Consider the following 56,544-nt stretch of genomic DNA (forward strand, 5'->3'; position numbering starts at 1 on the left):
AAAATACAGGAAAGCATCCATGTGTTGCTGTGCCTAATTCATAAATCAATGTGTCCAGGATTCTGGGTACATATCAGATTCGGACAGCCGTTTTTTGATATAATACAGTGAAAATAAATTTTTTCCGGATGCATGCGACCAAACCCTGTTCCCATGCATCTAATCTATGTAAAGCAAAAAAAGCGCGCAACCAGACAACCAAAGCCGGCGGGAAGGAACCTATGAAAAAAGAAGAACTGGGAGAATTAATTGTGGCATCGGAGGATGCCATGTACCATGTGGCCAAGACGCTCCTGTACAACGACGCGGACTGCGCCGACGCCATCCAGGAGGCCATCGTAAAGGCATTTTCCAAATTAGATACATTGAAAAAGGACGTTTATGCGAAAACCTGGCTTATGCGGATTCTGATCAATGAATGCTACGGCGTCATGCGGCGGGAAAAGCGCGTCGTATCCCTGGAGGAGTACCGTCAGGAGGAAAAGACGGAGGAGCAAAAGGATTACTCAGAGCTCTATGAGGCTATTTACCGGCTGCCGGAGGAGATGCGATTAAGCGTAACTCTCTACTATCTGGAGGGCTACAACGTGCGGGAGATCGCGGCTATGATGGAGACTACCGAAAGCGCCGTGAAGAACCGCCTGGCCCGGGCCAGACAGCGGCTTAGAAACGAACTGGCCGAGCGGACAGCGCAGTAAAAAGGGATGGGATACGGAGCAAAGGTTCTGCACAGACAGAAAAACGCATGGAATTCATAGAACATTTGTCAATAAATTTTAGTAAAAAGAAAAGGACGGAGCAGGGTATGAAATTAGAAAATATGAACCGTGATTTCCCGAACATGCCGGAGAGCATGCGGCAGATGATCGAACAGGAGATAGAAAAGCAGCTGGCAAAACCGGATGTGCTTCCCGGAAATCGAAAAGCCGGACGCCACATTCTGAAGAAACGGCTGGCCGTAGCGGTAGCCGCCGCTACACTGGCCCTCGGAACCACCGTGTTTGCAGGCGTGCTCTACGGACTGAAAAATAACCAGGTGGGAAAGTACGCTTACGAGACAAAGCAGGAGCGTCAGGACGGCGCGCAGGACAGCGCAGTGTCCGCCGCAGACGAACAGCACTATGTGAAGATACAGGCATCCTACCTGCCTGACGGCATGGTACAGACCGAGGAGGGCAAATACAACTACCGGGATGGCCGGGGCGGCGTGACCATGGGCTGCTATTACATGGATACCGGAGATACTTCCTTTGAAAAACTCAGCTACAACGTGACGGAAAAAGAAGAACGGAAGGTCAATGGGCGCGACAGTGTCTATCTGAAAACCGCGCTGAATGCCTACAACCAGAGTCTGTACGTGACCTATCCGGAGGAGCATCTGGTACTGGAAATGCTGATAAGCTCTGATGTATCAAAAGAAGAAGCCCTGAAAATCGCTCAGGGCGTAACCGTAATGCCGACAGAGGAGACCACCGGGGACGATGTGCTGCTCTGCTACAACTGGAGCAGCTATCTGGAAGCAGAGAAAGCGAATGCCCTGGCAGAGGAAAGTACGGATTCGGTAGGAATGACCTTTTCCAAAAAGCTGCTGGAAAAAGCAGAGAGTATCGGCGCGACCATGGATATGGAAAACAACAGCCTGGAGAAGCTGCCGGGTCTGACCGCGAAGGTGACGGATGTACAGGTGGCTGATAACAAAAACATCCTGCCGGAGGGCATGCTGGACACGGACGCAGCCACCGCCTTTGACGCAAATGGAAACCTGAAGAGCAGCACCATTTCCTACATCAGGGAAGGAGACGGTGTCGATACCCTGGCTCAGGTAGTAAAGACGGAAAAATCCGAAAATAAGCTGGTCTACGTGACCATCGAATATACCAATACCGGAAGTGACACACTGACCGATATCATGTACAACGGTTCAATCCAGCTTCTGGAGTCCAAAGGCGACCAAGCAAGCGTATGGCATCGGGAACTGGAAACACCCGCTGCAGGTGATGAGTGGGACTATGTCGTCGAGGAAGGCCTGATGCTGACTGCTGAAGTCGGCGCCTACGACGTCCACGGCGGTGAGCGGGGTAATAACTACATCGACACATTGAAGTCCGGCGAGACCGTTACGGTCCATGCGGCCTTCGCGGTTCCTGCAGACAAGCTTGGCGAAATGTATCTGAACCTGGACAATACAGGGGATACCGAGAGTGCGCTGGAGAATGGCTGGATGGTGGATATCCGGAAGTAAAACAGTTATAAGTAAAGATTGGGATATGAGAGAAAAAAGATCGGAATCCGTTTTTCCGGTCTTTTTCTCTTGCATTTATCGCTCTCTGTGTTATAATAGTTCAAAAATGAACTATCCAAAAAAGAAATAAAAGGAGAATGAAATGGTTACGGAAATTGAATTTCCAAGGAAGCTCCTTCTGGCCTACAATGCCATGTGCAAGCCTTTATGCAAAAAGCTCGGTCTTCCGCAGACAGCCTTCGACATCCTGATGTTCCTGGGTAATAACCCGGAATATCGGACTGCCCGTGATATCGTGGAGGTGCGGGATATCAAGGCAAATCTGGTATCAGTCAACGTGGAGCGGCTGGTGCAGGAGGGGTATCTCAAGCGCCGAAGCGTAGCAGGGGATCGGCGAAAAACAGAGCTTCTCTGCACGGAAAAGGCGAAACCGCTCATCAAAGAGGGGCGGGCAGTACAGCTGGCTTTTGGCGAAAAGCTGTTTGCGCAGGTGGATGAAGAAACCCGTAGGGTGTTTGTGGAGACCCTGGACAGCATTGGAAAGAACGCAGAAGAAATCTTGAAGGGAGAACATTAAAATGAAAATCTTACTTACTTTTTTTGTGACATTTTTTGCCGGCATGGGAGCAGGTCTTGGAACCGGGTTTGCCGGTATGAGCGCAGCGGCGGTCATCAGCCCCATGCTGATTACATTCCTGGGAATGGAGCCCTATATGGCGGTAGGCATCGCCCTTTCCTCGGACGTGCTGGCCAGCGCCGTATCCGCTTATACCTATAAGAAAAATGGAAATCTGGATGTGAAAAACGGTCTGATTATGATGGTCAGTGTGCTGGTATTTACGGTGGTGGGAAGCTGGGTATCCAGTCTGGTGCCGTCCACGACCATGGGAACCTTTTCTGTCTTTATGACATTCCTGCTGGGCATCAAATTCATCGTGCGGCCGGTTATGACCACGAAGGAGGCCATGCAGGGCGTATCTGCGAAGAAGCGGGCGATTCAGTCCGTGGTCTGTGGTATCCTTATCGGCTTTATCTGCGGCTTCGTGGGCGCAGGCGGCGGTATGATGATGCTTCTTATCCTGACCTCGGTGCTGGGCTACGAGCTGAAGACAGCGGTGGGAACCAGTGTGTTTATCATGGCCTTCACAGCATTTACCGGAGCGGTATCTCATTTCGCCATCGGTGGCACGCCGGACTGGACGGACTGGATTCTCTGCGTGATCTTTACCCTGCTCTGGGCGCGAATCGCGGCGGTGTTTGCCAATAAAGCGACCCCGAAGACCCTGAACCGGGTGACGGGTGTGATTCTGGTGATTCTCGGAATCGTGGTTATGGCATTTTCCATGTTTGCGTAAAAAAGAGAGTGAATTCGGTACAAAAAAGTCCTCGGAGCAGCTTCGGGGACTTTTTTTGTGCTCTTTAGTGTATTTGTAAAATGAATTTACTTTTATCTTGACAAATAGTAAGAGCAATGTATTATATAAATAGAGATAAAGTAAAACTGTTTTATGAATACAGATAGAGAAAAGATATTTACTTGGGAGGCAGCTTTTATGCCGAAAACAGGAGTCAACAACACAAGACTGAAGCAGCAAAACCGGGGGCTGATTCTCCAGCTTATCGCCACGGGGGAATGCAGTTCGCGCATCGAGCTGGCGCAGCAAACCGGGTTGTCAAAAATGACAGTGACCTATATCGTCAATGAGTTTCTGGAGCAGGGAGTTCTGGAAGAACGGGAAAAAATGCAGGTGGATGGAAAGGGACGTAATCCGATTCAGCTTTGTATTTCCCACAGGGCGCCGAAGCTGATTGGTGTGCATATTCATCGGGAACGATGCAGTGTTTTTCTCTGTGATATGCATTTGCAGGTTCTGAAAAAACTGGAATACCAGATGAACGAAAACGTGGCGGAAGAGTTTTTCCCTCATATATTTCGGTCGATTGATGAGATATTGGATACATTTCCGGAGGAAAAGATTTTCGGGATTGGAATTGGCTCCATGGGACCGGTGGATACGCTTTATGGAGAAATTCTGACGCCCATCGATTTTTATGGACTTCATGATTTGGAAGTGAAACGAAAAATTCAGACGCGATATCATCTGCCGACATATTTTGACGGAGAATGTAATTGTGCCGCGATTGCGGAAAAGTATTACGGCAGTGGCAGCGACTGCGATGATTTCCTTTATGTGGGTCTGGGAAATGGCGTGGGCGTGGGAGTAATCGTAAATGGAGAGTTGTACAAAAACGGGACCGGTATGATTTGTGAACTGGGCCATACCAGCATTGACTGGAATGGGATTCCCTGCGACTGCGGAAACAGAGGCTGTCTGGAAAAATATATATCGAGTGATATCATAGAGAGAAGGCTTATGGAAGCTACGGGCGATGGGAAACCCTTTGCAGCCTTCTGCAGTGAGATGGAGGACGCGCTTGTAAAAAAAGAAAAGGGAATGGAATGGACAGAGCGGGAAAAAAAGATGGATGTCATCTTTTCGGATATGACAGAAAAGCTTGCATGTGGTCTTATCAGTTTTTGCAACAGTTTCAATCCGCAGAGGGTCATCATAGGACATGAGGGGTGGTGGATTCCGGATTATTATCTGCTGCAGGCAGAAGAGATTCTGAACTGTCGTCAGATATTTCGAAAATATCGTAAGATTCCGATTGTAAAGGCATTTTTCGGAACGGAATCTACAAGGATTGGCTGTACCGGCGCGTTGCTGACGGCAATTTTTAACGGAGAGTTAATTTGAATTTTTTATATAAGAGGAGGATTTTAACATGAGAAAAATCAAATGGGGCGTTATGAGACGAGATTTGTCAAGGGTATTTTTTCATAAAAGAACGCCCTATGCAAAATCTGAACCGAACAGTAAAAGCGGACAATAGGCAAAACGCCCCTATGTAGGAAAACAAACTACATAGGGGGTGTTAGAAGAAAAATGCAAGGTTCATCTTTGCCTTAATGCGATTGATTCACCCGATTTTGCTCCAGCTCGGCTCTGAGAATGATACCGAGGGTAAGGCAAAAGTCAGGGTCTTTCAAGTTGCAGCCGAGCATTTGTGTGATATGAGCGAGGCGGTCTAAGAGCGTCGAACGGTGCAGATAGAGCGCTGCCGCCGTTTTGGTAACGGAAAGATTGTTGTCAAGGTAGACGCGCAGCGTCTCCAGATACGAGACCTGCGAGCCCTCGTCGTGCGCCTTAAGCTTTTTCAGGCCGTCCGGGTAATAGACCCACGAGGGCCGGCCAGCCAACGCACCGGACAGGAGCTGGAGCAGCAGATAGTCCTGAAAATAGAATACAACGCTGCTCTCGTCCCGCGAAAGCCCGTTTTGCAGTGCGCTGGACGCCTGAAACCACGCCTGATTCGTCTCATACAAATTGGAAAACACGCTGGAAACACCACAGACCAGTCCCAGCCTGTCCAGCAGCGGCAAGAGCTGCGCCGTTGTTTCCCTTTCTGCCTGTTCAGCGGGCAAAAATGCAACGACAGCACGTTCATATTCAAACGCCATTGCGCCGGGATGCCGTTCCTCCAGAGCGGCGGAAAGATAAGCGCCGGGCAGGAAAGTTGCGCCGGCCTTCGGCTGGAGCCGGACACAGACCCAGTCCGTCTTCCCATTTTCCTGGCTGAGCGCCCGCCGCAGCTCAAAATCGACCGGCTGCCCGGCAATGACGCTGCGCAGCGCACGGCGGACGGCGGAACGGGTACTTGCCAGGACAGGATTCTGCTGGATGGCCTGCCGCAGGAGCTTGGCAAAGAAGACAGCAAGCGACCGATCAGACTCCCGCAGCGGCCGGAACGCCTCAAACACCGTAAGACAGCCGAGGTATTCCTCCTGATCGAACACATTGACCGACAACGTTCGCGTATTTTGCAGTTCCAGCAGGAGCGGCTCGTGCACATGGGTAGAAAGATCATGCAGGGACAAAAATGTCGCCATTTTCTCTGCGTCGAAGGTTTCGGTGTCTAATCGGATGCCGAGATCCTTTTGAAAATATTCCTCATCCGTAACCGCTAGGTAACGGAAGTCTGAGCCAATGAGCAGCACTGGATTTTCAAAGACGCCCCGGCTAGCCGTCAGCATTTGCGGCAGACCCGCTCCATGGCGGAGGATGTGCCATAGTTGTTCTTCCCATGCTTCATACCGATCAAAAATGTGCTGCACTAGATTAAACACGCGGAAAATATCCGTGTCGGCTTCGATGACGATCACGCTGCACCGGTTATAAAATGTCGTCAGATTCCAGTGCTGCCCGAGGCAGACGAGGCACACATTCTCGTTCAGCGACGGATGCACGGGCAGATGATCGGCGGAACAGACGTAGACGCGGTTTTTCTCAAAGGTCTGTGATTGGTCGAGATAAAATTCCGGCCGGATCAGCTTTAATTCCTGGCTGCCAGCACCGTGCATCTCGACGGCTTTCAGTTCCTCCTTCAACTTCCAATAGAGAATATCCGCGCACAGCTTCATAAGCAGTCCCTCATTTCAAATTTTTGTTCATTTTATTATATTTCGACTGCTCCTGACTGTCAATGCATAACCGTACAATTTAAATGGTTATGCATGTGAATTCGCGTTAAAATTGCTGTTTTGCACAAAAATCACACCTGCAAATTGTATGACTTTCCAGTATACAAAGTGAACGATTGCAAGCTGCAAAAAACAAACTTTTTGTAGGATTTTCGCTGTGTGTCCAGCGGCTTATAATAGATGTATCGTAAAAACAAAATAGGAGGAATACCATGCTGAAAGAAAAACTGGATTCCAGGAAATGCTTCGCGACCGCGTGGGGCAAGCTCATCACAGAGGAGGAAGCCTACCGGCAGCTGAACCGCCAGATCGCCGCCATGACCGCCAACCTTTTCCAGGTCATGCGGATTTTCGAGCCAAGCTGGGAAAAACGCACAGAAGCCATCTGCGACATCGCCAACATGATGAATATGGCCGTCGCGGGAACCCCGGAGGAACAGAAGAACTATGTCAACGCTTCGCTCTATGAAGCCTTCAACATCCCGGAGCTGTGCGAAAAGTCGAGCTGGCTCGGCGGCATCACCGGCGACTCCGGCGATGAGTGGGAGAACATGGCGGGCCGCGTCGTGCAGTTCACGCGCAACCGTGTGGAAAAGGAGCTCGACACCTGTCCGTGGGACATCGTCGGCAGTGAGCTCTGCAACATGACGACCAGTATGTTCACGGCGAACTTCGACCTCGCGTCCTCCAAGGGCACGGAGAACGAGGTCGCGCTCAACATGTGTCAGGCCCGAGGCTGCGGCAACAAGCACTGCCGCGTCGTCGCGGAGCGCCGCGACGTGTACGGCCTTCCCAAGCAGGGATGGCTCGACCACATGCAGCAGCCCGTCGACCCCATCCACGACACCCCGCGCGAGCGTATGGTCAAGGAAGGCCAGTGCCTGCGCAACGGGCAGTACACGCAGAACTTCGGCGAGGAAACGTCGCTCGAAAAAGCGTACCACTGGGTCGCGCAGATGGGCTGGGTCTGGTCCATCCAGTTCCCGATGATGGCCATCAAGGACATGGCCCCCGATGAAGACGAGTTCCTGCGCGTGTTCCGTATCGTCTTTGCGACTGCCGGCAAGAACCAGTTCATCGATCCGTTCGCCAAAGAGGGCCTGCGCAGCTACCTCGGCGTGCCACACGAGATGGACGAGAACGACGGCCGGATCCTCGGCGGATATATCCGCTATATGCTCGACGTGCAGCAGGTGCCGTATGAGATGGTGCGCTGGACGAAGGACGAGACATGGATCAAGGTCAAATCAGAGGACTTCACTGCACGCTATGAGATGGCGCCGCTCGACGAGCTGGTCGACGCCTACGAAGCGCAGTGGAACGGCGCGGCAAAGACGCTCGTCAGTCCGGAATGGTCCTGCGTCATTGAGGACCGTGACGAGGAAGATATGCTCATCAAGGTTATCCGCAAGGAAGACCTGCGGATGCTGTAAGGAGGTGCGGGAATATGCTGTTTAAGGAAGACAAAGTTGCGCGCGCCGATGCCGAAGCCATCCGCAAAGGGGTCGGCTTCTACCGCTGGACGCACGATCTGGTGGAGATCACCGGCAAGGACGCACTGGAAGTCCTGCAAAAAATTTATATCAGCGACATTTCTAAGGTCGCCGTCGGGCGCTCGAAATACACCGCCTCGCTGGACGAAAACGGCGAGATCATCGACGACGTGATCGTTATGCACATGGCGGACGGCCTGTATTGGGTCTCCGACCTCTACGGCCCGCGCCTGCTGCCGTGGATCGAGCAGCACAAGGGAGAGGCTGATATTCACGCGAAGATCATCACCTACGACTGGGATATGTACGCCGTGCAGGGCCCGGACAGCCTCAAGGCGATGAACGCCATGCTGGACGCGCCGGTCGACGACCTGAAGCGCTTCGGCATCTGTGAGCGGAAGCTCGGCGATATCCCCGTTTATATCCACCGCTCCGGCTTCACCGGCGAAAACGGATATGAGATCTACTCCGCATTCGACAAGAGCGCGGAAGTTCACGACTTGGCGCTGAAGGCAGTCGCGTCCGTCGGCGGCCGCGAGCTGCAGACGCTCGAGGTCTACGTCCGTTCCATCCCGATGGAAAAGGGCTTTGCACTGAAGCAGGACTTCAAGCATTTAAGCCCGTATGAGTGCGGTCTCGGCTGGGCGGTCGCCGCCGACAAGGACTTTATCGGCAAAGAAGCGGCGCTGGCACGGAAAGAGCACCCGAAATACCGTATGGTCGGTCTGGAATTTTCCCGCGAATCGACGGAGGATATCTCCATTTGGGAGCGTGTGTACTGGTACGGCGTCGAGGTCGGCCGCTGCGCGCAGACCATCTACGGCTATACCGTGAACAAGAACATTGGCTTCGCCACCGTCTGCGCGGACGTGCCCGACGGCGCGGAGCTGACCGTCGGCTGCAACGATTCGCCCGCTGTTGTCGTAAACAAGGTTTTCTGCTGAGGAGGACATTATGGGAAGATTAGATGGTAAAGTCTGCATCGTGACCGGCGCTTCCGCCGGGATCGGGCGCGCCACGGCGGAGCTGTTCTGCCGCGAGGGCGCGAAGGTCGTGGCGGTCGCCCGCCGCGAAGAACGCCTGAAGGAGTTGGCCGAGGAATGCAAGGATGCTCCCGGTGAAATGACGTGGTACGCGGGCGACGGCGGCGACCCGGCGGTAGCCGTGGGCATGGTGAAAAAGGCAGTCGAGACGTTTGGACGGCTGGACGTTGCCGTCAACTGCGCGGGCGTGATGGACGACAATACCGCCATTGCCGATATGTCGGATGAAATGCTGGAAAAGACGTTCCGCATCAACACGTTCGGCCTGATGTACGGCCTGCGCGAGGAATGCAAACAGTATCTGGCACAGGGCGACGGCGGTGTAATCGTCAACATCTGCTCCGTCGGCGCAACGCACCAGACCGCGGGCGCGGCCTACTGCGCGAGCAAGGGCGCGGTGCTGGCGGCGACGAAGAACACGGCGTTCATGTACATGGAGGAGGGCATCCGCTGCAACGCGCTCTCGCCCGGCGGCGTCGTGACCGATATTCCGCTGGTCATGCCGCCCGCCGACGAGTTCGGCTTCGGCAGGACCAGCAAGCTGCTGGAGTTCTCCGGCGAGCTGGCCATGCCGGAGGACTTGGCAGATGCGATTTTATTCCTTGCCAGCGACCAGTCCCGCTATGTGAACGGCGAAGAACTCAAATGCGACGGCGGCTGGACGTGCTTCTGAAAGAATACAAACGAAAACACAGCACAGGCGGCCTATACAGAGCCGCCTGTGCTGTATCCAAATCAGGGAGGTCACACATGAAGAAAACAATTACGGTCGTGACAGGCGGTCACGGCGGCATGGGAAAAGGCGATCTGTAAGGAACTCGGAAAAACGTCCGTGATCGTGCTGGCGGGGCGCAACCTCGCAAAGATGGAAGCGGCAAAAGTGGAGCTGGACGAGCTTGGCGTGGAGAGGCACCTTTGCAAAACGGACATCGCGGATCGCGCGCAGGTGCAGGCGTTGGCAGAGTTCGCCGCTTCCCTCGGTGACGTGACGCAGGTCATCCATACCTCCGGCGTCTCGCCGAGCGACACGGCGACGGAAAATATTATCCGTATCAACGCGGCCGGTACGGTCAATATGGTCGAGGCATTCTATCTGGTGCTGGCCGGGGGCGGCGTGATGATCAATTTCTCCTCCGTCGCTGCCTACACCATGCCGCAGACAGACGAGTGGTCGCAGGCGTTTGAAGCATGGAATGAGCCGGATTTCTATGACCGGCTGCTCACGCCCATGCACCAGAAGCTCATCGACAATCAGCCGGAGACGGCAGAAAACCAGCTCGAGCTGATCCCCGCCGGGCGCTGGGGGCATCCGTATGAGATGGGCGCACTGACGGCGTTCCTCTGCTCTTCCGGGGCCGGATACATCAACGGCGTGGACATTCTCGCCGACGGCGGTCAGAACGCCGGGGTTTTTGTCCCGCAGATTTGACAGGCACATAAAACGGGCGGCGCTCCAATCGGAGTGCCGCCCATTTTGAAGGGATGAACCGGGCAAAATCAGTTGGGTGCGGCGTCCAGCGCATCTGTTTCCCAGACGCTGCTCATGCCGTAGTCAAAATAAATGATCTGACCACTCATATAAGAGAAGATCTGACTGCCGATGGCGACCAGAGGATAGCCCATTTCCTCCGCGGTTGCCCAGCGACCGTTCCAGCTGTCCAGAAAAATCGCCTCAATGACGGCCTTTCCCTCGGCTGCGTCGCCGTTTGGCGAGGTGTTCCGGTTAAACTCATCGGTCAGTCCCGTGATCGTATTGCCGGGATTGATGGCATTCAGGCGAATTTTGCGGTCGATGTATTCCGGCGCGTGGACTTTCATTTTGACATACGTGCACAGGCACTGCTTGGAGAAGACATAGCCGTTCTGAATGACATCAGGGTGCGCGGCATACCAGTCGAGCGCAGCCTCATAGCTCGGGGCATTTACGACTGCTGCGCAGTCTGCAAAGGCATCCTGCCAGCCAAAGCCGCCGGTCGAGGCGATGATATTGACAGAGCCGTTCTCCGCAATTTTTGGCAGCGTCTTTTCTAGCAGATATTTGTGAATGAGGAAATTGACCTTCTGCACCTCCAGCGCATTGGAGGCATCCGCTTTCAGCGCGATACCGTGGCAGAGGAACATGGCATCGATCGTTTCCGGCAGCGCATCTGCAAGCGCATCCAGATCCGCCTTGACGCCGAAGTCGGCGTACAGCTCGCCTGCGACTGGAAAATCCAGCTTACTGTGCCGCCCGTTGCGGCGGCAGATCGTATAAACGTTTGCCCCGAGCTCCTGCAGCAGCCGTGCCGCAGCCAGTCCCATGCCGGAGTATGTTCCGGAAACGACAACCGTTTTTCCCTCATATCCAAACAGTTTTTTCAGATCCATATTGTTTTCCTTTCATGCAGCATACAAAAAGGAGCCTGTGGTCAGGCTCCTTTTTGGCTTCGGTAATTACTCGATCGCCTGAAGCTCCTTGTCCAGCTCCTCCAGATGGGGCTGCAGGAACGCCGACTGCGGGAAGCTGGCGAGTTTGCGCAGCGTCAGACCGCCGACGAGCTTCATCTGCGGGTTCTTGGAAGCATCAGGGCTGTACTTGTCCAGAACAGCTGCTGCAGCCGGATTCTTCAGAATGTCCTTTACCTTGCTGTCGAGAGAAAATGCCATAATGAGTACCTCCTTTTTCTTATTCATTGATAATATTATACAAAATATTTCAGAAAACAGCATCCCGCAAAGTGCAGGATTTACAGAGATGCCGTCCCGACAATTTGACGGGTGTCTACAACGAATCACCATCAGCGTTGATTTGACATTCATGGTCAGGTTCGCAAACATATCCCCACATAGGCTTCTGTGCGTTATCGTCGCACCATCTTGTGTAGGCTTCATAGATCGCCTTCGAGCTGGCTTCGCTGTCAGCCTTGAAACGGATGTAGCCCTCAGATTGCAGAAACTCGATCACATTGTTGCTGCTACGTTTGACCGTCTCCATGTTCTCTCTGGCCTTACCTGAAATGCTGAACCGATAGTTGTTCCCAATCAGCCGGTGCAGCCCCGCCAGACACCATATGAAAACGCGCTGGAAGAAAACCGCTGATTTCCGTGTTGGGTCGGGGATGTGGATACCGAGGTCAAGGCTGTCGGCAACACCCCAGAGATCGGCGAGAACGGGAACTGGTTTATCGACGGCGAGGATACGGGCTATCCGGCCGTGGCCAGGGACGGTGTCACGCCGACTGTCGGTGAGAACGGCAATTGGTGGCTGGGTGACCTGGACACCGGGGTTCCCGCCAAGGGCCAGGACGGCGAAAAGGGAGAAGACGGCAAGGACGGCACGGTTGCTGCCGGAATCGACGGCGCGCAGATCAATGAGGAGGGCGACCTGATCCTCACTCTGGCCGATGGTACCACCATCAATGCCGGACGTGTCCGGGACGATCAGGACAATTCCGAGCCGGAAAATACAGAAAGCACGCCGCCTGCCATCGGTGCAAGTACGGTCGTGGCCATCTGTCTGGCAGGTGCTTCTCTGCTGGGGATCGGGATCACGCTTACGATCCTCCTGATCCGGAAGCGCGGGCGTTAAGGAAATAAAACAGTAACATTCGGGGCGTTGCAGACGAACTGCAACGCCCCGCTTCTTTTATGCACTCATCCATTTTCCCTTCCAGGTATACAGAATCATCAGCACCATACCCAGCGCCCAGGAAAACGGGTACAGGATGTAGACGCCTTCGATCCCATGGAAGCCAGGCAGAATAAGCCGGATCCAGAGGATACGGAACAGACAGAGGGACAGAAGCAGAACCACCATGGGCGGCACCGTTTTGCCGGTTCCACGGACGGTACCCGCCAGCGCGTGAAGAATGGCAAGCAGCCAATAAAAGGGGCAGAAATACCGCATGGCGATTTGCCCGAAGTCGATGACCGTGGAATCCTTGGTGAAAAGGCTGAGAGCCGGGCGCGAGAAGAACAACAGCAGCGCGCCGGTAACGACCGTGTATACAATACACATGCCAAGGGTCACCCACATGCCCTTTTTTACGCGCTTCAGATTTCCGGCGCCGTAATTCTGCCCCACGAAGGTTGTGATCGCCATACTAAAGCTCAAAACCGGAAGGATATTGAAGCCGTCGATCTTTAAGTAAGCGCCGAAACCGGCCATCGCAGCCGTTCCGTATCCGTTGACGGCAGCCTGTACCAGAATATTGGACAGAGAAATGACCATATTCTGGATACCCGTGGGAAGACCCACCCGCAAAATCTGTAAAGCCATGAAGCCATTCAGGCGAAGCTCCGGAATATGTACCTGATAATCCGCCGGAACGCGAAGCAGGAACAGAAAAGCCAGAATACAGGACGCCGCCTGGCTCATATCCGTAGCGATAGCCGCGCCTGCCACGCCCATTTTCAAAACCGCAATCAGAAGTACATCCATGAAAATGTTCGTGAAAGCCGCGGCAGCCAGATAGAGGAGCGAACGCCTGGAATTGCCGGCGGCGTTCAGAATACCGGCCATCATATTGTAAAGAACATTAAAAACCATGCCGCCGGAATAAATCCGCAGATAAAGCACGGCGTCCTCCAGCACCTCCTCCGGCGTATTCATCCAGATCAGAAGCGGTCTGGTGAATCGAAGCCCGCCGATGGTCAGAAGCGCTCCTAGGATCAGGGCCACTGTGACAGCTGTATGAACGGCAGTCCGCACATGCTCCGAATCCCGCGCCCCAAGATATTGAGAAATGATAATGCCCGCGCCCACAGAGGCTCCCTGGCTGAACGCAATCAAAAGATAGATCAGCGACGCTCCCGCGCCAACCGCGGCCAGCGCATTGCTTCCCACACAGTTTCCCACGATAATCGAGTCCACCGCATTGTAAGTTTGCTGTAGCAGATTACCCAGAATCAGCGGAATGGAAAATAAGAATATATTTTTAAGAATACTGCCTTCGGTCATCAGCATCCCGTGCTGCCCGGAGGATTTTTTCTCTATGGTTTCAGACATGATAAAGCCCCTCTCTTTTGTAAAACAGATACCTATGTCAGTATAGGCTTATCCGGTTGGAAAAGCAAGGATAAGAATAGAAATCCGCCTTGGATTGTGGAAGCTGCTTAATGAAAGCGGCACAAAAATGGTGGAATGTACAGAAAACAATTATGAAAAGCGAAATATAATTGACAATTTCAGATGGGTCAAGTATCATGAAATTACAAATACAGTGGGTAAAATAAGATATGGATGACAAGGAGTTGTCTGATTATCGGGAGGAAAGTAAGATGGAATTTACAGTTTTTCTTTACAGAATATTAGTCGTTGCAGTGTGCGTATTTTTTGTATTAGGCGTTGTGTTTTATTTCAAGGGAAGAAAAACAAAAAGCTATAAAAAGAGTCTGACCTGTTTTGGCATCTATATTGTGACGAATGTGGTTCGGCTTATTTTGGAAAATCATATGTAAATGGTAAAAGTTATCCAAGGAAATATCTAATTTGACGGAGAGAAAGAGCCTATGTGGAATATACTGACTCAAAAAGAGCTGCTGCTCACCCTTGACATGAACCGTCAGGCAGAGGTTCGGGAGACGCTTTCCCTTCATGGAATTGATTATCGAATCCACACAAGAAATCTTCAGGGTTCAGGCCCTTTAGGTGGAGAAGCCCGAAAAACCGGAAGCTTTGGCGTCGACCAGAGCTGTACTTACGAATATAAAATTTATGTACAGAAAAATGAGTATGAGAGGGCGAAGCGACTGGTTTCGTTGTAATTAAAAATACTATCCGTGTCTGGAGCTCTATATCGTGCTGAATCTGATCCAGATTATCTGGAATATTTTAACCAAATGAAATAAAGGAGAAATTTGCTTATGCTGAAAGACGAAATCAGAACCGGAAATTTTATCACGATTCTTTATACTTTCATGTCTGCGCTGTGGACGCTTTTATCCATCTCCAAAGGCGTCTGGATTGACGCCGGAATCGGTACCTGCATGACGGTTTTCGGCCTTGCAGGGATCCTGTTTTGTAAAGATAAGCGGAATTGGCTGATGGATACGGTTGTAGTACTTGGAATTGTCGCTCTTATTGTGAGATATTTTGTTCTCTAAATAACAGATTTTTAAGCTTCAAAATGTTTTATGGATGGAGGGGATATTTATGAAGAAAAAAGAAAGTTGGATTATTGTAACGAATAAGAAAACTTACCTGCTTCTGGCCATCGCAGCCTGCATCATTCTATATCTTATCAAAGCCGCGATCAGTACTTTCTCTCTGAAAACCATGCTGGTGGCAGATTTTCTGGGTGAACTGATGGTGTGCGTTTTGATTGCGCTTATCTGCATTTACCTGTTCGTCCGGTTTAACACCTATTCCCACCTGTACAATCCGGATCATCCGAAGCCGGGAGATAAAGTATGACAGATAGGATACCCTGCCGAATAGCATTCAAAGCGGAACGTGCATATCCGAAGGATATGGAAAAATAAAGATGTTACTGAATGGTTTTGGAAATTAAAATACATATCAGATTTCAGTTGACAAAATGGTTTAAAAAGTATAGACTAAAATCAAAGGTTTATACTTTTTAAACCATTTCTCGTTTACAGAAAGGAGGCGTTTCATGGAAGACCTGATCTATATCATGACCGAGGCCGAGCAGGAGCTGGCGCAGCTTATCTGGGAGCATGAGCCGCTGCGGAGCGGGGAACTGGTGCGGCTGGCAGCGGAGCATTTGAACTGGAAGAAGTCGACCACCTATACGGTGCTTCGGAAGATCTGTGAAAATGGCATTTTCCAGAATGAGCAGTCAGTGGTCACATCCCGGATGAGTCAGGAGGAATACGCCAGACGGAAGGGCGAACGATACCTGGAGGAGAATTATGAGGGGTCTCTGCCGAATTTTGTAGCGGCCTTTTTGAAGCGGAAAAAGCTGAGTAAGAAAGAAATTGACGAATTGGCAGAACTGATTGAAGAGTACGGGGAGGATTGAGGATGGAAAAGGTATTTGGCGCGGTTTTACATCTGAGTCTGATTGGCAGTTATACCGTGCTGTTGGTGGTTCTTCTGCGGTTCCTGATGCTGAAGGTGCTGCATTGTTCCAGAAAACTGGTCTACGGGCTCTGGTTGCTGGTGTTCCTGAATTTTTGTGTGCCGACAGGGCTGCAAAGTCCTTTCAGTCTGATTCCTTCCAGGGTGGAAACCACCGCTCAGAATCTGGAAAATCGAAGCAATGAGCTGTCCGGTACGATCCATCAGCTGTCCGGTACAGGGCTGAAATCCGGAATGGAAGCACAGTTCCCGGAAGAACTTCAGGAAACACAGAAAAACAATCTGACAGGCACCGAGACAGGGATTTCCGGTCAAAGCAAGAGCACCTGGAATTGGAGTCTGATGTTCCGCATAGTATGGCTGTCCGGAATCGTATTACTGCTAATCCAGCAGACTGTTTCTACCATAAAATTAAAGGCACTTTTAAGCAAAAACCGATGTGTCAGAAGCGCTCCGAAACAGCGAATCCGGGAATACGAAAAGCTCCCGGCTCCTTTCGTATGGGGTGTCCTGAGGCCAGTTATCTGTCTTCCTGCGAACCTGGAGGCGACGGAAAAGCATTACATTCTGGCTCATGAGAATTACCACCGAAAGCGCTTGGATCCGATCTGGAAGCTCCTGTTTTTACTGGTCCGGATGCTTCACTGGTTCAATCCATGTGTCTGGCTGGCCTATGCGCTTTTCTGCCGGGATATGGAGATATCCTGCGACGAGGCAGTGCTCCAGAACAGTACCCGGGATATCCGGAAGGATTACGCTGCCAGTCTTTTAAAGTACGCTGCGAAGCAGAATGGATATGCGGTCAGCTCCCTGACCTTCGGGGAACCTTCCCTGAAAAGCCGGATTCAAAACGTGTTGCATTATCGGAAAAAGACCGTTGGAATCACTCTGATCGGAGTTATCATTCTGGTGGCGGCAGCCCTCGGTCTGCTTTTACGACCGACGACACCAACGACAGAATCCGATACGGAATCTGGAACCTCTGTGGAAACAGGAAAAACAGGTAGCGAAACGACAGCAGATCATACGATTCTCGGCAATGGCAGTGAGCTCATCGCGGTAGACGGCGAGCTCTATACCATGGATAGAACAAAGCTCTATTCCGACGGCGCGTATCTGTATTACGATTCCTGGGACGAGACAGGCGGCGTCTCCCGCATCTGGCGGCAGCCCTTTACCGCTGCAAATATGGAAATGGTTGCGGAGGGAGAACTTCTGGGCAGCACCGCGGACGGCAGCAGTCTTTACTACGATCCTGGCGATCACAGTGTCTGGGAATACAATACCGCTTCCGGCGATACGGCGCTTCTTTACCCGGGCAATCAGAATCCCATTACAAGCCTGTATGTGGATGAAAATGTGGTCCTCACAGCGGCTGGTCATTACGAGGGCAGCGCCGGATATTTCTACGGCAACTTTTACTCCTACAATCGGAAAACCGGGGAGACAACGGAGGCTTATCTGACCGACGCGCCCACCTTTGTAGTGTTGAATGATACCGTATATTATCAGAAATATTTTAACAGTCCGGACGGGGAAGACGTTCCCTACGGCATCTACCAGACGGATCTGGAATTTCAGAATGAGACCCGGACGGCACTGGATATGACCTTGCTGGGGGCAAATGAAGAGACAGGAGATCTGCTGGCAGCCGTCGAACCGGATTACTTAAGCTCCATCGAACCCGCCTATACCCAGACGGATCTGGACGCCATTTCCGTAGCCAACAGCCGGGGCTGGAATCAGGTGCTGGTGGACGCCGGAGCCGTATTTGGATACACAGACAGCGTGAATCAAACACAGCTGATCAACCTGGATGGCTTCCAATACACCGATTATGCGGACGCAGAGGTTACTTCAGTGCAGTATCAGAATGTCAGCGTCCTGGGCGATATGCTCTTTGTGCGGATGCAGCTTTTGGGGCATTTTGCAAAGGACGGTGCAGGCTTCCAGGAGTCCGTTCTGCGTGAAGTGTGGCTGAAGGTCCGCATGGATGGAAAAGGCGCGGAGATGGTGGACTCGACGATCTATTTTCCGAATGACGATACGGTAAATAATAGCGTGACAGCGGAACACGCAAACACCGCAAATACCGATTCGATGAATGAGATTACGAACATCGAACCAGCAAAAAACAAAAATTAGTTTATCGATCAGGAAGGCAGGCTCTGTCTTCCTGATTTTCAATTGAAAAAGAAATATCGCCGGGTTATAATAAAAAACAATACAAAACAAAGGAGAATCACCCATGCACACCCTCTACTTTGTCCGTCACGGACAGACCATTTGGAATGTGGAAAATAAAATCTGCGGGGCCACGGATATCGCGTTGACGGATCTGGGCCATCAGCAGGCCATCGAGACCGGAAAGAAGATTCTGAAGGAAGGCATTCAGGCGGATGAAATTCTGCATTCGCCGCTTGTCCGCGCAGCGGAGACAGCCAGGCACATCTCGGAGGTGACCGGAATCCCGGCCCGGATGGAACCCCGGCTGATCGAGCAGAATTTTGGAAAATGGGAGTCCACGCCCCGGGACGGCGCGGATTTCCGGAAGGCCAAGGAACAGTTTTTAAGCCGCTTCGAGGGTGGCGAATCCATGCTCCAGGTAGCCCAGCGGATTTACAACTTGCTGGACGATCTGAAGGCTGAGAAGGATAAGACTTATATCCTGGTGGCCCATAACGGCATTGCCCGGGTGGTGCAGTCTTATTTCTATGAAATGACCAATGAGGAATACGCCGCCTTTGGCGTCAAAAACTGCGCGTTCATGCGGTATGAATTCGAGGAGTAAGCCATGCAGATCTATGTACAGCAGAAAGCTTTGGGAAAGAAAAAGCCTCTGGCGAAGCTTCCGGTGGAGCTTCCCGATTTCGCAAAGCTGGAAACCGCAGCCGATTTTCTGCGGGAAATCGTGCTTCTGGAGGTTCAGAAATACAACGAAAAAAAGCCGGGCGAATCTATGCTTCCGTATCTGACCGAGGCGGAAATCAGCGCCTAGGCAGAGGCCGGAAAAGTGGGCTTCGAAACCATTTACAATGTGACCTTTATCGGAAACCATGCAAAGATTCACGGCAAGCTGGCCGATTACTCGGTGTATCTGGGTTCCGGCGTGGTACATGCGGAGGATTCTAAATTGAAGGATCCGTCTATTTTAAGCCAGCTTGGCAGATAGGAGGAAACGTATGCGTATATTGGTAGCCGAAGACGAACGGGATCTGAACCGGATTCTGGTTGAAAAACTGACGAGAAGCGGCTATACTGTGGATACCTGTTACGATGGAGCAGAGGCCATTCATGTTTTAGCGTATACGGAATATGACGCAGTAATCCTGGACATTATGATGCCAAAAGCCGATGGCTATGAGGTGCTTCGCAGTCTCCGAAATCAGGGAAAGGCAACTCCGGTGCTGTTCCTGACGGCAAAAGATTCCATTTCCGATCGGGTGAAGGGGCTGGACAGCGGAGCCAACGATTATCTGGTGAAGCCCTTTGCCTTTGAGGAACTGCTTGCCCGGATTCGTGTTATGACCAGAAGCTCCTATGGTCAGTCCGATCACAGACTGACGCTGGCCGATCTGGAGATGGATACGGCTAGCCGTCAGGTGACACGGGGTGGCGTGGAAATCCCGCTGTCCGCAAAGGAATATCAGCTGCTGGAATACCTGTTTTATAATCAGGGCATCGTACTCTCCAGAGAAAAGATCGAAGAACATATCTGGAACTATGATTATGAAGGCGGCACCAATGTGGTAGACGTCTATATCAGTTATCTTCGGAAAAAGATCGACGGCGGACAAAAAAAGAAACTGATTCATACTGTGCGGGGTATGGGATACGTGCTGAAAGAGGGGTGATTTATGAAGAAAGGATCCATAAGGCTGAAAATAACCGGCTGGTTTACGGCGGCGCTCTTGCTGGTGGTGTTGTTTACTTTTTTTATTATCTTTTCGGCCAATCACCGGATTCTTCAAAAAACGATCCGGGACAGCCTCATAGAAACGGTAGAGCATAATGTGGATGAAATCGAATATTACAGTAATATTGATGCATTTGATCTGCTTCACGAATCGGATCATTTTATCCGTTACGGGGACGGATATCTGGAAGTGGACGACGACTTTCTGGATGCAGTAAATGAAGTCTACACAGCGCTCTATCAGCCGGATGGAACCATGCTTTACGGGGAAAATCCCATCGCGGCAGAAACAGGAGCTCTTTCTTTTACAGACTCCTTGATCCGCACGGTGAAGAAAAAGGGCACTGTTTACTATCTGTTTGATCGGCGACTGGAGGCCGAGGGCGTGGAAGGCCTGTGGCTGCGGGGCGTGGTATCGGGAAAACAAGGGGATGTGCAGATGTCTGCGGTGATGCGTCTATCTCTGATTTTTCTGCCACTTCTGGTGCTGGTGGCATCGGTGGGCGGATACCTGATCGCCGGGCGTATGCTGCGGCCCATCCGGCAGATTTCCGATACAGCTCTTCAGATAGAACAAAGCGGGGATTTGACCCGGCGCATTGAGCTGGGACCGGGAAGCGATGAACTGCACCAGCTGGCAGACAGCTTTAACGCCATGTTTGAAAAATTGGAGAACACTTTTGAAGCGGAGCGTCAGTTTACCTCAGACGTGTCTCATGAGCTCAGAACCCCCATGAGTGTGATTCTGTCCCAATGCGAACTCTCACTGGAAAAACAGGGAGAGACATCAGAAGGCTATCGGCAGGATCTGCAGGTGATTCAGAGACAGGGCCGGAAGATGTCCAAGCTCATTCAACAGATGCTGGACTTTGCCCGCATGGAAAACGGTTCGGGAAAATACAGAAAAGAAAGACTGAACTTCAGTGAACTGGCAGCGGGTGTCTGCGAAGATATGGCTTTGATCCGGGAAAAAGGAATCCAGCTGAGCAGCCGGATTGAAAAAGAGATTTTTCTTTGTGGAAATGCCCTGTTATTGTCCAGGATGCTTGCGAATCTAATCGGAAATGCGTATCGCTATGGACGGGAAAACGGACAGATCCAGGTGACGCTTCGGAAAACGGAGAACGGCATCCTTCTTTCGGTGGAGGACAACGGCATTGGCGTCCGAAAGGAAGAGCAGGAGAAAATCTTCCGGCGCTTTTATCAGTCGGACGCTTCCAGAACCGGCGACGGCATGGGACTGGGACTTTCCATGGCCCGGGAAATTGCGCGGTATCACGGCGGAGAGATTACGCTCGAGAGTGAGTCTGGAAAAGGAAGCATTTTTTACGTCACATTTTAATCCTCTAATGTTCCTCTAATGTTTCTCTGATAAGATACAGCTATCAGAAAGAGAAAAGGAGAGAACGTATATGAAAAAAATGAGACATTTCCTGGATAATCCGAAAAAAGTGATGCTGGCAGCAGGCTGTACAGCAGCGATCTTATCTGTAGGAGGAATCAGCACCGTATATGCGTCGGGCGTTTTGGCACAGAGCTCCGGAATCGGAGAGGAAAACGCGAAAAAATTCGCATGCGCAGACGCGGGTGTCCTTTTGACAGACGCTCAGAATATGCAGGTGGAATTTGATTATGAGCGGGGACAATATGTATACGAAGTGGAATTCTTCGCAAACGGAACAGAGTATGAGTACTGGATTAAGGCATCGGATGGAGCCGTGGTAAAAAAGGAACTGGAACTGAAGGTTTACAGCAAATCGAAAGAGACGAAGCCTGTAACAACTGCGGAACCAGAGAAAAAAACAGAAACAAGTCAGAAAAAAGAAGATGAAAAACAGCCGACACAGCAGCCGAAGACGGAAGTAAAAACAGAAATAAAACAGGCTGGTGATATCGGCATGGCGAAAGCAAAGGAGATTGCTTTAAATCATGCAGCCGTATCCCAGGTTACTTTTACCAAGGCGAAGCTGGATAAGGAAGATGGAATTCTGGTTTACGAAGTAGAATTTGTAAAAGATAAGGTAGAATATGAATACACCATTCAGGCGGCAGATGGAGCAATCCTGGAATCGGATGTGGAACGGGAAGACGAGGAATATGACGACGATAATGACGACTGGGACGACGATGATGACTGGGATGATGACGATGACGACTGGGATGACGATTGATGAGAGAAAAGAGGAAGAAACATGCTGATAAGAAGCGCGACACAGGAGGATCTGGATGCTATCTCACAGGTAGAAGCTGAATGCTTCCCGCCTGCGGAAGCGGCTACAAAGGAGGAATTCGCAAAACGTCTGGCCTATTACGGAAGCCATTTCTGGCTCATGTTTGACGGCGACAAGCTTATCGCTTTTGTGGACGGCTTCGTGACCGATGAGGCGGATCTGACCGATGAAATGTATGAAAAGGCCGAAATGCACCACGAAAGCGGAGACTGGCAGATGATTTTCGGCGTCAATACCATTCCGGCTTACCGAAAAAAGGGCTACGCAGGCGAGCTCATCAAACGGGCCATTGCGGACGCCAGAGAGCAGGGCCGAAAAGGTCTGGTGCTGACCTGTAAGGATCGGCTGATTCCCTATTACGCCAAATTCGGTTTTGTAAATGAGGGCGTGTCCGAATCCGTACACGGCAATGTGGTCTGGAATCAGATGCGGTTGACCTTTTAGAAAGCAAACAGCCAAATTTTATCAGAGAAGCAAGGAACTCCCAGTGTAAAGAGCGGATTATTCCGCATAATAACTCCTGTAACAACCAATCACGAACCGCAGACAAATGGAATGTATAAAAAGATTCCCGTCTGCAGTAAGGAGGAGTTTCTTATGGCAAACAAATCTTCAAATACCGCAGCAGTACCGGAGGCAAAGGGCGCTCTTGACAAGTTCAAGTACGAGGTAGCCAGCGAGCTGGGCGTACCGCTGACCGACGGCTACAACGGCAACCTGACTTCCAAGCAGAACGGAAGCGTAGGCGGCTATATGGTAAAGAAGATGATCGAGGAACAGGAAAAGCAGATGGCCGGTAAATAAGCCCCCTGTTCAGAAAAGTTCGAGAAAACGTTTTTCAAAAAGAAACCTGAGTTACAGGGGACTCCGCAGCTTTGGATGAAAATCTGGGGCTGCGGTTCTTTTTTATTTTCATAAATTTAATGGATGACAAGCTCCGGACAAAATGCTATAATAAGCCAAAACGAATATAAGTTCGATTTTATATAGCAGGAGGAAACTTAAATGGTCATCTATGTGATCCGTCACGGTGAGACAGACTGGAATACAAAGCACTGGCTCCAGGGAACGACGGACATTCCCTTAAATCGAAATGGTATTGAAGTGGCGGAGATTACGTCAGAGGCGCTGAAGGGTATTCCCTTTGATGTGATTTTTTCAAGTCCGCTGAAGCGTGCCTATCAGACGGCGGAAATCATGAAACGGGAGCGGCAGATTCCCCTGATTGTGGACGAACGCCTGAAGGAAATCAGCTTTGGCTGTTTCGAGGGTCTGTGCTGCACGGGGCCGAATTACAACATCCCGGATCCGGATTTTCCGAATTTTTTCCAGAACCCGGCCCACTATAATCCGCCGGAGGGCGGTGAATCCATCGCGGAGCTCTGCGTCCGGGGAACGGATTTTTTGACCTGGCTCATTGACCAGCCGGAGTATCAGGACAAAACTGTGCTGATATCCGCCCATGGAGCGCTTGTGAAGGCACTGTTGTCCAGTCTTCTGATTACAGATTTGAAAGATTTCTGGAAGGGCGGCGTCCATAAAAACTGTGCGGTATCGATCATTGATGTGGAGCATGGAACGGCTTCTGTGCGGCAGGAAAATGTGATCTATTATGATAAGACCAGAAGTATCAACTATTTCGAATAAATGCAGCAGGAAATGGAGCAGCGGAAATTTTACGAAGGATAAGCAGGGCTTGTCCTTCTTTTATTCTCAACAAGAAATCCTGCTATGGACAGTGAGGAACTTTGACGCATATAATAATCATAAAACGGTTAGTTCAGGCTAATCCAGGAAAGGAGATTCTTATATGACATCAGAAGTAATCCGGGGAATCTTAATACCCTTTGCAGGAACTTCCCTTGGAGCGGCCATGGTCTTTTTTATGAAAACATCCTTAAATGAACAGGTCAGCCGGGCGTTGACCGGCTTTGCGGCGGGCGTCATGGTGGCAGCTTCCATCTGGAGCCTGCTGATTCCGTCCATGGAACAGTCGGCGGCCATGGGAATCTGGGCCTTCGTCCCGGCAGTTATCGGTTTCTGGGTCGGTATTTTATTTTTGCTGTTGCTCGATCACATCATCCCGCATTTACACCGGAACAGCGACGAGACAGAGGGACCCAGAAGCCGCCTGAAGCGCACGACGATGCTGGTGCTGGCCGTGACACTCCACAACATTCCAGAGGGTATGGCGGTGGGCGTTGTCTACGCGGGATGGCTCTCCGGCAATACTTATATCACCGTAACAGGTGCGCTGGCCCTGTCCATCGGTATTGCCATCCAGAACTTTCCCGAGGGCGCGATCATTTCCATGCCGCTCCGGGCCGAGGGCGCAGGCAAGGGAAAATCCTTCCTCTACGGCGTTCTGTCCGGCGTCGTGGAACCCATCGGCGCCTTTCTGACGATTCTGGCTGCCACCCTGATTCTTCCGGCCCTTCCATATCTTTTGAGTTTTGCGGCAGGCGCCATGATGTATGTGGTCATCGAGGAACTGATTCCGGAGATGTCCGTGGGAAAACACTCGGATATCGGAACAGTCTTTTTCGCTATGGGATTTACGCTGATGATGGCCCTGGATGTGGCCCTGGGCTAAGCAGTGGAAAATAGAAAATGGAATACAAACCAAAACAAATGGTTGCACGAAGCCTGTAAAAAAGGTAATATTATAAAATACGGGTCTGTCGAAAAATAGAACCCGTGCAGAATGATATGAGATTACAGGAGAACTAACATGAATTTAAATAGTGAAATCTGGGCGAAAGCCCCGGAGACCGAGCCGGAGCGCCAGTATTATTTTATAGAGGTCTGTAAAAAGCAGGTAGCAGAGGAAAGCGCGCGGCTTGGCCGCCCGCTGACTTTCTGTGTTACGACCTTCGGCTGTCAGATGAACGCAAGGGATTCCGAGAAGCTGACCGGAATACTGGAAAAAATTGGATATAATCCAACGGAAGAGGATACCGCCGATTTTGTCATTTACAATACCTGTACCGTCCGTGAAAACGCCAACCTGAAGGTCTATGGCCACCTGGGTCTTTTAAAGCACCGGAAGAAAAGCAATCCCCATATGAAGATTGCTCTCTGCGGCTGCATGATGCAAGAGCCGGAAGTAGTGGAGAAGTTAAAGCAGAGCTACCGCTTCGTGGATCTGGTCTTCGGTACCCACAATATTTTTAAATTCGCGGAGCTTTTGGCGGAAAGTATGCAGAACGGCAGCATGATTGTAGATATCTGGAAGGATACGCAGGAGATCGTGGAGGAGCTTCCCATTGAGCGGAAATACGCCTTCAAGTCTGGCGTCAACATCATGTTCGGCTGCAATAATTTCTGCAGCTACTGCATTGTGCCCTATGTGCGTGGCCGGGAGCGGAGCCGGAAGCCTGAGGACATTATCCGGGAAATCGAGAAGCTGGCTGCGGACGGTGTGACCGAGGTCATGCTGCTGGGCCAGAATGTCAATTCCTATGGAAAGAATCTGGAGAATCCCATGACCTTTGCGCAGCTTCTCCGCGAGGTGGAGAAGATTGACGGCATTCGCCGGATCCGTTTTATGACATCTCATCCGAAGGATCTGTCCGACGAGCTGATTCGGGTTATGAAGGAATCGAAGAAGATCTGCCGTCATCTGCACCTGCCCCTGCAGTCCGGAAGCAGCCGGATCTTAAAGGCCATGAACCGTAAGTACACCAAGGAGCAGTATCTGGAGCTGGCGGAGAAGATTCGTAGGGAGATCCCGGATATTTCCCTGACTACCGATATTATCGTGGGCTTCCCGGGCGAGACTGACGAGGACTTCGAGGAGACCCTGGATGTGGTGCGGAAAGTCCATTACGATAACGCGTATACCTTTATCTATTCCAAACGAACCGGAACGCCTGCTGCCGCCATGGAAAATCAGGTGCCGGATGCGGACAATAAAGTCCGTTTTGACAAGCTCCTGGCGCTGGTACAGAGCTGTGCCAGAGAGCAGACCGCCCGCTATACCGGAACTGTTCAGGAGGTCCTGATTGAGGAGGTCAACGACCACAAGCCCGGTTATGTGACAGGCCGCATGAGCAACAACCTGCTGGTTCATTTCCCGGGCGAAGCGTCCCGGATCGGACAGTATGTCAATGTCAGTCTGGACGAATGTAAGGGCTTTTATTTCATGGGAACTGTCGTTTAAAGGAGAAAGTCTATGGAGAACAGACGCTGCTGTCTAAGGCACACCTATCTTGCGGTAAAGACGCAGGCGGATAAATCCTTCGGGGGAAATCAGAACTGGGCCACCGGTTATATGATGCGGAAATACGGCTGCGGCGTGGTGGCCATGGGCGACGTGCTGATTTATCTGGGCATTCACCGGCTGCCCTGCAATACGGATCTGTTGTACGGCATGCTGCGGGAGGACGGCTGCCTTTCTTATCCCCGCTATGAGCGTTATCTGCGTAAGATGAACAAGCGCTATCTGGGCATTATCCCGGGCTTCGGCGTGCCAAATTTCCAGCTTGCCCGGGCGATGAACCGGTATTTTCGCCATTACCGGATCGATCTGCGTGCCAGATGGTGCTTAAGCTCCGGTAAAATGTTGGAGCGCATTCAGGACAGTCTGTCAAAGGACTATCCGGTGATTCTGGCCATCGGTCAGAATATTCCTTTCTGGCGGAAGAAAAAGCTGACCCTGTACCGCCAGGAAAACGGCGTCTATCTGCCTGCCACCGAGACAAAGGCTCATTATGTGGTGGTCACCGGTATGGAGAACGGCTATCTGCAGATTTCTTCCTGGGGAAAAGAATATTTTATCTCCTGGAAGGAATATCAGGAATACGGGAAAAAATACAGCAGCTTCTGGGCCAGCAATATCTGCCTGATTCAGGAAAAGAAGGGGAAGAAGCATGAATAACTATTTTGCCATGATGTCCCGGATGAAATACATCGACCGCTGGGCGCTGATGCGCAATACCCGGGCAGAGAACTTAAGTGAGCACAGCCTGGAGGTCTCTATGATTGCCCACGCGCTGGCTGTGATTGGCAACACTTATCTGGGCAAAGAGCTGAATACGGATCGGGCCGCGGTGCTTGGCATGTACCATGATGCGACAGAGATCATTACCGGGGATATGCCGACACCCATAAAATATTATAACCCGGAGATTCGGCATACCTATAAGGAAATCGAACAGAAGGCGGGCCAGACTCTTCTTTCCATGCTTCCGGAAGAAATGCGCGTATCCTATGAAGGAATATTTACGAATCAGGAGGAAGACGCTTATCTCTGGACGCTTGTAAAAGCTGCGGATAAGCTGTCAGCCTATATCAAATGTATCGAAGAGGAGGGGTGCGGCAACCGGGAATTTGTCCGTGCCAGAGAGACAACCCTGGAGCAGCTTCACCGGCTTAAGGTGCGGGAGGCAGAGCTGTTTTTGACCTATTTTATAGATGCCTACGGAAAAAATCTGGATGAACTGACAGGAGAAGAACAATGAGTGAAAACAGAGATTTTGATTTTTGCCCGCGCTGCGGAGCCCTGATGCAGGACGGTGTCTGCCGGAGCTGCGGTTACAGCGGACGGTTTGGCAGCATACAGCAGCCGACGCAGAATTACGGAATGGGAAACAGTCCGAAGAAAAAGAAGACGAAAGGCTGGGTGATCATCTTAAGCATTCTCGGCGCCATACTTCTGATTAGCGCCCTGATTGCGGTTACCATGAATGTGAGCCGCCTGATTTTCCATGCCGCGCAGGATACGGTGGGAAGCTCCGATTATTATGACGACTATGGCGACTACTACGATGATTCTGAAGATTATGAACCGAGTGAAGACGACGCGTATTATAAGGAAATCGTGGACGACATCAATGAGGATGCAGCTTATACCATTGACTGGCTGACCGAGTCCCGCTGGGCGTCCGCGGGTGACGATACTACAGGGTATTACGTGACTTATCCGGAGCTTCGGGCGAAGGATGCGGATAATGGAGCCGATTATTCAACCATTAATGCGGCGATAAAACGGGCTGCGGAGCAATATAAGGATTCCTATGCGGATTTCACAGACAGTGTGACGACCAGCGGCTATGTGACCTATATGGATGACGAGAAAATCAGCGTGGTATTTCAGCATCGGCTTCCGGAGGGCGAAAGTACGCTTCCGAAGCTGACTGCCCTGAATTTCCGGATTGAGACCGGCGAGCAGATCGCGCCATCGGAAATGATTGCCATTGACGATGAATTGGTTATGCGCTTCCGGGCACAGGATCAGACCCAGAATGGCGGGGTAGATTTCGTCACCAACAGCACAGATGAGGAATTGTTGAAGCTTCTGTCTGATCCCCGGGAGTCCGCGTACTTCTATTCCAAAGCAGGACTGGAAGTGGGCTTCAATTATGAGAGTGAAGAATACGGAAAGGGCTGGGTCAGCGTGACCTTAAAGGAACGTGCCCTGTAGAGGAGACTGTATGTTTTATATCGGAAGTCATATTTCATCGGCCAAAGGCTATGAAGCAATGGGAAAGCAGGCGCTGAAGCTGGGGGCCGGTACCTTTGCCTTTTTTACCCGCAATCCCCGGGGCGGCAGCGCCAAAGCCATCGACCCGGCAGACGTGGAACGGTTTCAGGGTATTGCGCGGGAAAACGAGTTTGGAAAAATTGTGGCCCATGCGCCCTATACATTGAACGCCTGTTCCGATAAGGCGGACACCCGCCGCTTCGCGGGCGAGACTTTTCGGGATGACCTGAAGCGCATGGAGTATACGCCCGGCAATTATTATAACTTTCATCCCGGCAGTCACGTGGGGCAGGGTGCAGAAGAGGGAATTCGCCTGATCAGCGAGATGCTGAACGCTTCTCTATCTCGGGATATGACCACCACGGTGCTTCTGGAGACCATGGCCGGAAAGGGCAGCGAGGTGGGAAGAAGCTTTGAAGAGCTTAAGGAAATTCTCGACCGGACAGAGCTTTCTGAGAAGCTGGGCGTTTGCCTGGATACCTGTCATGTATGGGACGCAGGCTATGACATCGTTGGCGATCTGGATGGTATACTTACGGAATTTGACAAAGTAATCGGTCTGAATCGTCTGAAAGCCATTCACCTGAACGACAGTCTGAATGATCGCGGCAGCCATAAGGATCGTCACGCCCGCATCGGCGAGGGGCACATCGGCTGGGAGGCCTTCACCCGTATTATCAATCATCCGGCGCTCCGGGATCTTCCCTTTATTCTGGAGACGCCAAATGACGACGCAGGCTGGACGGATGAGATTGCGAGACTTCGGGCTGCGCGCATTTAAACCTTAAATTTTTCGAAAGAGCATTGTCTTTTTATATACCAAACGGTATAATAAAGGTAGCAAAAACAGTATCTATATTTTAGGGAGATGAGACTATGAGGCTGACATTTCTGGGTGCGGATCACGAGGTGACAGGCAGCTGTCATATGCTTGAGACCTGCAAAAAGGTGATACTTGTAGACTGTGGTATGGAACAGGGGCCGGACATCTATGAAAATCAGGAAATTCCGGTGAATCCTGCTGATATTGACTATGTGCTTCTGACCCATGCGCACATTGATCATTCGGGTTTGCTGCCTTTATTGTACAAACGGGGCTTTAAGGGGACTATTTTTTCCACTTATGCCACCAGCGATCTCTGTGAGGTCATGCTCCGCGACAGTGCCCACATTCAGGAGTTTGAGGCGGAATGGCGGAATCGAAAGGCAAAGCGTGCCGGAAAGCCGGAATATGTGCCGCTGTATACCATTGCGGATGCGGACGGCGCGTCGAAACTGTTCTGTGGCTGTCCGTACGGAGAAAGGATTCATCTTGCGGACGGAATTGATATCCGGTTTACCGATGTGGGACATCTGCTTGGTTCGGCGTGTATTGAGGTCTGGCTCCAGGAAGACGGTGTCGAGAAAAAGCTGGTATTCTCCGGTGACATCGGCAATCTTCATCAGCCGATATTAAAGGATCCGGCTCATGTGGAAACCGCGGATTATGTACTGATTGAGTCTACATACGGCGACCGCAGTCATGGTCCGAAGCCGGACTATGTAAAGGAGCTAACCCGGATTATCCAGGAGACCTTTGACCGTGGCGGCAATGTGGTAATTCCGTCTTTCGCGGTAGGACGTACCCAGGAGATGCTGTATTTTCTGCGGGAGATCAAGGCAAAGAAGCTGATACACGGACATGACGGCTTCAAGGTCTACGTAGATAGTCCTCTGGCAGTACAGGCCACCACCATTTTCAATAAAAACATGTATGATTGTTTTGATGAGGAGACATTGGCGCTTGTAAAGAAAGGTATCAATCCCATCAGTTTTCCGGGTTTAAGCCTTTCTATTACCAGTGACGAGTCTAAAATGATCAATTTTGACGATGAGCCGAAGGTGATTCTCTCCGCATCCGGTATGTGCGAGGCGGGGCGTATCCGTCATCATTTGAAGCACAATCTGTGGCGACCGGAAAGCACAGTTCTGTTCGTGGGCTATCAGGCAGTCGGCACACTGGGCCGTTCTCTGGTGGAGGGCGCGAACGAAGTGAAGCTTTTTGGCGAGCCGGTGGAAGTTAAGGCGCACATTGAAGTTCTGGCCGGTATCAGTGGTCATGCGGATAAGGAAGGCCTGATTAGCTGGATTCAGGATTTTCGTACAAAGCCTCAGCGGGTCTTCGTGGTACATGGCGAGGATCAGGTCTGCGATACCTTTGCAGCCTGCCTGCATGAGGAGTACGGCTTTACCACCACAGCACCCTATACCGGAGAAATCTGGGATCTGGCCACCAACAGCCGGATTGCAGAGGGCAATCAGGAGCGCATTGTAAAGGAGCAGCGTAAGAACGCGAAGGCAGGAATGACTGTATACGATCGTCTGGTGGAGACCGGTAAACGCCTGATGCGGCTCATTGATCAGTGTAAGGGCTGGACCAATAAGGATATTGCGAAGCTGGCGGATCAGATCCAGGCTCTTTGCGATAAATGGGAAAAATAACACAGGGGGATCATAAGATGGACACAAATGACAAGAATGAAATGAGCCCGGCGGAGCGTCGGCACAGGGCGGCAGCCAGAAAGCGCCGTCAGGAAGAGATGAAGCGCAGAAAGTGCCGCCGGGCACTCTTGTTTGTAGTGATTATACTGGTTGTGGCAGTCATCGCAGGCAGTATCATAGTTGCGGTTTCAAAGTTCACAGGCGGCGGAAGTGGTGTGAAGATTTCCGCACAGGGCAGTACCTATGTGATTGCCATTGATCCGGGACACGGCGGCCGGGATACCGGTATGAGCAGCGCGGCTATTGAGGAAAAAGAAGCGGATCTGAACATCTGTGCGAAGCTGAAAATCATGCTGGAAAGTCAGGGCTATCAGGTGGTGATGACACGGGAGGACGATTCCTATCTGTCCAAGGAGGAACGTGTGGCGGCAGTCAACGCATCCGGCGCGGATCTTCTGGTCAGCGTACACTGCAACTATTCCGAGGATGACAGCAGTCAGAGCGGCGTACATGTCAATTATGCGAATGACGACAAGAAAAGCAAGTCTCTGGCAGAGAATATCGACGCAGCCCTGGTAAAGGAGACCGGTGCGAAGGATCAGGGAAGTAATTCCTGCGATTTTTCCATTGTAAATGATACGGATATGCCGGCGGTTCTGGTGGAGGCCGGTTACCTGAGCAACGAGAGTGAAGGCAGTGAGCTGGCGGACGACGTCTACGAGAACAGCGTAGCGAAAGGCATTGCCAAGGGCGTGCTGGCAACTTTGAACCGCTAATTCTGATGAAGTATGTAGATTTGCCAGAGCTTTCGGCCTTTATCATGGAAAAGGTTATCGGGCTGATAGGTGACTGGATGGAATTGTTCCACAAGGGGCGTCTGATGACGCCCCTTTAACTGTGCCACATAAAAGGTACGTTCCCAGGGCGTGGCTGGGGTGGAGCTTTATACCGGACGGAAGATGCCGGTGGAAGAGATCCGGGAAGATCTAAATGTCTGCCCCAGATCTGTCATCTTACCTCCCCTGCAAATTCAAATTGACGCAGACCGGAAGATATACTAAAATAAAATTGATTTGCATGGAGGTAACAGTATGAATATATTTCTGATAGGATTTATGGGAACCGGAAAGAGTACCATTTCCGCTGTACTGGGAAAGGAGCTTTCCACAGAAGTCATAGAAATGGACGAGCTCATCGTAAAGCGCCAGGGGATGCCCATTTCCCAGATCTTTGAGACCCGGGGCGAGGAGTACTTCCGGGAGCTGGAAACGGGACTTCTGGTGGAACTGCAGCAAAGGGACGGCGTCATCGTTTCTTGCGGAGGCGGCACGCCCATGCGGGAGTGCAATGTGGCCGAGATGAAAAAGAGCGGCATCATCGTACTTCTGACCGCCCGGCCGGAGACCATCTTTGAGCGGGTGCGTTACAGCCATAACCGGCCACTGATTGAGCACAATAAAACTGTAGAATATATCGCCGAGCTTCTTGAGAAGCGTCGGGAAAAATATGAGGCGGCAGCCGATGTGACCATCGCCACAGACGGCAAGGACACCCGGGAGATCTGCAGGGAGATTCAGGACAGCGTAAAAGAATGGGAGAAGCAGTCATGTTAAAGGAGCTGGTTTTAAAGAATCGAAGTTATCGCGGATTCGATTCATCGGTGCGTCTTACCAGAGAAGAACTTCTGGAGCTGCTTGACCTGGCACGCTACACAGCATCCAGCGTCAACGAACAGCCTTTGCGATACTACATTGCCTGGGAAAAAGAAGAGGTGGAGCAGATTCTGCCCCTGACCATGTGGGCGAAGGCTCTGAAAGAAATGAAGCTCCCCCATCCGGGCAAGGAGCCTGCTGCCTTCATCATCATTTGCCAGGATATGAACATCAGCTCCAACACCACCCGGTTCCAACGGGATGTGGGCGTGGTGGCTCAGACGATGCTGTTGGGCGCAGTGGAAAAAGGCTTCGGCGGCTGCATGATCGGAAGCTTCCATAAGCCTCAGCTGAAGGAACTACTGAATCTGCCGGAGGGCGTGGAGCCGAACCTGATTGTGGCTCTTGGCAAGCCTGCGGAAAAAGTGGTGCTGACCGATGTGGGGGAAGATGGAAGTACAAAATATTACCGGGACGCGGAGGACACCCATTATGTTCCCAAGCGGAGCCTGAAAGAACTGGTGCTGGAGGCAAAATGAACCGAACGATAGAAAAAGAACTGTCACCGCGTCAGAAGAAAAGTCTGGAGACACGAAAACGGATTTTTGATGCCACTTATCAGCTGGTTAACCAGTATGGGGATGCCTATACGGTGCAGGATGTCTGTCATCTGGCTTCGGTGTCTGTGGGATCCTTTTACCATTTTTATAAAAGTAAAGAGGAAGTAACCTCCGATCTGTATCTTTTTTTTGACACACATATGGAAAAAGAATTACTAATGATGCCGGAAGAACCAGCTGCGCGTCTGAAATCTATTACAAGCGAAATGATGCGCTATAGTTTGGAATGGGGACTCCCATTTCTGCGGCTCTCCTGCGCCCAGACTAGCGGTGAAAAAGAAATCAATCTGGTGCACGAGCGGAGCGTCAGCTTTCAGGAGCTTGTGTTGACACTGAAGTCCGGGATAGAACAGGGAGTGTTTGACTGTCCCAGAGGAGAAGAATATTATGCGCGGTATCTGATTACCATCTTCCGTGGCACCCTGCACTGGTGGACAGTGCAGCATGGCAATTTCGATGGTGTGGAACGCATGGAGCGATATACAGAAGATTTTTTGAAAATTATAACAAAATAAGCAAAGAGCACGACAGAGTAAAAAGCTTTGTACGTGCTCTTTTTTGAAAATTTATATTTTTAAAATTACTCTTGCACATTACTATGATAAAGTGTATAATACAGATTGAAAATAGAATATATTCTAGTTAATATTCTAGAATATGACATGCGAAGGAGATGGATGTTATGACACAAATGTTATCACTATTGTTCATTCTTGCAATCATGGGATTTGCCGAAATTGTATCTAAGCTGACAAAGGGTAAGGTTCCGTCGGCTTTGATTCTGGCGCTGGGTTATATTGTCGGATTTTGGACAATTCTGCCGAAGGACATCGTACAGAACAGCGGTATTGCTACCATGTATACGATCTGTACTTTCTATTGCATCACCAATATGGCAACCAGTATTCCGGTGGCAGAGATGAAGCGTCAATGGAAAACAATTCTGATCGCCTGTATTGGTGTTATCGGAATCTGTCTGACCAGCTTTACCATTGGTATATTGTTATTTGGAAAAGAATTGGTACTTTCCACGGTATCCAGCTTTGCAGGTGGTTCCGGAGCGTTAATTGTGATTCAGCAGGCGGCTGAGGAACTGAACCTTCCGAATGTGGCGGTGGCAGCGCTGATAGCCGGAACGACACAGATCCTGATCGGCTATCCGCTTACAGGCGTGGTACTCAGACGGGAAGCGAAAAGACTGGGCGTACAGTATAAGTCCGGCAATCTGACTGCGCATACTATGGCGGAGGACGGCGACAAAGTTAAATTTAAACCCTTCGTAAAACTGCAGAAATTTTCAAGCCCGACGGTGATTCTTCTGAAACTGACAGCCATTGCCGTGGTTTCCATCTGGATTCAGGATGTAACAGGACTGAACCGTCTGGTTGCCTGCCTGATCTTAGGTTTTCTGGCATCTGCAACCGGATTTCTGGAGGCAGATGCGCTTGGCAAGGCTAAAGCCAATGGTATCTGCATGACCTTTATGTTGGCGTATCTTTTTGGCTGCTTTTCCGCGGCAACCCCAGATGTATTTTTCTCTCTGTTCTTTAAAATCCTGGGACTGGCAGTAATTTCTACCATCGGTATGTACGTCATGGCATTTGTGGCAAGTAAGATTTTCAAGGATATTACGTTTGATATGTGTATGGGTATTATTCTGACCTGCTATCACGGATTTCCGGTCAATGTCATGCTGACAGAAGAAGCTATCGACAATGTAATCGAAGATAAAGAAGAACGCGAGGTTATTGCAAGCCGTATGGTTCCGATGATGCTGGTAGGCGGATTTACCAGTGTCACCTTTGTATCTGTATTGCTAGCAAGTATCTGCGCAAGTATGCTGGCAGCCATGTAATTAAAAAAGGAGATACATAATGGATATTAAGAAAGAAGCTTTGGAACTACAGCCATTTCTGGAAGAATTTCGACATGATCTGCACATGCATCCGGAACTGAGTATGCAGGAGTTTCGTACTACAGATCAGTTTGCCGGAAAGTTGGATGATTGGGGAATTTCCTATCAGCGATTTGAGCCGACCGGTCTGATGACAGAGCTTGTGGGAAAGGCGGATGGCCCGTTGGTATTGCTTCGCGCAGATATTGACGCTTTGCCGATTCAGGAAACGACAGGCCTTCCCTATGCGTCGCAGACCGAGGGCATCATGCACGCCTGCGGTCATGATACTCATGGAACCATGCTGCTGGGAGCATTAAAAATATTAAAGGATCATAAGGATGAACTTCCGGGGCGTGTGCGCTTCGTATTCCAGCCGGGAGAGGAAAACGGCGAGGGTGCCCGGGCGGTGATTGCTCAAGGTGCCGCGAAAGATGCGGATATGTGCTTCGGCATTCACAGTGCCCCAGATTATCAGGTGGGCAGTATTGGCTGCTGCCCGGGTCCCGCCCTGGCTGCTACGACCTGGTTTGGGATTACGGTACACGGAAAGGCTGCTCACGGCGCAACCCCGCAGGAATCCTGCGATGCATTGACTGCCATGTGTCAGGTGGTTTCTAACCTGCAGAGTATCGTATCCCGCCGTATTCCGGCTCAGTGGCCGCTGGTGGTTTCTGTTGGAAAGATAAGCGGCGGTACTGCCTTCAATATCATCCCAGATACCTGCTGCATTGAAGGCACCTGCCGTTATTTTGAGAGGGAACTGAATGAGAAGGTACCGGCGCTTTTAAAGGAAGTGGCAGAAAATGTGGCTGCGGCTTACGGCTGTACCGCAGAGGTACAGTTTAAGATTCACACACAGCCGGTTATCAACGATGCGGAAGTCATGGAAATTGTAGCGGAAAGCGCCGCGAAGATTCTGGATTCGCCGGATTTGCTGTTTGATTATCCACAAATCATGGCCGGAGACGATTTTGGTGATTTCGGAAACGTGGCCCCTAGCGCTTATTATTTTCTGGGCGGCGGCGGACATGGTCCCGGACATAATGGTAATTTCCAGGTAGAGGATGAGATGCTTCACAGCGGAGCAGCTATTTATGCGCAGGTTGCTATAGATGCATTGACAAAATGGAATAAAATTCGAGAGAAATAACATGAAAAAAGGATTCCAATGCACATTTGCGGGATCCTTTTTTTATGTCATTTCTTTACAGAGAGGGTAAAGAACGCTATAATAAACAAGACTTATTTTAAAATGAAAAGGGATACAGAAGATATGAATGAAATGACACAGACAAATACAACACAGTTCAATCCTCTGGGCACAGAACCGGTAGGACAGCTTCTTCGAAGATTCGCGGTTCCCAGCATTGTAGCCATGCTGGTCAACGCCCTTTACAACATGGTTGACCAGATTTTTATCGGCCACAGTATCGGGGAGCTGGGAAACGCAGCGACCAATGTGGCCTTCCCCCTGACCACCAGCTGTACCGCCCTGGCCCTGCTGTTCGGTATCGGCGCGGCTTCAGCCTTTAACCTGTCCATGGGACGGGGCGAGAAGGATAAGGCCCTTTATTATATTGGAAACGCGGCGGTCATGATGTTTGGAAGCGGCATTGTACTGTTTCTGATTGCGGAGCTTTTCCTGGATCCCATGCTGATCTTTTTCGGTTCGCCGGATAATGTCCTGGGACTGGCCCGGGAATACGTACGGATTGTAGCCGTTGGATTTCCGTTTCTGATTCTGACCTCCGGCGGAGCCCACCTGGTCCGGGCGGACGGAAGCCCCAATTATTCCATGGCCTGTAACCTGACCGGAGCTCTCGTCAATACCATTCTGGATCCGATTCTGATTTTCGGCTTCAAGATGGGAATGACCGGAGCGGCCCTTGCTACGATCACCGGCCAGATAATCTCTGCCTTTCTGGTGTTCCGCTATCTCCGTCATTACAAGGCAGGACCATTTACCAGAGAGCATCTCCGGCCCAAAATGGTTTATCTGGGCTACGCCATGACGCTGGGTATGGCTCAGTGCTTTAATCAGCTGGCTATGATGCTGGTGCAGATTGTTATGAACAATTCCCTGCGCCATTACGGCGCCCTGTCTGTATACGGAGAGGCCATTCCGCTGGCCTGCTCCGGCATTATCAATAAGGTCAGCTTTATGTTTTTTGCTTTCTGTATCGGAATTGCCCAGGGAATGCAGCCCATTGCCAGCTTCAATTACGGAGCGAGAAATTATGACCGGGTAAAGAAGGTCATTTTCCTGAGCCTGTCGGCAGGACAGATCATTTGTATTACCGCCTTCTGCCTGTTCCAGATTTTCCCATTACAGATCACAGCTCTGTTCGGAAATGGCTCAGATCTGTACTTCTCCTTTGCGGAGCGGTATTTCCGGATTTACCTGTTCTTTACCTTTATCAATAACCTGCAGCCCATGTCCTCCACCTTCTTTTCCTCCATCGGAAAGCCGAAGAAGGGAACCTTCCTGTCTCTGACCCGGCAGATTATTTTCCTGCTGCCCTTATTGGTTATCCTGCCCCTGTTCCTGGGAATTGACGGTATCATGTACGCGGGCCCCATCGCAGACTGCCTGGCCGCTGTGATTTCCGGAATTTTCCTGGCCGGGGAGCTGAAAAAAATGGGCGCGGAAGCCGAACGATAATTTGATACTTCAGAGGCTTTGACAAATTTATTTATTATGGTTCAGCAGTGTTTTGATGTCTTCCTCCGGCGTGGTAATCGGTGCGATTCCATAATTTTCCACCAGGAAATTCAGAATATTAGGAGACAAAAACGCCGGAAGAGAAGGACCAAGACGGATGTTTTTAATACCCAGGTGCAAGAGTGTCAGCAGGATGCAGACGGCCTTCTGTTCGTACCAGGAGAGAACGAAGGAAAGCGGAAGCTCATTTACGGAACATCCAAAGGCGTCCGCAAGTGCCACGGCAACCTGGATTGCGCCATAAGCGTCATTACACTGTCCCATATCCATCAGCCGCGGCAGCCCGCCGATTTCGCCCAGATCAAGATCATTGAAACGGAATTTTCCGCACGCCAGGGTGAGGACGATACTGTCAGAAGGCGTCTGCTTTACAAATTCTGTATAATAGTTCCGGCCGGGCTTAGCTCCATCACAGCCGGCAACCAGGAAGAAATGGCGGATTGCACCTGCTTTTACTGCCTCAACTACAGTTCCTGCATGGGACAGGATGGCTGCATGACCAAAACCGGTGGTCACCTTTGTACCGCCGTTGATGCCTGTGAGTATCTGATCTTCTTTGTAACCACCCAGTTCCAATGCTTTTTCAATGACCGGCGAGAAATCTTTCTTCTCATCGATATGGACAGCACCTGGGAAAGCAACCACTTCTGTTGTAAATACTCTGTCAGCGTAACTGCTTTTGGGCGGCATCAGACAGTTGGTAGTGTAAAGAATCGGAGCTGGAAGATGATCAAACTCTTTCTGCTGATTCTGCCATGCAGTTCCAAAATTCCCTTTTAAGTGAGAGAATTTCTTTAAGAATGGATAAGCATGGGCAGGGAGCATTTCACCGTGGGTATAGACATTGATTCCTTTTCCCTCTGTCTGTTCAAGTAAAAGCTGCAGATCCTTCAGATCATGTCCGGTCACAACAATAAAGGGTCCTTTTTCTACGGTAAGAGTAACTGCAGTCGGTTCTGGTGTTCCGTAAGTTTCTGTATTTGCCTTGTCAAGGAGTGCCATGCACTTCAGATTGATTTCTCCTACTTTCAGCACAACAGGAAGCAGTGTTTCCACACTTTCTTCGTAACCAATCTTAAATAATGCCTCGCAGAAGAACCGATTCACTTCGGCATCTTCATAGTTCAGAACGTTTGCATGATAGGCATAGGCTGCCATTCCGCGAATTCCGAAAAGAATAAGAGATTTCAAAGAGCGGACATCTTCATCGGCATCCCACAGCTGCTGCATATCGTATTCGTCTGTTTTGCCGCATGATGACTGACATTTACTGCAGTCAGGAACCAATCTTTCTTTCTCGGCTCTGACTTTTTGTATCATATTTTGAATCGCTGCATCATCAAAACTCACATTTGTAACGGTAGTAAACAGTCCTTCGATTATGACCTGCCCGGTTCTTTTAGAAATAGCTGCTGTATTATCGACAGCTCTTGCCAGACCGATCAACGCCCCGGTCAGTTCATCCTGCAATCTGGCTGTATCTGCCTTTTTCCCACAGACACCGGCATTTCCTGTACAGCCGGTACATCCCACTGTCTGTTCACACTGATAACAAAACATTTTTGTATTCATTTTCGTATTCTCCTTTTATTCTAATATTTTTCCATCAATACTTATTGTTACAACCTGCCATGGTATAAATTTTCCACTGCTTTGAAGGGCTTTTCTTGCTGCCATTTCCAGTCCACCACAGCATGGAACTTCCATTCTTACAAGTGTCACACTTTGAATGTTGTTATTTTGAATAATCTCGGTCAGTTTCTCACTATAATCCACCTGATCTAATTTTGGACAACCAATTAAAGTTACCTTATTTCGAATAAAATCCTGATGAAAGCTGGCATAAGCGTAAGCAGTACAATCAGCTGCGATTAAAAGTTTTGCACCGTTAAAATATGGTGCATTAACAGGAGCCAGTTTAATCTGTACCGGCCAGTTCTGAAGCTTTGGCACCGAGTGTGCAGACATTGCCTGATTTTTGACAAATAGTTTCTTCTGTGATTCTTTCACGGCTTCTTCATCATATGCGGGTGCTTCTCTTTCCTCAAATGAAATGGCACCTGTGGGACATTCCGGAAGACAGTCGCCCAGTCCGTCACAGAAATGTTCTCTCACCAATTCCGCTTTTCCGTTAATGATATCAATGGCACCTTCGTGGCAGGCATCTGCACAGACACCGCAGCCGTTGCATTTGTCTTTATCAATCCTGATAATCTTTCTTATCATTTTTTTCCTCCGTCAATAGCATTTAACTTTTGTTTCTGGTAGAATCATAGTATAATAAACACAACTTGTATGTTTGATTTCCAACAGGAGGAGCGATTTTGAAAAAATATTTACCCATTCTAAGAAACAGTCCATTTTTTAAAGGCCTTACGGATAACGAGATATTATCCATATTGCATTGTGTAAATGCAACCATCATTTCCAAAGAACGAGACTCTTATATTTTCAGAGCAGGGGATTCTACCGAGGTAATGGGACTTGTGGCGTCGGGCTGTGTTCTTGTGATACAGGAAGACCTTTGGGGACATCGGAATATTCTGTCAAAATGTCATGCCGGTGATTTCTTTGGGGAGCCCTATGCAGCAAGTCCGGGTGCTGTTCTGAATATCAGTGTGGTAGCAGATGAGGATTGTGAGATTATCCTGTTAAATGTCCAGAGGCTTCTGGTTACCTGCCCGACTGCATGCGGACATCATCAGAAGCTGATTCGTAACCTGGTCAGTGTGCTGGCAAATAAGATACTGCTCCTGAACGATAAGATCACGCATGTTGGCAAGCGAACGACCAGGGATAAACTACTGTCCTATCTGTCGGCAGAGTCCACCAGACATTCGTCGTTGTCCTTTGACATTCCTTTTGACCGACAGCAGTTGGCGGATTATCTTTGTATTGATCGGGCGGCAATGTCTACAGAAATATCAAAATTACAAAAAGAAGGCTTTATAAAAACAAATCGAAATCACTTTGAATTGAATGTTTCCGGTGATGTAGATACAAGAATAAAAATGTGATATCTTATATCATGGAAAACACAGGATTAATTTTAAGGCTGTTATATGTGAAAAAGGAGGAAGCTTTCAATGATAAATAAATTACATTTGGCAATGATTGAATTATATCGAGGAGATGCAAAGAGAATTCAACATTTTTGCAAAGTGCATAGTTATGCAAAATTGATAGCGGAAACGGAAAATGTGGATAAAAAATGCCTGTTTACCATTGAAGTGGCGGCTTTGACACATGATATTGGAATTCATTTCTGCGAAGAAAAATATGGAAATTGCAATGGAAAATTACAGGAAAAAGAAGGCCCTGCAATCGCAGAAAAGCTACTTGGAGAATTAGGCTTTGATCAAAATGTATCTGATCGGGTTCAGTATTTGATTGCACATCATCATACCTATAATAATATTGATGAAATGGATTATCAGATCTTGGTAGAGGCTGATTTTCTGGTAAACATCATGGAGGATGGCTTATCGAAGGAAGTAGCTTTAAAAGCCTATCATAATATTTTTAAAACAGCATGTGGAAAAATGATTTGCAGGGAGATGTTTCATATTTGACATGACAATAGCTTTAGAGATACGCCATGCACAGCTTATAGTGTTCACAAAATCTTCACAAAAAAATTAGCACTCACCTCTTGACAGTGCTAACAAAAAGGACTATAACATAGTTGTCAAGAGGGAAAAGGAAATGGAACCTCAAGACAGTGACCTATTGTACGAGACATAAAAAAGGAGCGTTTACTATGTTAACACCGAGTGTATTTGGAAAAGATTTCTTTGATGATTTGTTTGAGTTTCCGTTCTATGATGACAGAGACATGCAGAAGCTGGAAAAGAAGCTGTATGGCCGCAGAGGTAAGAACCTGATGAAGACGGATATCAAGGATACCGATAAAGCATATGAGCTGGAGATGGATCTCCCGGGATTCAAGAAGGACGAAATTAAGGTTTCTCTGGAAAATGGTTATCTGACCATCAGCGCAGCAAGAGGCCTGGACGTAGATGAGCAGGAGAAGGAAACTGCAAAGTACATCCGCAAGGAGCGTTACGCAGGATCCTGCCAGAGAAGCTTCTATGTAGGCGAAGGCGTAAAGCAGGAGGATATCAAGGGCGAGTTTAAGCATGGTATCCTGAAGCTGGTCATCCCGAAGAAGGAAGAAAAACCGGAAGTTGAGACGTCAAAGTACATCTCCATCGAAGGATAATGGAGCGAGGAGCCTCGCCGCGGAAGCGGCGGGGCTCCTTTTTATGGAAGGATGTTGTTAAAAAGGGTGCGAAAAAATGTGAAAATGGGGTGCAAAAGCAATACCGTCATGCTATAATTGGGAAAACGAGAGGAGTGATAGATCATGGCTGAGACATTAAAGACCATCAAAGAAAGAAGAAGCTGCCGGAATTTTAAGCCGGATATGGTTTCGAAGGAGCTGCTTGATAAAGTACTGGAGGCCGGCACCTGGGCGCCGACCGGAATGGGAATGCAGTCCCCGATTATAATAGCCGTAACCAATAAGGAGCTGCGGGATAAACTTTCAAAGATGAACGCAGAGATTATGGGTTCAAAAGCGGATCCGTTCTATGGCGCTCCTGTGGTACTGGTGGTGCTGGCGGACAAGAACCGGCCGACCCACGTCTACGACGGCAGCCTCGTGATGGGCAATCTGATGCTGGCTGCCGCGGATCTGGGACTTGGAAGCTGCTGGATTCACCGGGCAAAAGAGGAATTCGAGAGCGAGGAAGGTAAGAAAATTCTGAAAACTCTCGGGATCGAAGGAGATTATGAGGGCATCGGCCACTGTGTGCTGGGTTATGCGGCTGCGGTTTCGGCAGAACCAAAAGAACGGAAAGCATCTTACATCTATTACGCAGAATAATTTCCGGTTTCCTTTTCCTATAAAATGTTGTATAATATAGACAAGAACAACTGGAAGGGAGAATGATTTTATGGCAAATAACACAATCATTACCATCGGACGCCAGTATGGAAGCGGCGGACACGACATCGGAAAACAGCTTGCGGAAGAGTTAAACGTTCCTTTTTATGACAAAGCATTGCTGGAGAGAGCAGCCAAGGACAGCGGCCTCTGCCAGGAGATTTTCGAAAATCACGACGAGAAGCCGACCAACAGCTTCCTCTATTCACTGGTGATGGATACCTATTCTCTGGGATATACCACTTCTTCTTTCTCAGAGATGCCCCTGAACCACAAGATTTTCCTGGCGCAGTTTGACGCCATTAAGAATATCGCCAAGGAAGGCCCCTGCGTCATCGTAGGGCGCTGCGCTGACTATGCATTGGCAGATTTCCCGAATGTGGTCAATGTATTCCTGCATGCGGATATGCAGGATCGCGTCGTGCGGATCGCGAGACGTCATGATCTGACCGACGCCAAGGCTAAGGATCTGATTGTCAAGACGGATAAGCGCCGTGCCAGCTACTATAATTACTATACCAGTAAGAAATGGGGCGACGCGGCAGGATACGATCTGTCTCTGAATACAGCGACGCTGGGTATCGACGGCACGATTCATATGATTCGTGAGTTCATGGCCTATAAGGAGCGGGAGCACGAAAAAATCTAGGAGTATATATTTAAAATGAAATTTGTGATACAGCGGGTTTCCCATGCATCGGTGACGGTGCATGAGGAAACCATCGGCCGTATCAATCAGGGCTATCTGGTTCTGATTGGTGTGGGAAAAGAAGATACAAGAGAAGACGCAGACCGCTTGGTGAAGAAAATGATCGGCCTGCGCATTTTTTCGGATGAAAACGGGAAGATCAACAAGTCCTTGAAGGATGTGGACGGGGAGCTTCTGCTGGTCTCCCAGTTTACACTGTACGCGGACTGCAGACACGGCAACCGGCCGGGATTTACAGAGGCGGCGGGTCCGGATATGGCAAATGAGCTCTATGAATACATCATTGAAAGCTGCAAAAAGGAAGTTGCTGTGGTCGAACGGGGAGAGTTCGGCGCGGATATGAAGGTAGAGCTTTTAAATGACGGACCATTTACCATTTTATTAGAATCGTAGAAACAAAAATTTACAATATAAATACAGGGAGAGAAAACATGGGTAAAAGACAGGATATCCACAAAGTAATGATTATCGGTTCCGGCCCGATTATTATCGGTCAGGCCTGCGAATTCGATTATTCCGGCACACAGGCCTGCAAGGCGCTGAAGAAGCTGGGCTACGAGATCGTTCTCGTAAACTCCAATCCGGCGACCATTATGACAGATCCGGGAACCGCAGACGTTACGTATATTGAGCCGTTAAATGTGGAACGACTGACTCAGATCATTGAAAAAGAAAGACCAGATGCCTTATTGCCGAACCTCGGCGGACAGTCCGGTCTTAATCTTTGCTCCGAGTTGGCGAAGGCAGGCGTCCTGGATAAATATGACGTTAAGGTTATCGGCGTGCAGGTAGACGCCATCGAGCGCGGCGAGGATCGCATCGAGTTCAAACACACCATGGACAGCTTAGGGATCGAGATGGCACGCAGCGAAGTTGCCTATACCGTAGACGAGGCAGTAGCTATTGCGGATAAACTGGGGTACCCGGTTGTTCTCCGTCCGGCTTACACGATGGGCGGCGCAGGCGGCGGTCTTGTATACAATGTAGAAGAGCTGAAAACGGTCGTAGCCAGAGGTCTGCAGGCCAGTCTGGTGGGTCAGGTCCTGGTGGAGGAGTCCATTCTCGGCTGGGAAGAGCTGGAGCTGGAGGTAGTCCGCGACAGCAAAAATAACATCATCACCGTATGCTTTATTGAAAATATCGACCCGCTGGGCGTACACACCGGTGATTCTTTCTGTTCCGCGCCCATGCTGACCATTCCCGAAAATGTACAGAAGCGTCTGCAGGAGAAGTCCTATAAGATCGTAGAGGCCATCCAGGTTATCGGAGGCACCAATGTACAGTGGGCCCATGATCCGAAGACAGACCGGGATATCGTCATCGAGATCAATCCCCGTACTTCCCGTTCCTCCGCATTGGCTTCCAAGGCAACAGGCTTTCCCATTGCGCTGGTTTCCGCTATGCTGGCGTCCGGCCTGACACTGGACGAGATCCCCTGTGGAAAGTACGGCACACTGGATCGCTATGTTCCGGACGGAGATTATATCGTAATTAAGTTCGCACGCTGGGCTTTTGAAAAGTTCAAGGGCGTAGAGGATAAGCTGGGTACGCAGATGCGCGCCGTTGGCGAGGTTATGAGTATCGGTAAAAATTATAAGGAAGCCTTCCAGAAAGCCATCCGCAGTCTGGAGATTGGCCGTTACGGTCTTGGATTCGCGAAGGATTTCCATGAAAAATCCAAGGAAGAGCTGCTGCATATGCTGCATACAGCTACCAGCGAACGCCAGTTCATTATGTATGAGGCTATCCGGAAGGGCGCAACCAATGCAGAGCTTTTTGAGCTGACGAAAATCAAAGATTATTTCCTGAATCAGATGCGGGAATTGGTTGAGGAGGAAGAGAAGCTCTTAACTTATAAGGGACAGGTACCGCCCGCAGAGATCCTGACACAGGCTAAAAAGGACGGCTTCGCAGATCGTTATTTAAGCCAGTTTCTGGGGGTTCCGGAAGCAGATATCCGCAACGCGCGAACAGCCATCGGCGTAACAGAAAGCTGGGAGGGCGTTCATGTAAGCGGAACCAAGGACAGCGCTTACTATTATTCTACCTACAATGCGCCGGATAAAAACCCGGTCAGCACGGATAAGCAGAAAATCATGATTCTGGGCGGCGGCCCCAACCGAATCGGTCAGGGTATCGAATTTGATTATTGCTGTGTACACGCGGCAATTGCTTTGAAGAAGCTTGGCTTCGAGACAATCATTGTAAACTGCAATCCGGAAACCGTATCTACCGATTACGATACCTCCGATAAGCTGTATTTTGAGCCGCTGACTCTGGAGGACGTCTTAAGTATCCACGAGAAGGAGAAGCCGGTAGGCGTTATTGCCCAGTTCGGCGGACAGACGCCGCTGAATCTGGCAGCAGATCTGGAAAAGAATGGCGTCCGGATTCTGGGAACCAGCCCGGAGATCATCGACCTGGCAGAGGATCGGGATCAGTTCCGCGCCATCATGGAGAAGCTGAATATCCCCATGCCGGAGGCAGGTATGGCTGTTGATGTGGAGGAAGCTCTGGAAATTGCCGAGCGCATCGGTTATCCGGTTATGGTGCGTCCTTCTTATGTACTGGGCGGCCGCGGTATGGAGGTTGTCCATGAGCCGGAGAGCCTGAAGGAATATATGCGTGCAGCGGTAGGAGTGACTCCGGATCGTCCGATTCTGATTGACCGTTTCCTGCATCACGCGATGGAGTGTGAGGCAGATGCCATCTGTGACGGAACCCACGCCTTTGTACCGGCTGTCATGGAGCATATTGAGCTGGCCGGCGTTCATTCCGGAGATTCCGCCTGCATCCTGCCTTCTCTGAATATCTCAGAGGAGAATGTAAAGACGATTAAGGAATATACAAAGAAGATTGCGGAAGAGATGCATGTCTGCGGTTTGATGAATATGCAGTATGCCATCGAGGACGGTAAGGTATTTGTACTGGAGGCCAATCCGAGAGCGTCCAGAACGGTGCCGCTGGTATCCAAGGTCTGCAACATTCAGATGGTACAGCTGGCTACCCAGGTTATTACAGAGGAGCTGACCGGTATTCCTTCCCCGGTACCCGGTCTTAAGGAGAGCAAATTCCATCATTACGGCGTGAAGGAGGCGGTATTCCCCTTCAATATGTTCCAGGAGGTAGACCCGATTCTGGGACCGGAGATGCGTTCTACTGGTGAGGTACTGGGACTGGCGTCCAATTTCGGAGAAGCCTTCTACAAGGCGCAGGAAGCGACTCAGACGCCGCTGCCCCTGTCCGGAACGGTTCTGATCAGTGTCAGCGACCGTGATAAGGAAGAGCTTCTTCAGGTAGCAAGAGGCTTCCATCAGGATGGCTTCCATATTATGGCAACCGGAAAAACCTACGATATGATTACAGAAGATGGTATTCCGGCTGAGAAAATCAAGAAGCTGAGCGAGGGCCGTCCGAATATCCTGGATGCTATTGCCAATAAGAAGATTGATTTAATTGTGAATACGCCCTCCGGAAATGAGAGCCGCTTTGATGACAGCTATGTCCGCAAGGCAGCTATCAAGGGCAAGATTCCCTATATGACCACCATGGCGGCAGCCATCGCTACTGCGGAGGGTATCCGTCAGGTAAATGCCAAGGGTGGCAAGCTTGATGTGAAGTCCCTGCAGGATCTGCATGCGGAGATTGAGTAAGAAGTTATTTAATAACCTTTCGTTTTACAAAACCAGAAGCCAGGAAAAATCCCCTCCCACAGGAAAACAATGCGTCCCTGTGGGAGGGGATTTTTCCTGGCTTCGTCCGTTTTAACATATCAAATCACATCCGGATGCACCAGCTTGCGCACATACTCCGCGTCCTCAAACTTCATATATAATCCGTCCAGCACCGCCCGGAACATCCGTTCCTTGGCCCCCGGATTCTCATGACAGATTTGCCGTATCAGTTCCTTGGCATATTCCCGGCGGGTATATCCGTCCGCCGGACAGGGACTTTTACATACCGGCAGATTGTATTTATTCTTAAATCCAATCACATCCGCCTCATCCACCAGCAACAATGGCCGAATCACCGTTAAATCCATCCGATCCAGATAGGTCACCGGGTCAAAGGAATGAAACCGCCCTTCATAGAGAAGCGAGAGCATCATCGTCTCTACCACATCGTCCTTGTGGTGTGCGTACGCGATCTTATTGCACCCCAACTTCTTAATCGTCTCATTAAGCGCACCTTTGCGCATCTTGGCGCAGAGCGCGCAGGGATTGCTTTCTTTACGAACGTTGAACACTACGTCATAGATCTCGGTATTCACAATCGTATACCGCACGCCCAGCTCATCGCAGAGCGCCTGAATCGGACTTAAATCAAAATTCGGGAAGCCAAGATCCACTGTAATTGCCTCAATTTCAAAATGCTTCTCATAGAACCGCCGAAGTCCATGCAGCGCATAGAGCATAGTCAGGCTGTCCTTTCCGCCGGAGATTCCGATAGCGATATGGTCTCCGTCGTCAATCATATGGTAGGTATCCACGGCCTTGCGGACATGGCTTAAAAGCTGCTGTAATTTCATTTCCTCTGGTCAATCCTTTCTTAATTCAGGTATACCCGTAGGGTATTTCTTCAATTTGATCCTTTTTATATAAATTATTTTCCAAATTAATTCCCTACTTAGTTTATCAGAAAAAGATGAAAAAAGCTATTGACAATTTCAAAAACCAGGTATATACTACTAAACAGATAGGAAATATAAGAAAAGAAAAACCGAACTTGAGGAGATTAAAAGGAGAACGAAAACAATGGCAAACATTTATAAGGGAACATTAGGACTCATCGGAAACACACCTCTGGTAGAGGTTACAAACGTAGAAAAAGAGCTGGGACTGGAAGCTGCCGTACTGGTAAAGCTTGAGTATTTCAATCCTGCCGGAAGCGTAAAAGACCGTATCGCAAAAGCGATGATCGAGGATGCAGAGGCAAGGGGAGCACTGAAGGAAGGTTCCGTAATCATAGAGCCGACCTCCGGAAATACAGGCATTGGCCTGGCAGCCATTGCAGCAGCCAAAGGATACCGCATCATCCTGACCATGCCGGAGACCATGAGCGTAGAGCGTAGAAACATCCTGAAGGCATACGGTGCAGAGCTGGTTCTGACTGAAGGAGCCAAGGGTATGAAAGGAGCCATTGCTAAAGCAGAAGAACTTGCAAAGGAAATCCCGAACAGCTTCATCCCGGGACAGTTCGTAAATCCGGCAAACCCGGCAGCACATAAAGCAACCACAGGCCCGGAGATCTGGAAGGATACCGATGGAGCAGTTGACATCTTTGTAGCGGGCGTAGGCACCGGCGGAACCCTGACAGGAACAGGAGAGTACCTGAAGTCCCAGAAGCCGGATGTAAAGGTTGTAGCAGTAGAGCCCGCAGGAAGCCCGGTTCTTTCTGAGGGCAAGAGCGGTCCCCACAAGATTCAGGGAATCGGCGCCGGCTTCGTCCCGGATGTACTGAATACCAAGATTTACGATGAAATTCTTCCGATTGAAAATGATGATGCATTTGAGACAGCAAAGCTTCTGGCGAAGAAGGAAGGCGTTCTGGTAGGAATCTCCTCCGGTGCAGCACTGTACGCAGCCATCCAGCTCGCAAAGCGTCCGGAGAACAAAGGCAAGACCATCGTGGTACTGCTTCCGGATACCGGAGACAGATATTATTCCACACCGCTGTTTACCGAGTAATTCATTTGAAGTATCATAAAATAATTTACCATAAGAAAGGGCAAAACCAATGAGCAAACTTACAAGAGAACAGAGAAAATTTAAATTTGAAACCCTTCAGCTTCACGTAGGTCAGGAGCAGCCGGATCCGGTAACGGATGCAAGAGCCGTTCCGATTTACCAGACATCTTCCTACGTATTCCGCAACTGCGACCACGCGGCTGCACGTTTTGGACTGGCAGACGCAGGCAATATCTACGGACGTCTGACCAACCCCACTGAGGACGTGTTTGAGAAGAGAATTGCAGCACTGGAAGGCGGCGTAGCAGCTCTGGCTGTAGCATCCGGTGCGGCAGCTATCACCTATACCATTGAGAATCTGGCTCAGAGCGGTGACCATATTGTATCTGCAAAGAACATTTACGGTGGAAGCTTCAACCTTCTGGAGCATACCCTTCCGGCATACGGTGTGACAACTACCTTCGTAGATATCTTCAACTACGATGAGGTAGAGTCAGCCATTCAGGACAATACGAAGGCTCTTTACATTGAGACTCTGGGAAATCCGAACTCTGATGTGGTAGATATCGAGAGACTGGCAAAGATTGCCCATGCGCATAAAATCCCGCTGGTTGTAGATAATACCTTTGCAACCCCGTATCTGGTTCGCCCCATTGAGTACGGCGCGGATATCGTCGTTCATTCCGCAACCAAATTTATCGGTGGTCATGGAACTACCATCGGAGGAGTCATTGTAGACAGTGGAAAATTCGATTGGGAGGGCTCCGGAAAATTCCCGTCCCTGACAGAGCCGAACCCCAGCTATCACGGAATCAGCTTTACCAAGGCGGTAGGACCGGCTGCGTTTGTCACCAAGATTCGCGCTATCCTTCTTCGTGATACCGGAGCAACCATTTCTCCGTTCCATGCATTCTTCTTCCTGCAGGGACTTGAAACCCTTTCTCTCCGCGTAGAACGTCATGTAGAGAATGCTTTGAAGGTGGTAGAGTATCTGAACAACCATCCGCAGGTAGAGAAGGTTCATCATCCGTCTGTATCCGATGATCCGGAGCAGAAGGAACTGTACGCAAAGTACTTCCCGAACGGCGGCGGCTCCATCTTTACTTTTGAAATCAAGGGCGACGCACAGAAGGCGAAGGACTTCATCGACAACCTGGAGCTGTTCTCCCTGCTTGCAAATGTAGCTGATGTGAAGTCTCTGGTTATCCATCCGGCAACCACCACGCATAGCCAGTGCACAGAGGAAGAACTTCTGGATCAGGGCATTAAGCCGAACACCATCCGTCTTTCCATCGGAACTGAGAATATCGACGATATCATTCAGGATCTGGACGAGGCATTCAAGGCAGTACAGTAAAAGACTGAGTACAGGGGCGGATCATGCATCTGCCCCTTATCTTTTTCATGAGGAGGACTTACTTATGCAGCTTTCGAAAAAGAGCCGCTACGGACTGCGGGCATTAATTGATCTGGCTTCTGCGCCGCAGAATCAGTATGTTTCCCTGAGCAACATCGCAGAACGCGGAGAAATCCCGGCACAGTTTCTGGAGCAGGTATTTGCTTCTTTTCGCCGCGCAGGGCTTGTAAAGGCCTTAAAAGGGCCCCAGGGAGGTTATCAGCTTGCCCGGAGTCCCAAATACATTACAGCAGCGGAGATCCTGGAGATCCTGGAGGGTTCTTATCAGATAGCAGATGAAGAAGTATCTTCGGAAAGTCGATGTTACGCTGTCTCAGAGACCATGCAGAAGCGTCTGATTGACCCGATCAATCAGGCTATGGAACGGTTTCTGTCAGAGCTTACGCTGGAAGAACTGAAAGCGGATTATCAGCAGCGCCTGAGCAGCGGGCAGGATATGTATTATATTTAAACAGAACCGTACGGGCGGTGTTTCTGACTTTCGGAAATAGAAGGACAGGGATACCGCTTTTATGTAACAGTAAATAATTTTCGAAACATGGGAATGTGCCATTGGCACATTCTTTTTTATATAAAATTCGAACATATGTATTGACAAACGAATGTTCGAGACTTATAATACAAATATCAAAAAGAACAGCTGTTCGGAAAACGTGTTCGAACAGTAGGCGCACTGGAGAGCGCAAGAGTGGGGAGGGCATATCTTATGTACGGAAGAAAATTAAGATACGAAAGAAGAAGAGCATATGAAAGAAAAAGGAATTTTCTGATTCTGGTTTCCGGCCTTTGCCTGGCCCTTGCCTTCACCTTTTTGTTCGGCAGTTTTCTTTCCCAGGCCGAGGCAAAGGAGTCGGATACTATCTATTATAAGTATTATACGAATATTGAGATTCAGCCCGGCGACACCCTATGGGATCTGGCAGAGGATTATATGGGTGACCAGTATGAGTCCCGTGCGGTCTATGTAGCAGAGGTACGTCAGATTAACGGTATTGCAGACAGCGACAGTATCGTATCCGGCCAGTATCTGATAATGCCGTATTATTCTGCAGAGTATAAGTAAGCGATTGACCACCATGGCAGATGCGCTATGTTTGTCAGTGGTACCACTGAGTTTTACATAGATATACAAAAGAGAGAATTTTTAAAAGGTACAAAAGCTTTTAAGACACAAAAGATTGGTGAGCACGAAATACATAAGAAAATAAAATACATAAGAGAAATAAATCGTTGCCAATAAGATACACGAGAATTTTAAACAAACACCAGAGAGATGGAAAAGGTACAAAAGAAAGCCGGATGTTTAGTCTGCAAAAAGATTAAATATCCGGCTTTTAATCTACAAGCCTGCGCGAAACACAATGTATTTATCGGTGAAGAGTGCCGTACAGACTGACCTAGATCTATACGCCAAATCCTTGTTTTTCGAATAGATATAGCTATATATTTCTATATGCGTGATTCCATACAGCTCCAGGTATTATAAAAAAAGGTACAAAAAACATCTGCTATCAGCACGTCCAAACCTCTCTCATTCGCTCTACCGGGAAGCTGCAGGTAATCCCAATAAGGTGAAATCGAAAAATCTGAACAGCACTGACGCAGATGTCGAGGCTGCCGGATTGAATATTTGGGTTGGTTTATAATGTAAGCGAATTCGTTGGGTAATAATATATCGCTTTTTGAGGGATTTTGGTGAGGTACATTTATCTTCCCAGCGTAACAGACCGAATGCCGTCACGACCTGTCAGACCAGAAATCAAAATGCATGTTCAAGATTTATATCATCCCGGCTGCCTGTACGGTTCCACATCGAGCGCATTCCATAAACAAAAAATGCCTGCTTCCAAAAGCAGACACCCCAAAAAGGCATAACGCAAATACCTTTCTGTCAGGAACTGAACTTTCATCGGAAGTCTCTCCTCAAATACTAAGCAGGTTTCCTGACTTACAGATCATCATATACCTTTTTCCTTCTCATACTGTAAAAGTACAATGGATTCAATCAAAGGATACTCCCTGAATACAGTGACCGGATCGCTCAGGATTCACACCTGATTCCCTTTTCTCATCTGGCTGAGGGGCCATCTGAGCACTTAATACCTTATATGGAATTGTACAAATTTATTATAACAGTATATACAGAAAAGTCAATTCTTTTCTGGAAGTTTTACATAAAAAATGATAAAATAGAACCACAGAAAGGACGGGCAGGCACAATGAAATATAAAAATTATCACGAACAGAAGGATGCGGAGAATATTCAGCGGCTGCGGGAGGTGCTTACTACCCTGCCCTCTTTCGTCAGCGATTTTTTCCGGGCAAAGGAAATGAGCATGGCTACTACCACCAGAATTTCATATGGATATGACATACGAATTTTTTTTCGTTTTCTGGTAGAGAAAAATCCTTTATTTAAAAATTATAAAACAACAGATTTTACATATGAGGATTTAGATAAAATTAGTACCGTTGACATTGAGGAATACAAAGAATATTTAAAATTATATCAACGTGAGGAAGAACAGGGCGAAATTGATATTACAAATGGAGAACGCGGTATGAAAAGAAAGTTATCTGCCGTCCGTAGTTTGTTTAATTATCTTTACCGTTACGAACTGATAAAAAATAACCCGGTCGTCCTTGTCGACATGCCCAAGCTTCATGAGAAAGCCATCATCCGCCTGGAACCGGATGAAACAGCCCGTTTACTTGATTTTATCGAGCATGGCGGCGATGAGTTGACCGGTCAGAAAAAAGTCTACTATGAGAAAACCAAAGAACGGGATCTGGCTATTGTGACGCTTCTTCTGGGTACGGGAATCCGTGTCTCCGAGTGTGTGGGCCTGGATGTGACTGATATTGATTTCAATACCAATGGCATCCGCGTCATCCGAAAAGGCGGTTCCGAAATGATAGTCTATTTCGGTGATGAAGTGGAAAAGGCGCTGAAGGATTATATCAATGGCAGCCGAAAGCTTGTGAATCCCCAGGAAGGCCATGAAAAAGCCCTCTTCTATTCCACCCAGCGCCGTCGTATCGGCGTAAAGGCCGTGGAAAATCTGGTAAAAAAGTATTCCAGGCAGGTGACGCCATTGAAGAAAATCACCCCACATAAGCTTCGGAGTACCTACGGTACAACGCTGTATCAGGAAACCGGCGACATTTACCTGGTGGCGGATGTCCTGGGTCATAAGGACGTCAATACCACAAGGAAGCACTATGCTGCTCAGGATGAGTCCAGGAGACGCAGCGCGGCGAATGTGGTAAAGCTTCGGAAAGAATAAAGAGAGGTCCTGCAGATGAATGAATCACCTGCAGGGCCTTTTGAGGAAGCAGCGTTAGGATGAAGTGAAAACTAATCTGCTGCGTTTTTGCTGCGATGGTGCTGTACTTTTCTACCCACTTGTCGAAGTTACCCTGCTCCTGCTGCTCGGCAATTACTTTATTCACAATCTCAAGCAGGTCTTCATTGCCCTTGTCAATGGCAACCGCAGAGGTCTTTGCGCTGCTTACCAGCTTATCGGTAACGTCTGGAGGAGATTCAGCGGCAGCAGGAGGAGCTTTTAAATTTGTGAAAGACAACAAAGAACCCGCGGTTTTCAGTCATGCTGAAACTCGCGGGTTCCATTTTTTGAAGTTTGTTTACTCAACTACCAGTTCGCTCCACACATCATCTGCTACGAAGCCAATGTAGGTCTTACCGGTATTGATAGTAATCTCGTCGCCGTTCAGATCACGGTAAACCGTACGTTCGGTATCGGATGTCTTGGTCCAGGTAATCGGGATGGCCTTACCATTGGTGATATAATAGCCTTCCTGACCGCTTGCCAGACAGTTCCATACCATGTAACCATGCTCGTCTAACTGGCTGTAGGACATCTTCTGCAGGATAACATTCTTGAATGCCAGCTGCTTGTTACCGTTGCCCGGATCCAAATGCTTGGAGCCGTATTCGGAATACAGATAGGTGCCGCTCTCCGCATCGTAATCGAGCTGAGAGCCATTGTGCTTGAAGGGCAGGTCTACCAGTGTGCAATCCGTTCCGTCAAGCTCTATCGGTTTACTCTCGGAAGCAAACTGGAAATGTGCTTCTTTGGGAGCATATTCATTATAGCTACGGTCGATACTGGAGTTATTTTTGAAGTTCTTTGCCATATCGCCGGTCAGAATATATTCGGTAAACTCACGGGGCTTTCCGTTCTTTACGCGGGAGAAGGTTCCGCTGAAATGATCCACATAGGGATTATTCAGGAATGTATTGATATAGAACGGGCCGCCGTCATGACATACGATGGCATTCCACTCCGGCGCGATCATCAGGTTGGTCGGACGTACGCTTCGTACGCTTCCCAGCTGCTTGATGCTGTCATAGTCTTTTACCAGAACCATGAAACGGGTGATATGGTCATTCAGAGTACTGTTCATCATCTCGTAGATAATGTCTGCCTGAGACAGTCCATAATGTGGAAGTGCGGTCTTCTCATTGTCAACCATAACAGCAATGGGACGCTGATCCTTCAGATCTTCGCTGATCCACTCATTGGTCAGTTCACTGCGGTACATACCTTCCGGAGCAACCTCTTCCTCTTCCTCTTCGGTGTCTTCTGTGTCCTCTGCTTCATCCGCTGTCACTTCATCCTCAGTGGAAAAAGTGTTATCTGATGTAGCTTCCTGATCGCCTTTACCACAGCCGGTAAGGCTAAGGAGGCCTGCAAGAGATAAGGTCAGCAGAATCAGTGTTAAACGTTTTTTCATCTGCATAGTTTCCTTCCTGTGTAGAATTTAATAATCTGGTAACAATTATATCACGTTCTGTAATAAGATACCAGTAAAAATGTAAAATATGCTTAAAATTTACACAAATATGCAATTTTGTAACGCCTAAGTATACATAATTATATTATGTATACTTTCAAAAAGAAACGAACAAATTTTCTAAACATTTGTTTGCATCATCATACATCCTGTGGTATACTGATAGTAAATACAGACCTTATTACGTTCGGGAGGAATCTAACTATGGCTTACGGTAAAATTTCGAAAAAGCAGTCCGAAATTCTTGAATATATTAAATCACAGATCATTAACAAGGGATATCCGCCCTCGGTCCGTGACATCTGCGAGGCGGTACAGTTAAAATCCACCTCGTCCGTTCATTCCCATCTGGAGACGTTGGAGAAAAACGGTTATATCCGCCGGGATCCCACTAAGCCCCGCGCGATTGAGATCATGGATGATAACTTCAATACGGCCCGCCGCGGTGAAGTTGTTAACGTCCCGGTTGTAGGCCGTGTGGCAGCCGGAGAGCCCATTCTGGCCGTGGAGAACGTGGAGTCTTATTTCCCGGTACCGATGGAGTTTATGCCAAATGAGCAATGTTTTATGCTACAGGTTAAAGGCGAGTCCATGATCAATGCGGGCATCTTTGACGG

Annotated in this window: 60 protein-coding genes, 1 pseudogene and 1 riboswitch (1 of these 62 only partly in view); of the genes and pseudogenes, 52 read left to right on the plus strand and 9 right to left on the minus strand. The window is 49.4% G+C overall.

The window, feature by feature from the left end:
• The first annotated feature begins 221 nt into the window (after window positions 1-221).
• From ACESZP_RS00005 to ACESZP_RS00025, 5 genes are all read left to right on the plus strand, one after another.
• Window positions 222-698: an RNA polymerase sigma factor gene (locus ACESZP_RS00005; RefSeq protein ID WP_499707630.1), complete on the plus strand. Its 477-nt coding sequence runs from the start codon at window positions 222-224 to the stop codon at window positions 696-698.
• Window positions 699-805: 107 nt separating this feature from the next.
• Entirely contained in the window at window positions 806-2,242 is a 1,437-nt protein-coding gene (locus tag ACESZP_RS00010) for a DUF4367 domain-containing protein (RefSeq protein ID WP_499707631.1), read from the plus strand.
• A gap of 142 nt (window positions 2,243-2,384) precedes the next feature.
• Complete coding sequence (locus tag ACESZP_RS00015) at window positions 2,385-2,819, plus strand: MarR family winged helix-turn-helix transcriptional regulator (RefSeq protein ID WP_349163940.1); 435 nt, start codon at window positions 2,385-2,387, stop codon at window positions 2,817-2,819.
• 1 nt (window position 2,820) lies between these two features.
• Window positions 2,821-3,597: a sulfite exporter TauE/SafE family protein gene (locus ACESZP_RS00020; RefSeq protein ID WP_499707632.1), complete on the plus strand. Its 777-nt coding sequence runs from the start codon at window positions 2,821-2,823 to the stop codon at window positions 3,595-3,597.
• A gap of 198 nt (window positions 3,598-3,795) precedes the next feature.
• Window positions 3,796-5,001, plus strand: coding sequence for an ROK family transcriptional regulator (locus ACESZP_RS00025; protein ID WP_440323016.1), 1,206 nt, complete (start codon window positions 3,796-3,798; stop codon window positions 4,999-5,001).
• 209 nt (window positions 5,002-5,210) lie between these two features.
• Here the strand turns inward: ACESZP_RS00025 and ACESZP_RS00030 are convergent, their stop codons facing one another.
• Entirely contained in the window at window positions 5,211-6,725 is a 1,515-nt protein-coding gene (locus tag ACESZP_RS00030; protein WP_499707633.1) for a PucR family transcriptional regulator, read from the minus strand.
• A gap of 272 nt (window positions 6,726-6,997) precedes the next feature.
• On the opposite strand from ACESZP_RS00030, the gene ACESZP_RS00035 reads away from it, so the two are divergent.
• The 4 genes from ACESZP_RS00035 (at window position 6,998) to ACESZP_RS00050 (ending at window position 10,750) form a co-directional block, all read left to right on the plus strand.
• Complete coding sequence (locus ACESZP_RS00035; RefSeq protein ID WP_349163936.1) at window positions 6,998-8,218, plus strand: hypothetical protein; 1,221 nt, start codon at window positions 6,998-7,000, stop codon at window positions 8,216-8,218.
• A gap of 14 nt (window positions 8,219-8,232) precedes the next feature.
• Complete coding sequence (locus ACESZP_RS00040; RefSeq protein WP_440323015.1) at window positions 8,233-9,222, plus strand: glycine cleavage T C-terminal barrel domain-containing protein; 990 nt, start codon at window positions 8,233-8,235, stop codon at window positions 9,220-9,222.
• 10 nt (window positions 9,223-9,232) lie between these two features.
• Complete coding sequence (locus ACESZP_RS00045; protein WP_440323014.1) at window positions 9,233-9,994, plus strand: SDR family NAD(P)-dependent oxidoreductase; 762 nt, start codon at window positions 9,233-9,235, stop codon at window positions 9,992-9,994.
• Between the two features lie 132 nt (window positions 9,995-10,126).
• Entirely contained in the window at window positions 10,127-10,750 is a 624-nt protein-coding gene (locus ACESZP_RS00050; RefSeq protein WP_499707923.1) for an SDR family oxidoreductase, read from the plus strand.
• Between the two features lie 68 nt (window positions 10,751-10,818).
• Here ACESZP_RS00050 and ACESZP_RS00055 read toward each other — a convergent pair whose 3' ends face one another.
• The 3 genes from ACESZP_RS00055 to ACESZP_RS00065 form a co-directional block, all read right to left on the minus strand.
• Window positions 10,819-11,688 carry an SDR family oxidoreductase gene (locus ACESZP_RS00055; RefSeq protein ID WP_499707634.1) on the minus strand — a complete coding sequence of 290 codons (870 nt, stop codon included), beginning with the start codon at window positions 11,686-11,688 and terminating at the stop codon, window positions 10,819-10,821.
• A gap of 66 nt (window positions 11,689-11,754) precedes the next feature.
• Window positions 11,755-11,967 (minus strand): hypothetical protein, encoded by a 213-nt coding sequence (locus ACESZP_RS00060; protein WP_022221317.1) that lies wholly within the window; start codon window positions 11,965-11,967, stop codon window positions 11,755-11,757.
• Window positions 11,968-12,082: 115 nt separating this feature from the next.
• Window positions 12,083-12,295: a hypothetical protein gene (locus tag ACESZP_RS00065; RefSeq protein WP_499707635.1), complete on the minus strand. Its 213-nt coding sequence runs from the start codon at window positions 12,293-12,295 to the stop codon at window positions 12,083-12,085.
• A gap of 219 nt (window positions 12,296-12,514) precedes the next feature.
• Between ACESZP_RS00065 and ACESZP_RS00070 the strand changes: the two genes are divergently transcribed.
• A complete protein-coding gene (locus ACESZP_RS00070) occupies window positions 12,515-12,889 on the plus strand; it encodes a hypothetical protein (protein WP_499707636.1) in 375 nt (124 codons plus the stop codon).
• A gap of 57 nt (window positions 12,890-12,946) precedes the next feature.
• Here the strand turns inward: ACESZP_RS00070 and ACESZP_RS00075 are convergent, their stop codons facing one another.
• A complete protein-coding gene (locus tag ACESZP_RS00075) occupies window positions 12,947-14,308 on the minus strand; it encodes an MATE family efflux transporter (RefSeq protein WP_178040115.1) in 1,362 nt (453 codons plus the stop codon).
• A gap of 503 nt (window positions 14,309-14,811) precedes the next feature.
• On the opposite strand from ACESZP_RS00075, the gene ACESZP_RS00080 reads away from it, so the two are divergent.
• The 28 genes and pseudogenes from ACESZP_RS00080 to ACESZP_RS00215 all read left to right on the plus strand — a co-directional run bounded on the left by ACESZP_RS00080 (window position 14,812) and on the right by ACESZP_RS00215 (window position 38,288).
• Complete coding sequence (locus ACESZP_RS00080) at window positions 14,812-15,066, plus strand: hypothetical protein (RefSeq protein ID WP_349163928.1); 255 nt, start codon at window positions 14,812-14,814, stop codon at window positions 15,064-15,066.
• Between the two features lie 99 nt (window positions 15,067-15,165).
• Window positions 15,166-15,405, plus strand: a complete 240-nt coding sequence (locus ACESZP_RS00085; protein WP_178040113.1) for a hypothetical protein — start codon at window positions 15,166-15,168, stop codon at window positions 15,403-15,405.
• 49 nt (window positions 15,406-15,454) lie between these two features.
• A complete protein-coding gene (locus ACESZP_RS00090; protein WP_178040112.1) occupies window positions 15,455-15,715 on the plus strand; it encodes a hypothetical protein in 261 nt (86 codons plus the stop codon).
• 202 nt (window positions 15,716-15,917) lie between these two features.
• A complete protein-coding gene (locus ACESZP_RS00095) occupies window positions 15,918-16,286 on the plus strand; it encodes a BlaI/MecI/CopY family transcriptional regulator (RefSeq protein WP_178040111.1) in 369 nt (122 codons plus the stop codon).
• 2 nt (window positions 16,287-16,288) lie between these two features.
• Window positions 16,289-18,490, plus strand: coding sequence for a M56 family metallopeptidase (locus tag ACESZP_RS00100; protein ID WP_499707637.1), 2,202 nt, complete (start codon window positions 16,289-16,291; stop codon window positions 18,488-18,490).
• Window positions 18,491-18,593: 103 nt separating this feature from the next.
• Complete coding sequence (locus ACESZP_RS00105) at window positions 18,594-19,136, plus strand: histidine phosphatase family protein (RefSeq protein ID WP_178040109.1); 543 nt, start codon at window positions 18,594-18,596, stop codon at window positions 19,134-19,136.
• A gap of 3 nt (window positions 19,137-19,139) precedes the next feature.
• A complete protein-coding gene (locus ACESZP_RS00110) occupies window positions 19,140-19,343 on the plus strand; it encodes a hypothetical protein (protein WP_178040108.1) in 204 nt (67 codons plus the stop codon).
• A gap of 15 nt (window positions 19,344-19,358) precedes the next feature.
• Window positions 19,359-19,517, plus strand: coding sequence for a DUF7737 domain-containing protein (locus ACESZP_RS00115; RefSeq protein ID WP_178040107.1), 159 nt, complete (start codon window positions 19,359-19,361; stop codon window positions 19,515-19,517).
• A 10-nt stretch (window positions 19,518-19,527) separates the two neighbouring features.
• The gene (locus ACESZP_RS00120; protein ID WP_178040106.1) at window positions 19,528-20,199 is read left to right on the plus strand and encodes a response regulator; all 672 of its coding nucleotides are present in this window, start codon (window positions 19,528-19,530) and stop codon (window positions 20,197-20,199) included.
• 3 nt (window positions 20,200-20,202) lie between these two features.
• Entirely contained in the window at window positions 20,203-21,603 is a 1,401-nt protein-coding gene (locus tag ACESZP_RS00125) for an ATP-binding protein (RefSeq protein WP_178040105.1), read from the plus strand.
• Between the two features lie 271 nt (window positions 21,604-21,874).
• Window positions 21,875-22,321, plus strand: a pseudogene (locus tag ACESZP_RS00130) (PepSY domain-containing protein); the annotation flags it as partial.
• A gap of 132 nt (window positions 22,322-22,453) precedes the next feature.
• A complete protein-coding gene (locus ACESZP_RS00135) occupies window positions 22,454-22,936 on the plus strand; it encodes a GNAT family N-acetyltransferase (protein ID WP_499707638.1) in 483 nt (160 codons plus the stop codon).
• 153 nt (window positions 22,937-23,089) lie between these two features.
• Complete coding sequence (locus tag ACESZP_RS00140) at window positions 23,090-23,296, plus strand: alpha/beta-type small acid-soluble spore protein (protein ID WP_178040102.1); 207 nt, start codon at window positions 23,090-23,092, stop codon at window positions 23,294-23,296.
• Window positions 23,297-23,497: 201 nt separating this feature from the next.
• Window positions 23,498-24,139, plus strand: a complete 642-nt coding sequence (locus ACESZP_RS00145; RefSeq protein ID WP_499707639.1) for a histidine phosphatase family protein — start codon at window positions 23,498-23,500, stop codon at window positions 24,137-24,139.
• 163 nt (window positions 24,140-24,302) lie between these two features.
• Window positions 24,303-25,085 carry a ZIP family metal transporter gene (locus ACESZP_RS00150; RefSeq protein ID WP_499707640.1) on the plus strand — a complete coding sequence of 261 codons (783 nt, stop codon included), beginning with the start codon at window positions 24,303-24,305 and terminating at the stop codon, window positions 25,083-25,085.
• A 138-nt stretch (window positions 25,086-25,223) separates the two neighbouring features.
• Complete coding sequence (miaB, locus tag ACESZP_RS00155) at window positions 25,224-26,654, plus strand: tRNA (N6-isopentenyl adenosine(37)-C2)-methylthiotransferase MiaB (protein WP_499707641.1); 1,431 nt, start codon at window positions 25,224-25,226, stop codon at window positions 26,652-26,654.
• Between the two features lie 12 nt (window positions 26,655-26,666).
• The gene (locus ACESZP_RS00160; protein WP_178040098.1) at window positions 26,667-27,371 is read left to right on the plus strand and encodes a cysteine peptidase family C39 domain-containing protein; all 705 of its coding nucleotides are present in this window, start codon (window positions 26,667-26,669) and stop codon (window positions 27,369-27,371) included.
• Window positions 27,364-27,954: a 5'-deoxynucleotidase gene (gene yfbR / locus ACESZP_RS00165; RefSeq protein WP_499707642.1), complete on the plus strand. Its 591-nt coding sequence runs from the start codon at window positions 27,364-27,366 to the stop codon at window positions 27,952-27,954. Before ACESZP_RS00160 ends, yfbR begins: the two co-directional genes overlap by 8 nt.
• Window positions 27,951-28,916, plus strand: coding sequence for a hypothetical protein (locus tag ACESZP_RS00170; protein WP_499707643.1), 966 nt, complete (start codon window positions 27,951-27,953; stop codon window positions 28,914-28,916). The genes yfbR and ACESZP_RS00170 overlap by 4 nt, the downstream gene beginning before the upstream one ends.
• Before the next feature lie 10 nt (window positions 28,917-28,926).
• Window positions 28,927-29,757, plus strand: coding sequence for a deoxyribonuclease IV (locus tag ACESZP_RS00175; protein WP_349163913.1), 831 nt, complete (start codon window positions 28,927-28,929; stop codon window positions 29,755-29,757).
• Window positions 29,758-29,852: 95 nt separating this feature from the next.
• Window positions 29,853-31,457 (plus strand): MBL fold metallo-hydrolase RNA specificity domain-containing protein, encoded by a 1,605-nt coding sequence (locus ACESZP_RS00180; RefSeq protein WP_499707644.1) that lies wholly within the window; start codon window positions 29,853-29,855, stop codon window positions 31,455-31,457.
• Between the two features lie 17 nt (window positions 31,458-31,474).
• Entirely contained in the window at window positions 31,475-32,233 is a 759-nt protein-coding gene (locus ACESZP_RS00185; RefSeq protein WP_499707645.1) for an N-acetylmuramoyl-L-alanine amidase, read from the plus strand.
• Between the two features lie 315 nt (window positions 32,234-32,548).
• A complete protein-coding gene (locus ACESZP_RS00190) occupies window positions 32,549-33,070 on the plus strand; it encodes a shikimate kinase (RefSeq protein ID WP_349163909.1) in 522 nt (173 codons plus the stop codon).
• Complete coding sequence (locus ACESZP_RS00195) at window positions 33,049-33,648, plus strand: nitroreductase family protein (protein WP_499707646.1); 600 nt, start codon at window positions 33,049-33,051, stop codon at window positions 33,646-33,648. The genes ACESZP_RS00190 and ACESZP_RS00195 overlap by 22 nt, the downstream gene beginning before the upstream one ends.
• A complete protein-coding gene (locus ACESZP_RS00200) occupies window positions 33,645-34,244 on the plus strand; it encodes a TetR family transcriptional regulator (RefSeq protein ID WP_178040090.1) in 600 nt (199 codons plus the stop codon). Before ACESZP_RS00195 ends, ACESZP_RS00200 begins: the two co-directional genes overlap by 4 nt.
• Window positions 34,245-34,411: 167 nt before the next feature.
• A complete protein-coding gene (locus ACESZP_RS00205; RefSeq protein WP_499707647.1) occupies window positions 34,412-35,584 on the plus strand; it encodes a hypothetical protein in 1,173 nt (390 codons plus the stop codon).
• Between the two features lie 19 nt (window positions 35,585-35,603).
• Window positions 35,604-36,776 carry an amidohydrolase gene (locus tag ACESZP_RS00210; protein WP_178040088.1) on the plus strand — a complete coding sequence of 391 codons (1,173 nt, stop codon included), beginning with the start codon at window positions 35,604-35,606 and terminating at the stop codon, window positions 36,774-36,776.
• A 123-nt stretch (window positions 36,777-36,899) separates the two neighbouring features.
• A complete protein-coding gene (locus ACESZP_RS00215; RefSeq protein ID WP_499707648.1) occupies window positions 36,900-38,288 on the plus strand; it encodes an MATE family efflux transporter in 1,389 nt (462 codons plus the stop codon).
• A 27-nt stretch (window positions 38,289-38,315) separates the two neighbouring features.
• Here ACESZP_RS00215 and hcp read toward each other — a convergent pair whose 3' ends face one another.
• Window positions 38,316-39,920 carry a hydroxylamine reductase gene (gene hcp / locus ACESZP_RS00220; RefSeq protein ID WP_499707649.1) on the minus strand — a complete coding sequence of 535 codons (1,605 nt, stop codon included), beginning with the start codon at window positions 39,918-39,920 and terminating at the stop codon, window positions 38,316-38,318.
• A gap of 15 nt (window positions 39,921-39,935) precedes the next feature.
• Entirely contained in the window at window positions 39,936-40,574 is a 639-nt protein-coding gene (locus ACESZP_RS00225; protein ID WP_499707650.1) for an ATP-binding protein, read from the minus strand.
• 98 nt (window positions 40,575-40,672) lie between these two features.
• Here ACESZP_RS00225 and ACESZP_RS00230 point away from each other — a divergent pair, with 98 nt between their 5' ends.
• From ACESZP_RS00230 to carB, 7 genes are all read left to right on the plus strand, one after another.
• Window positions 40,673-41,365: a cyclic nucleotide-binding domain-containing protein gene (locus ACESZP_RS00230; RefSeq protein WP_178040085.1), complete on the plus strand. Its 693-nt coding sequence runs from the start codon at window positions 40,673-40,675 to the stop codon at window positions 41,363-41,365.
• Window positions 41,366-41,434: 69 nt separating this feature from the next.
• Window positions 41,435-41,920: an HD domain-containing protein gene (locus ACESZP_RS00235; protein ID WP_499707651.1), complete on the plus strand. Its 486-nt coding sequence runs from the start codon at window positions 41,435-41,437 to the stop codon at window positions 41,918-41,920.
• 188 nt (window positions 41,921-42,108) lie between these two features.
• Window positions 42,109-42,570, plus strand: coding sequence for an Hsp20/alpha crystallin family protein (locus tag ACESZP_RS00240; RefSeq protein ID WP_158365130.1), 462 nt, complete (start codon window positions 42,109-42,111; stop codon window positions 42,568-42,570).
• Window positions 42,571-42,714: 144 nt separating this feature from the next.
• A complete protein-coding gene (locus ACESZP_RS00245) occupies window positions 42,715-43,236 on the plus strand; it encodes a nitroreductase (protein ID WP_499707652.1) in 522 nt (173 codons plus the stop codon).
• 70 nt (window positions 43,237-43,306) lie between these two features.
• Window positions 43,307-43,945 carry a cytidylate kinase-like family protein gene (locus ACESZP_RS00250; protein ID WP_158365128.1) on the plus strand — a complete coding sequence of 213 codons (639 nt, stop codon included), beginning with the start codon at window positions 43,307-43,309 and terminating at the stop codon, window positions 43,943-43,945.
• 15 nt (window positions 43,946-43,960) lie between these two features.
• A complete protein-coding gene (gene dtd, locus ACESZP_RS00255) occupies window positions 43,961-44,398 on the plus strand; it encodes a D-aminoacyl-tRNA deacylase (RefSeq protein ID WP_499707653.1) in 438 nt (145 codons plus the stop codon).
• Between the two features lie 38 nt (window positions 44,399-44,436).
• Window positions 44,437-47,658, plus strand: coding sequence for a carbamoyl-phosphate synthase large subunit (carB, locus tag ACESZP_RS00260; protein ID WP_499707654.1), 3,222 nt, complete (start codon window positions 44,437-44,439; stop codon window positions 47,656-47,658).
• A gap of 119 nt (window positions 47,659-47,777) precedes the next feature.
• Here carB and ACESZP_RS00265 read toward each other — a convergent pair whose 3' ends face one another.
• Window positions 47,778-48,533 carry a tRNA lysidine(34) synthetase gene (locus tag ACESZP_RS00265; RefSeq protein ID WP_499707655.1) on the minus strand — a complete coding sequence of 252 codons (756 nt, stop codon included), beginning with the start codon at window positions 48,531-48,533 and terminating at the stop codon, window positions 47,778-47,780.
• A 226-nt stretch (window positions 48,534-48,759) separates the two neighbouring features.
• Here ACESZP_RS00265 and cysK point away from each other — a divergent pair, with 226 nt between their 5' ends.
• From cysK to ACESZP_RS00295, 6 genes are all read left to right on the plus strand, one after another.
• Window positions 48,760-49,692, plus strand: coding sequence for a cysteine synthase A (gene cysK / locus ACESZP_RS00270; RefSeq protein ID WP_499707656.1), 933 nt, complete (start codon window positions 48,760-48,762; stop codon window positions 49,690-49,692).
• A gap of 49 nt (window positions 49,693-49,741) precedes the next feature.
• Complete coding sequence (locus ACESZP_RS00275) at window positions 49,742-51,049, plus strand: aminotransferase class I/II-fold pyridoxal phosphate-dependent enzyme (RefSeq protein WP_178040078.1); 1,308 nt, start codon at window positions 49,742-49,744, stop codon at window positions 51,047-51,049.
• Between the two features lie 64 nt (window positions 51,050-51,113).
• Window positions 51,114-51,560 (plus strand): RrF2 family transcriptional regulator, encoded by a 447-nt coding sequence (locus tag ACESZP_RS00280; RefSeq protein ID WP_440322355.1) that lies wholly within the window; start codon window positions 51,114-51,116, stop codon window positions 51,558-51,560.
• 255 nt (window positions 51,561-51,815) lie between these two features.
• Window positions 51,816-52,172, plus strand: a complete 357-nt coding sequence (locus ACESZP_RS00285; RefSeq protein WP_178040076.1) for a LysM peptidoglycan-binding domain-containing protein — start codon at window positions 51,816-51,818, stop codon at window positions 52,170-52,172.
• A gap of 853 nt (window positions 52,173-53,025) precedes the next feature.
• Window positions 53,026-53,224, minus strand: a riboswitch (cobalamin riboswitch).
• A gap of 104 nt (window positions 53,225-53,328) precedes the next feature.
• The gene (locus tag ACESZP_RS00290; RefSeq protein ID WP_178038137.1) at window positions 53,329-54,396 is read left to right on the plus strand and encodes a tyrosine-type recombinase/integrase; all 1,068 of its coding nucleotides are present in this window, start codon (window positions 53,329-53,331) and stop codon (window positions 54,394-54,396) included.
• Between the two features lie 64 nt (window positions 54,397-54,460).
• Entirely contained in the window at window positions 54,461-54,679 is a 219-nt protein-coding gene (locus ACESZP_RS00295) for a hypothetical protein (RefSeq protein ID WP_499707657.1), read from the plus strand.
• A gap of 75 nt (window positions 54,680-54,754) precedes the next feature.
• Here ACESZP_RS00295 and ACESZP_RS00300 read toward each other — a convergent pair whose 3' ends face one another.
• The gene (locus ACESZP_RS00300; protein ID WP_499707658.1) at window positions 54,755-55,867 is read right to left on the minus strand and encodes a DUF3048 domain-containing protein; all 1,113 of its coding nucleotides are present in this window, start codon (window positions 55,865-55,867) and stop codon (window positions 54,755-54,757) included.
• Between the two features lie 264 nt (window positions 55,868-56,131).
• On the opposite strand from ACESZP_RS00300, the gene lexA reads away from it, so the two are divergent.
• Window positions 56,132-56,544, plus strand: partial view of a transcriptional repressor LexA gene (lexA, locus tag ACESZP_RS00305; protein WP_499707659.1) — the 5' portion only. It continues 208 nt past the right edge of the window; only the first 413 of its 621 coding nucleotides appear in the window; it begins with the start codon at window positions 56,132-56,134; its stop codon lies beyond the right edge, outside the window.

This window comes from Candidatus Dorea massiliensis AP6 (assembly GCF_964245105.1).
GTDB lineage: Bacteria > Bacillota > Clostridia > Lachnospirales > Lachnospiraceae > Laedolimicola > Laedolimicola intestinihominis.

Excerpts from the sequence above, each read along its gene's own strand:
- ACESZP_RS00195 (WP_499707646.1), top strand. The coding sequence starts at position 33,049 with ATGGGAGAAGCAGTCATGTTAAAGGAGCTGGTTTTAAAGAATCGAAGT.
- ACESZP_RS00010 (WP_499707631.1), top strand. The coding sequence starts at position 806 with ATGAAATTAGAAAATATGAACCGTGATTTCCCGAACATGCCGGAGAGC.
- ACESZP_RS00080 (WP_349163928.1), top strand. The coding sequence starts at position 14,812 with ATGTGGAATATACTGACTCAAAAAGAGCTGCTGCTCACCCTTGACATG.
- ACESZP_RS00240 (WP_158365130.1), top strand. The coding sequence starts at position 42,109 with ATGTTAACACCGAGTGTATTTGGAAAAGATTTCTTTGATGATTTGTTT.
- ACESZP_RS00300 (WP_499707658.1), bottom strand. The coding sequence starts at position 55,867 with ATGAAAAAACGTTTAACACTGATTCTGCTGACCTTATCTCTTGCAGGC.
- ACESZP_RS00160 (WP_178040098.1), top strand. The coding sequence starts at position 26,667 with ATGGAGAACAGACGCTGCTGTCTAAGGCACACCTATCTTGCGGTAAAG.
- ACESZP_RS00180 (WP_499707644.1), top strand. The coding sequence starts at position 29,853 with ATGAGGCTGACATTTCTGGGTGCGGATCACGAGGTGACAGGCAGCTGT.
- ACESZP_RS00225 (WP_499707650.1), bottom strand. The coding sequence starts at position 40,574 with ATGATAAGAAAGATTATCAGGATTGATAAAGACAAATGCAACGGCTGC.
- ACESZP_RS00210 (WP_178040088.1), top strand. The coding sequence starts at position 35,604 with ATGGATATTAAGAAAGAAGCTTTGGAACTACAGCCATTTCTGGAAGAA.
- ACESZP_RS00135 (WP_499707638.1), top strand. The coding sequence starts at position 22,454 with ATGCTGATAAGAAGCGCGACACAGGAGGATCTGGATGCTATCTCACAG.
- ACESZP_RS00245 (WP_499707652.1), top strand. The coding sequence starts at position 42,715 with ATGGCTGAGACATTAAAGACCATCAAAGAAAGAAGAAGCTGCCGGAAT.
- ACESZP_RS00100 (WP_499707637.1), top strand. The coding sequence starts at position 16,289 with ATGGAAAAGGTATTTGGCGCGGTTTTACATCTGAGTCTGATTGGCAGT.
- ACESZP_RS00025 (WP_440323016.1), top strand. The coding sequence starts at position 3,796 with ATGCCGAAAACAGGAGTCAACAACACAAGACTGAAGCAGCAAAACCGG.
- ACESZP_RS00285 (WP_178040076.1), top strand. The coding sequence starts at position 51,816 with ATGTACGGAAGAAAATTAAGATACGAAAGAAGAAGAGCATATGAAAGA.
- ACESZP_RS00290 (WP_178038137.1), top strand. The coding sequence starts at position 53,329 with ATGAAATATAAAAATTATCACGAACAGAAGGATGCGGAGAATATTCAG.
- ACESZP_RS00075 (WP_178040115.1), bottom strand. The coding sequence starts at position 14,308 with ATGTCTGAAACCATAGAGAAAAAATCCTCCGGGCAGCACGGGATGCTG.
- ACESZP_RS00250 (WP_158365128.1), top strand. The coding sequence starts at position 43,307 with ATGGCAAATAACACAATCATTACCATCGGACGCCAGTATGGAAGCGGC.
- cysK (WP_499707656.1), top strand. The coding sequence starts at position 48,760 with ATGGCAAACATTTATAAGGGAACATTAGGACTCATCGGAAACACACCT.
- ACESZP_RS00055 (WP_499707634.1), bottom strand. The coding sequence starts at position 11,688 with ATGGATCTGAAAAAACTGTTTGGATATGAGGGAAAAACGGTTGTCGTT.
- ACESZP_RS00200 (WP_178040090.1), top strand. The coding sequence starts at position 33,645 with ATGAACCGAACGATAGAAAAAGAACTGTCACCGCGTCAGAAGAAAAGT.
- ACESZP_RS00175 (WP_349163913.1), top strand. The coding sequence starts at position 28,927 with ATGTTTTATATCGGAAGTCATATTTCATCGGCCAAAGGCTATGAAGCA.
- ACESZP_RS00005 (WP_499707630.1), top strand. The coding sequence starts at position 222 with ATGAAAAAAGAAGAACTGGGAGAATTAATTGTGGCATCGGAGGATGCC.
- ACESZP_RS00060 (WP_022221317.1), bottom strand. The coding sequence starts at position 11,967 with ATGGCATTTTCTCTCGACAGCAAGGTAAAGGACATTCTGAAGAATCCG.
- ACESZP_RS00035 (WP_349163936.1), top strand. The coding sequence starts at position 6,998 with ATGCTGAAAGAAAAACTGGATTCCAGGAAATGCTTCGCGACCGCGTGG.
- ACESZP_RS00170 (WP_499707643.1), top strand. The coding sequence starts at position 27,951 with ATGAGTGAAAACAGAGATTTTGATTTTTGCCCGCGCTGCGGAGCCCTG.
- ACESZP_RS00120 (WP_178040106.1), top strand. The coding sequence starts at position 19,528 with ATGCGTATATTGGTAGCCGAAGACGAACGGGATCTGAACCGGATTCTG.
- ACESZP_RS00150 (WP_499707640.1), top strand. The coding sequence starts at position 24,303 with ATGACATCAGAAGTAATCCGGGGAATCTTAATACCCTTTGCAGGAACT.
- ACESZP_RS00090 (WP_178040112.1), top strand. The coding sequence starts at position 15,455 with ATGAAGAAAAAAGAAAGTTGGATTATTGTAACGAATAAGAAAACTTAC.
- ACESZP_RS00275 (WP_178040078.1), top strand. The coding sequence starts at position 49,742 with ATGAGCAAACTTACAAGAGAACAGAGAAAATTTAAATTTGAAACCCTT.
- yfbR (WP_499707642.1), top strand. The coding sequence starts at position 27,364 with ATGAATAACTATTTTGCCATGATGTCCCGGATGAAATACATCGACCGC.
- ACESZP_RS00110 (WP_178040108.1), top strand. The coding sequence starts at position 19,140 with ATGCAGATCTATGTACAGCAGAAAGCTTTGGGAAAGAAAAAGCCTCTG.
- ACESZP_RS00105 (WP_178040109.1), top strand. The coding sequence starts at position 18,594 with ATGCACACCCTCTACTTTGTCCGTCACGGACAGACCATTTGGAATGTG.
- ACESZP_RS00205 (WP_499707647.1), top strand. The coding sequence starts at position 34,412 with ATGACACAAATGTTATCACTATTGTTCATTCTTGCAATCATGGGATTT.
- ACESZP_RS00065 (WP_499707635.1), bottom strand. The coding sequence starts at position 12,295 with ATGGAGACGGTCAAACGTAGCAGCAACAATGTGATCGAGTTTCTGCAA.
- ACESZP_RS00020 (WP_499707632.1), top strand. The coding sequence starts at position 2,821 with ATGAAAATCTTACTTACTTTTTTTGTGACATTTTTTGCCGGCATGGGA.
- miaB (WP_499707641.1), top strand. The coding sequence starts at position 25,224 with ATGAATTTAAATAGTGAAATCTGGGCGAAAGCCCCGGAGACCGAGCCG.
- ACESZP_RS00215 (WP_499707648.1), top strand. The coding sequence starts at position 36,900 with ATGAATGAAATGACACAGACAAATACAACACAGTTCAATCCTCTGGGC.
- hcp (WP_499707649.1), bottom strand. The coding sequence starts at position 39,920 with ATGAATACAAAAATGTTTTGTTATCAGTGTGAACAGACAGTGGGATGT.
- ACESZP_RS00140 (WP_178040102.1), top strand. The coding sequence starts at position 23,090 with ATGGCAAACAAATCTTCAAATACCGCAGCAGTACCGGAGGCAAAGGGC.
- ACESZP_RS00095 (WP_178040111.1), top strand. The coding sequence starts at position 15,918 with ATGGAAGACCTGATCTATATCATGACCGAGGCCGAGCAGGAGCTGGCG.
- ACESZP_RS00040 (WP_440323015.1), top strand. The coding sequence starts at position 8,233 with ATGCTGTTTAAGGAAGACAAAGTTGCGCGCGCCGATGCCGAAGCCATC.
- ACESZP_RS00030 (WP_499707633.1), bottom strand. The coding sequence starts at position 6,725 with ATGAAGCTGTGCGCGGATATTCTCTATTGGAAGTTGAAGGAGGAACTG.
- ACESZP_RS00015 (WP_349163940.1), top strand. The coding sequence starts at position 2,385 with ATGGTTACGGAAATTGAATTTCCAAGGAAGCTCCTTCTGGCCTACAAT.
- ACESZP_RS00280 (WP_440322355.1), top strand. The coding sequence starts at position 51,114 with ATGCAGCTTTCGAAAAAGAGCCGCTACGGACTGCGGGCATTAATTGAT.
- carB (WP_499707654.1), top strand. The coding sequence starts at position 44,437 with ATGGGTAAAAGACAGGATATCCACAAAGTAATGATTATCGGTTCCGGC.
- ACESZP_RS00265 (WP_499707655.1), bottom strand. The coding sequence starts at position 48,533 with ATGAAATTACAGCAGCTTTTAAGCCATGTCCGCAAGGCCGTGGATACC.
- ACESZP_RS00145 (WP_499707639.1), top strand. The coding sequence starts at position 23,498 with ATGGTCATCTATGTGATCCGTCACGGTGAGACAGACTGGAATACAAAG.
- ACESZP_RS00085 (WP_178040113.1), top strand. The coding sequence starts at position 15,166 with ATGCTGAAAGACGAAATCAGAACCGGAAATTTTATCACGATTCTTTAT.
- ACESZP_RS00045 (WP_440323014.1), top strand. The coding sequence starts at position 9,233 with ATGGGAAGATTAGATGGTAAAGTCTGCATCGTGACCGGCGCTTCCGCC.
- ACESZP_RS00235 (WP_499707651.1), top strand. The coding sequence starts at position 41,435 with ATGATAAATAAATTACATTTGGCAATGATTGAATTATATCGAGGAGAT.
- ACESZP_RS00190 (WP_349163909.1), top strand. The coding sequence starts at position 32,549 with ATGAATATATTTCTGATAGGATTTATGGGAACCGGAAAGAGTACCATT.
- ACESZP_RS00185 (WP_499707645.1), top strand. The coding sequence starts at position 31,475 with ATGGACACAAATGACAAGAATGAAATGAGCCCGGCGGAGCGTCGGCAC.
- ACESZP_RS00125 (WP_178040105.1), top strand. The coding sequence starts at position 20,203 with ATGAAGAAAGGATCCATAAGGCTGAAAATAACCGGCTGGTTTACGGCG.
- dtd (WP_499707653.1), top strand. The coding sequence starts at position 43,961 with ATGAAATTTGTGATACAGCGGGTTTCCCATGCATCGGTGACGGTGCAT.